Below are 57204 nucleotides of genomic sequence, written 5' to 3' on the forward strand. Positions count from 1 at the left end.
GCCGGGTCCAGCGGCACCCGGGCCACCTCGGGCGGCTTGGGCATCGCGTCCAGCACGGCGACCAGGGCGACCCGCTCACCGGCCGCGCGCAGCCGCACCGCCAGCTCATGGGCGAGCGGCCCGCCGAAGGAGCGGCCGAGCAGCAGATAGGGCCCGTGCGGACGCGCCGATCGGATGAGCGGGACATAGCTCTCCGCCAACTCGCCGAGCGTGTGCGGGAGTTGGCCGCCGCTCAGCACCGGCGTCTGGAGCGCGTACACCGGCCGCCCGGGTGCCAGGTGCGGCAGCAGCGCGGCATATCCCCAGCCGAGGCCCAGCCCCGGGTGCAGACAGAACAGCGGGGGCAGATCGCCCTCGCGGCGCAGGGCGAGCAGCGGGGCGTACGCGTCCTCGGCGTCCTCCGCGTCCCCGTTGGGCTGTCCGACGGCCAGGCGGGCGGCGAGCGCGGCCGGTGTCGGCGCCTCGAACAGCGTGGCGGGTGAGACCCGGGTGCCGAGCTCCGTCCGGATCCGTGCCGTCAGGCGCAGGGCGAGCAGCGAGTGACCGCCGTACGCGAAGAAGTCGGCGTCAGGACCCAGCGCGGACACCCCGAGCACCTGCGCGAACAGTGCGCACAGCCGTTGTTCCCACCCGGGCCGGGCGATCCGCCCCTGTCCGTGGTGCGCGTGGTCCGGCTCGGGGTCGGGCAGCGCCGCCCGGTCCACCTTGCCGTGCGCGGTGAGCGGCACGGCGTCCAGGGCGGCCCAGGCCGTCGGCATCAGATGCGCGGGCAGCGTGCGCGCCGCATGCTGCCGTACGAGGTCCAGGTCGCCGCCCATGACATAGGCGACGAGCCTCCTGCCGCCGTCCGCCCCGGGACGTGCGGCGACCACCGCCCGCTCCACGCCGGGGCAGGCGGCCAGGGCGGCCTCCACCTCGCCGGGCTCGATCCGGAAACCGCGCACCTTGACCTGGTCGTCGGACCGGCCCATGAACTCCAGCTCACCGCCAGGGAGCCGGCGCACCAGATCGCCCGTGCGGTACATCCGCGCGCCGGGCGGCCCGTACGGGTCGGCGACGAAGCGCTCGGCGGTCGCGCCCGGACGGTTCAGATACCCGTGGGCCAGCCCGCTGCCGGACACGTACAACTCGCCCACCGCTCCGACCGGCACCGGGCGCAGGAGGTGGTCGAGGACATGGGCGCGGGTGTTGTCCAGGGGCCGTCCGATGGGCACGGACGCGCCGACGTCCCCCGTCACCGGGTGGGCCGTGGCGAACACGGTCGTCTCGGTGGGCCCGTAGCCGTTGACCACCCGGGTGCCGGGGCAGTGCTCACGCACCCGCCGCACCGCCTCGGGCGCCAGCACGTCCCCGCCCGCCCACACCTCATGCACGGCGCCGAGCACCTCGGGCGCGATCTCCGCGACGGCACGCAGCAGTTCGGCGGTGAGCCACAGCGCGGTGACCCGCGTCTCGGGCAGCAGCCGCTTGAGGAGGTCGGGGGTGACAGGACCGGGCGGGGCGACCACGACCGTGCCGCCGTTCAGCAGGGGCACCCAGGTCTCGTAGGTGGCGGCGTCGAAGGTGTGCGGGCTGTGCAGCAGGACCCGCCGGTGCCCACCGCCCGCGAAACGGCTGTCGGCGGCGAGCTCCACGACGGCCCGGTGCGGGGTGACGATGCCCTTGGGCTCGCCCGTCGAGCCGGAGGTGTACATCACGTAGGCGGCGGACTCGGGGTGTGCGAGCGTAGGCGGGGGAGTGGCGGAGTCCGGACCGGATGGCGTCAACACCCGTACATCAGGCGGCAGTTGTACGTCCGTGACGGCTATCGCCACCTCCACCCGGGCCGCCTGCGTAAGCGCCGCAAGCCGTGCCGCCGGTGCCGCCGGATCCAGCGGCAGACAGCACCCGCCCGCCTTCAGCACCGCCAGCTGGGCGACGACCATGGACACCGACCGCGCCAGCGGCAGCGCGACCGTGTCGCCGGGCCGCACTCCCGCCTCCCGCAGCCGCCCCGCCAGTGCGGCGGACGCCGCGTCGAGGTCGCCGTACGTCAGCACCTCGCCGTCGCAGTCAACGGCCGGCGCGTCCGGCGTACGGGCCACCTGCTCGGCGAAGCGCCCGGGAACGCACCGCGCGCGCGGCGCCGGACGGACCGGTCCCCCGGCCAGGGCGAGCAGTTGCCGCCGCTCCTCCTCGGGGAGGACGTCGAGCCGGTCGGCGGGGACGCCGTTCGCGGAGGTCAGCGACTCGAAGGCCTGCACCAGACGGGCGCCGACCGTGGCCGCCGGGATGCCCCCGCGGCAGCTGACCCGCAGCAGCATCCGTTCCCCGGCGACCACGGCGATCGTCACCGGGTAGTGCGTCGCGTCCCGTGTCTCGACCAGCTCGACGGCTGGAGCGGGGCTTCCTTCGGGGCGCGGGAAGTTCTCGAACGCCAGGACCGTGTCGAAGAGTTCGCCCACCCCGGCCGCGCGCTGCACCTGCGACAGCCGCACATGGTGATACGGCGCCAGCCGCAGCTGCTCCTCCTGCACCCGGGCCAGCAGCTCGTCGACGCCCTCCCCGGGGCGCAGTCCGATCCGCACAGGCAGCGTGTTGATGAAGAGCCCGACCATGCGCTCGACACCGGGCAGATCGTGCGGCCGCCCGGAGACGACCGCGCCGAAGACCAGGTCCGCGGCGCCGGTCAGCCGGGCCAGGACCAGCGCCCAGGCGGTCTGCGCCACGGTGTTGACGGTGACGCCCGCGTCCGCCGCCCGGCGGGAGATCGCCGCCGTCAGCCGGGGGGTCAGTTCGATGTCGAGGGTGTCCTCCGGGCCCTGCTGCACGGACGGCAGCGGCGCCGGTCGGGTGAGCCCGTCCAGCGCGTCCCGCCAGGCGGCCTCCGCACGTTCCTCGTCCTGGCCCTTCAGCCAGACCAGGTACTGCTTGAAGGGCACGGCGGGCGGCAACTCGCCGTCCCCTGCCGTCAGCGCCTCCAGGTCCCGCGCCAGCAGCGGCAGCGACCAGCCGTCCAGCAGGATGTGATGGAAGGTCAGCAGCAGCTCGGCGCCCTCGTCGTGCCGGACCAGCGTGGCCCGCACCAGCGGCGGACGGGCCAGATCGAACCGCCGCCCCCGGTCCTCGGCCATCAGCCGGGCGACCTCCGCCTCCGTCTCGCCCGGCGTCCGCCCGGTGCGGTCGATCTCCGTCCACGGCGTCCGCACCGCGCGCGGGATCACTTGCACCGGCCGGTCGACGTGCTCGTGCCGGAAGCAGGCCCGCAGCTGCGGGTGCCGCTCCAGCAGCGCGGCCACCCCGGCCCGCAGCGCCTCGGACGTGGTGTCCGGGCCGGTGCGGAAGCGGGCCTGCACCAGATAGGGGTCGGGACGCTCAGGATCCCGCAGGGCGTGGAAGAGCAGGCCCTCCTGGGCGGGTGAGAGCGGGAGTACGTCCGCGATACGGCCGCTCATCACAAGCCCCCTTCTTCGTCGAGACCGAGGTCCAAGTCCCCTTCGAGGAGGGCGAGTTGGTCAGAGGACAGGTCGACCAGTGGGAAGTCGGAGCCGGTGTGGCCGCCCGTGCCGTCCCGGCGGGTGTGCTCGACCAGGACCTCTACGGCCTCGCACCACAGCCGGGCCAGCTCCGACGCCTCGTCCTCGTCGAGCACGCCGCGCGCGTACGAGAACCCGGCCTTCAGACACAGCCGCCCGTCGCCGCGCTCCACGACGACCGCGTCCACCTCCACCGCGTGCCCGAGCGGAAGGGCGTCGGCCGCCATGCCGAGCAGCTCACCGTCGGCCGTGTCGCCGCCGGAGAACCGGCCCAGGTAGTTGAAGCGCAGGTCGGGCACGGGCAGTGCGGCCAGCTTGGGGGCCGTGTCCGGGTTGAGGTACCGCAGCAGGCCCCAGCCGAGACCGGCCGAAGGCACCGCCCGCAGCTGCTCCTTGACCTCCTTGAGGGCGTCGCCGGCCGCGTCCCGCGCGGGCGCCCAGAAGTCCGGGCCGAGCGCGTCGCCCGCGTCCAGCCGGACCGGGTGCTGGGTGGTGAACCAGCCGACGGTGCGCGAGACATCTGCGGCCGTGGCCAGCCCCTCCCGGCCGTGCCCCTCCAGATGGACCAGCAGGCCGGTGCCGTGCTCCCGGCGCCGTACCGCCGCAGCGGCCAGCGCGGTCAGCAGAACGGCATCCGGGCCGCAGTGGAAGGCCTCCGACACCTCGGACAGCGCCGCCTCGGTGACCTCGGGCGTCAGCTCGACGGTGACCACGGCACGGGGCGCACCGGCTCCCCGCCCGCCCGCGATCCGAGCCTCGGGACCGCTCAGCATCCCCTCCCACCACACGGCCTCCACATCGGCCAACTCGGCCCGCACCGCCTCCCGGGCCAGCAACCGCGCCCACCGAGCGAAGGACGTCCCCGGGGCCTGCGGCAACGGCTCCCCGGCCAGCCCGGCGGCCAGCTCGGGCCCCAGCAGCCGCCAGGACACCCCGTCCACGGCGAGATGATGCACCGTCAGCACCAGCGAACCCTGCTGCCCGGACCCCGGATCCAGCCAGATGGCCCGCAGCATCTCGCCCCGCTCCGGGTCGAGCCGTACCGAGGCGGCCAGTTCCCCGGGATCGACTCCGGCGGGCACCTGGACCCGCTCGACGGCGACATCCGGCACCGCCTCGGGAATCTCCAGCTCCCCTTCGACCAGCCGTATCCGCAGCACACCGTGCCGCTCCACCAGCCCCCGCACGGCCGCCCCGACCCGCTCCGGGCCCACACCGGACGGCACCGGAAACACCGTCGACTGCGTGAACGCCGTCGCGTCCCCGCCCTGTTCACGCCACCACCGCATGACCGGCGTGAGCGGGAACCGCCCCGTGCCCTCGTCGGGTCCCGCGTCCACCGCCTCCCGCGCGGTGAGCGCGAGCGCGGCGGGCGTACGGGCCGTGAACACCTCACGCGGCGTGATCCCGAGCCCCGCCCCGGAGGCCCGGCCCGCCAACTGGATCGCCATGATGCTGTCGCCGCCCAGCCGGAAGAAGTCGTCATCGGCACCCACCCGCTCGACGCCCAGCACCTCCTCGAACAGGCCGCACAGAACGACTTCACGAGCCCCCTCAGCGACCCGCCCCCGCGCCCTGTCACCCGGCACGGGCAGCGCCGCCCGGTCCACCTTGCCGCTCGGCGCCAGCGGCAGCGCGTCCAGCACCACCACATCGCCCGGCACCATCGCGGCGGGCAACCGCCCGGCGGCGTACGCCAGCAGCACGTCCGGCACGGGCGCGGAGCCGTCGCCGCCCACGACATACGCGACGAGCCGCGGCCTGCCCGGCCGGTCCTCCCGTACGACGACCACGGCCCGCCCGACCGAGGGATGCCCGTCGAGGACGGCCGCGATCTCACCCGGCTCGACTCGATGGCCGCGGATCTTCACCTGCTCGTCGGACCGCCCCAGATACTCCAGCTGCCCGTCGTCCCGACGCAGGGCCAGATCCCCGGTGCGGTACATACGCGTGCCGGGCGCCCCGTACGGATCGGCGACGAACCGCTCAGCGGTCGCCCCCGCCCGCCCCACATAGCCGTACGCCACCCCCGGCCCCGCCAGATACAGCTCCCCGCACACCCCCGGCGGCACCGGCCGCAACCGATCGTCGAGTACGTATGCGTGCGTGCCCGGCAGTGGGGCACCGATGGGCGGCGGCGTACCGTCACCGGTCAGCGGCCCGGAGACGGTGGCCCCGACGGTGTACTCGGTGGGCCCGTACGCATTGTGGAACCGCCGCCCACCGACGGCCCACCGGCCCACGAGCTCCGGCGGACAGGCTTCGGCACCCACGGCCAGCGACCGCAGCTCCGGATACTCCCCGGCGGGGACGGTCGCGAGGACGGACGGCGGCAGCAGCGCGGCACTGATGCGCCGGGTGGTCAGCACATCCGCCAGTTCCTCCCCGACGACCGGCCCCTCCTGCGGCACGACCAGCGTCCCGCCCGACCCGAACGCCATGCACATCTCACCCACGGAGATGTCGAAGGCGGGCGAGCCGAGTTGCAGGACTCTGCTGTCCGGGGTCAGCGCCAGGGCGTCCACGAGGCCTTGGGCGAGGGCGGCGAGACCGGTGTGGGGGACGAGAACGCCTTTGGGACGCCCGGTGGACCCGGAGGTGTAAATGACGTACGCAGGGCTCAACGCCCCCAAGGGGCGCGGGGCTGTATTTGATTTGCGGCTACCGCCGCGTGGGCGCGACCAGCCACGACCGAGCGGCAGATGACCGACAACCTTCCCCGCCGAATCCACCCTCAACGTCGACACATCCGTATCGACCCGAACCCCCCGCTCCCCCACAACCACCAGCACCGGACCCACATCCGCCAGTGCCATAGCAACCCGCTCCGCCGGATACTCAGGATCGACCGGCAGATAAGCCGCCCCCGCCCGCTGCACAGCCAGCAACGCAACCGTCATCGCGGCCGTACGCCCAAGCGCCAGCGCGACAACGCGACCGGGCCCCACCCCGCACTCGGCGAGAACCGCGGCCAACTGCTCCACCCTGCCCACCAGTTCGGCATACGTCAGGGAGACCCCCTCGGCCTCCAACGCCGCCGCCCCCGGCGTCCGCGCAGCCTGCCGGGCAACGAGATCCGGCAAAGCAAGAGGCTCAGGGACAGGCCCACCGCCCTCGCGCCGCAGGCCTGCCGCCGCCCGGGACACCAGCCCCACCTCGACCAACGGCACCTCGGGCTCAGCCGTGAAGCGCCGAAGCAGCTCCAGATACGCATCCGCCCAGTGCCGCACGGCCCCCGCGTCGAACAGCGCCGTACGGATCTCGAAGCTGCCGTCCATCGCACCGGTGCCGTCACCCGCGTCCCGGACGATGCCCACGAGGTCGTGCTCACCACCGGTGTGGATCCGCTCGGGCTCGCTGAACTCCCGGAGCGCGGCCACGCTCCGCTGCTGGGTGAGGTGCATGAACACCCACTGGAACAGCGGCGAGCGCCCGGCGCTGCGGTCGGGCGCCACGGCCGAGACGATCCGCCCCACGGGCACATCCGCGTTGGCCATCAGCTCGGGGAAGTCGGCCGCGAACCTGGCCAGTACATCGGCGAAGGAGTCCTCGGGCCGGATCCGCCAGCGGGTCGGGATGGCGTTCATGACGTACCCGATGACCCGCTCCAGGCCTTTGGCGGCCCGGTTGGCGGTGGGGGTGCCGAGCACCATGTCGTCGGCGCCGGTGAGACGGTGCGCGAGGACGGCGAAGGCCGCCATCAGGACGACGTAGACGGAGGCCCCGCGCTCACGCGCCAACGCCCGTACGGCCCCGGCGGTCGCGGCGTCCACGCGGAACGGGATCTGGGCGATCTCCTCCGAGGTGCCCGCGCGTGCCCCGGGCACGGTCAGCGGCCCCGGCGGCTCGGCGAGATAGCGCCGCCAGAACGCCAGCCGCGCCTCGAAGACCCCGGCCTCCTCCAACTCGCCCTGCCAGGAGGCGAAATCGGCGTACTGGATGGCAGGCCGGGTGAGCGCCGTCCCCGCCGCGGCCGAGCGCAGCGCCCGGTGGGCGTCGGCGAACTCGGCCTGGAGCACGTCGAAGGACCACCAGTCGGCGATGACATGGTGCAGGCTCAGCATCAGCGTGGTCCGCCGGTCGTCGACGGTGACGAACCTCGCCCGCATCAGCGGCTCGCCCGCCAGGTCGAAGGGGCGGCGCCGGAAGGTCTCGAAGGCCTCGGCGATGGTGGTGCCGGTGCCGCGCAGATCCTCCCGCTCCAGCCGGAAGCGCTCCTCGGGCGGGAAGGTGACGCTCAGCGCGCCCGGCTCGCCCTCGATACGGGCCCGCAGGATGTCGTGGTGGGCACGGACCAGGGTCAGCGCCCGCTCCAGCAGCTCCGGTTCGACCGGGTCGTCGAAGTGGTAGGCGCAGCACAGGTTGAGCGCGGGGGTGCCGGGATACAGCGACTCGTACACCCACAGGTCCTCCTGGGCCGGACTGAGCCGCACCGGACCGTCCCCGTCGCGCGGCGGCACGACCGCCGGGACCAGCCCGGCCTGCCCGGACTCCACCAGCCGCCGCATCAGCCGGACGCGCTGCTCACCGCTGAGCGCGCTGAACCGGTCCGCCATGGACGCGCCCGCGCCCGAAGCGCCGCTCACGCCACGTCCTCCCGCAGTTCCGCCAGCCGGTGCAGTCCGGCCAGCACCTCCTCGCGGCCGAGGCCGAAGTCCACGAAGCAGGCGACCTCGTCACAGCCAAGCTCGCGCAGATCGGCCAGCATCTTCCGGCAGGTCCCGGCTGAGCCGAGCAGACTGCCCCAGGTCAGATAGCGGTGGAAGGCGAACTCGGCGAGCAGCGCGGTCTGTTCCTCGGTCAGCTCCGCCGTGGCCGGGTCGGCCGTGCGGTTGGCCGTGGTCTGCCGTACGTACGACTGCAGATAGCGTTTCAGCGGTACGGACGCCAGCCGCCGAGCCTCCTCGTCGTCGGCGCCGACGAAAGTGTGCGCCATCAGCGTCACCCGGCCGTGCGCATCGGTGCCGCCCTGCTCGGGCGCCGCGGCGCAGGCCTCGCGGTACCGGGCGATCTTCTGGGCCAGCTCCTCCCGGCTCTGCCCGACGGTCGCCCCGAGCACCCCGGTGCGCAGACTCCCGGCCGCCTCCCAGGTCGCCGGGTTGCCGGAGCTGGTCAGCCACAGGGGCAGGGTGTCCTGCACGGGGCGGGGCTGCGGCCGGACGGTGACCGGGGTGCCGGTGCCGTCGGTGAACTCGGCCGGCTCGCCCGCCCACAGCCGGCGCAGCAGCGGGATGTCCCGCAGGGTCCGCTCGCGGCGGTCCTCGTAGTTGCCGGGCGCGAGCACGAAGTCGGCGGAGTGCCAGCCCGTGGCCGCCGACAGCCCGATCCGGCCGTGCGAGAGGTTGTCGACGACCGCCCAGTCCTCCGCGATCCGCAGCGGATGGTGCAGCGGCAGGATCACGCTGCCCGCCCGGATGTTGATCCGCTCGGTCGCCACCGCGAGCGCCGCGCTGAGCACCGGCGGACTGGGGAACACCTGCCCCACCTGCTGGAAGTGCCGCTCGGGCGTCCAGATCGCGTGGAAGCCGAGCCGGTCGGCGGTGCGGGCCACGGTGAGGATGTCGTCGTAGGCCTCGCTGTGCCGGGGTCCGTCGTCGGTGGGTGTGTCGGCGCCGAAGAACATCACGCTCAGGTCCATGGCACCTCCTTCTGCGGGGTGTCGGTGCGGTTCTCGCGGCCGGGCTGTCTGGGGACGCGGGGCCGGCGTGGAATGGGTGCCGGTGCGGCGGGGGCCTCGGCCGGTGCCCGCTCCAGTTCGGCGGCGAGGGCGGCCACCGTGGGCGAGGTGAACAGCTGGGCGGCGGTGACGGTGCGCCCGGCACCGGTGAGGCGGGCCGCGACCCGCACCGCGCGCAGGGAGTTGCCGCCCAGCCCGAAGAAGTCGTCGTGCGGACCGATGCCGTCGACGCCGAGGACCTCGGACCAGACGGCGGTGATCTCCCGGTGCAGTGCCGGGTCCGCCGCGCTGCCCTCGGCACGCGCGGGCACGCGCACCGCGTCCCGGGCCGGGTCCGCGCGCCGGGGCGGCTCGGGCAGCGGGAGCCGGGACAGCGGCAGATCCGGCTCGGCCGCCGCCGCGCACAGCGCCTCGACGACCGCGTCCGCCAGCCACCGCACGAACTCCGGCTCCAGACACGACGCCCGGTACTCGAAGACCAGCGTCATACCGTCCGGCGCGCCCGACGGACCGTGGTCGTCCGCCACGTCCACCAGCAGCTCGAACCGCGCCGTGCCGGTGCGCACCGGCTCCACTCCGGCCTCGGCACCGGGCAGCTCCACCTCGGCGCGGGCGTTGTTCTGCAACGCCAGCACCACCTCGGTGAACGGCTGCCGCCCGGGCGGCCGTACGGGACCCAGCGCGTCCACGACCTCCTCGAACGGCACGTCCTGGTGGGCGAAGGCGCTCAGCGCCGTCTCCCGGACACGGGCGAGCAACTGCCGGGCCGTGGGATCGCCGGAGGCGTCGGTGCGCAGCACCAGCATGTTGACGAAGAACCCGACGACGTCCTCCACCGTGCCGTCGTGTCCACGCCCAGCGATCGGCGACCCGACCGCCAGATCCTCACCGGCCCCGGCCCGCACCAGCGCGGCCGCGAGGGCGGCATGCAACGCCATGAACAGCGTCGCCCCCTCCGCCCGCGCCACCTCCACGACCCGTGCGTGCGCCTGCGCGTCCATCCGCCGTACGACGGTGACGGCGTCCCGCCCCGGCACGGCGGGGCGTTCCGCCCGGCGGGGGAGCAGGGGCCCGCCAGGTGCCAGGTCGGCCAACGCCTTGCGCCAGAAGGCGAGTTGCTCCGCCGCGAGCGAGCCCGGATCATCCGCCCGGCCGAGCCGTTCGCGCTGACGGCGCGCGAAGTCGGCGTACGGGACGGGCAGCGGGGCGAGCCGCGGCGCGGCACCGGAGGCGCGGGCGGCGTAGGCCCGCGACAGGTCCCGGAACAGCGGGGGCAGCGACCAGCCGTCGCCCGCGATGTGGTGCAGCACGAGCAGCAGGGCGTGCTCACCCGGCCGGTCCTGCACGCTGAACAGCGCGCCGTGCAGGGGAAGTTCGGCGGCGAGGTCGAAGCGGTGCCGAGCGGCTTCGGCGACGGCCTGCGCCAGCCCGTCCGACCGTACGTCGACCTGCCGCAGCCGGGGCCGGGCCTCATCCAGCACCCGTTGATACGGCTCCCCGTCGCGCTCCTCGAAGACGGTACGCAGCACCGACTGCCGCACGGCCACATCCGCGAGCGCCGCCCGAAGGGCCCCCGGATCGACCTCGCCGCGCAGCCGCACCAGCACGGGCAGGGTGTAGGCGTTGCCCGCGTCGACGCGGTCCAGGAACCACAGACGGCGCTGCGCGTACGAGAGCGGCAGCGCGGACCCGCCCGGCGAGGGCGCGGGTGCCGAAGCCGGGGCGTCCCGCTCCGCCTTCTCCACATATGGCACCAGCGCCGCCGGAGTCCGCGACTCGAACAGCGTCCGTACGCCGACCCGCGCACCCAGCGTCAGCTGGATCCGGCCCAGCAGCCGGGCCACCATCAGCGAGTTGCCGCCGAGCGTGAAGAAGTCGTCCTCGGGACCGACCGACGCCACCCCGAGCACCTCGGAGAACAGCCCGCACAGCGCCTCCTCGACCTCCCCCGAAGGCTGCCGCGCGGTCGCCGACGCGAGTGAGCCGGTGACCGGGCCGGGCTCCGGCAGGGCGGCGCGGTCCAGCTTGCCGTTGGGGGTGAGGGGCAGGGCGTCCAGCAGGACGAAGGCGGCCGGGACCAGATAGTCGGCCAGCACACGGGCGGCGTACTCGCGCAACTCGCCCTTAGAGAGCGGTCGTTGACGAGGTACGACATAGGCGACGAGCCGCTTGTCGCCGGTGGCGTCGGGACGCGCGACCACCGCCGCCCGCACGACCCCCGGATGACCGGCCAGGACCGTCTCCACCTCGCCCGGCTCCACCCGGAACCCGCGGATCTTCACCTGGGAATCGGCCCGCCCCAGATACTCCAGCACCCCGTCGGGCCGCCGCCGCACCAGATCCCCGGTGCGGTACATCCGCTCACCAGGCGGCCCGTACGGGTCGGCGACGAAGCGCTCGGCGGTCAGCCCGGGTCTCCCGCGGTAGCCGAGGGCGACGCCCGCCCCGGCCGTGTACAGCTCACCGGTCTCGCCGTCCGGTACGGGGCGCAGCCGGTCGTCCAGCACCCTCAGCCGCTTCCCGGCCAGCGGACGCCCGATCGGCACCGGGCGGCCGTCGCGCACCTCCTCGGCGGTGACCGGATGGACGGTCAGGAAGACCATGCCCTCGACCGGGCCGTAGCCGTTGCTGAGCCGCAGCCCGGGGTGGCGCTCCAGGGCGCGGGCCGCGTGCGCGGGCGACAACGGCTCGCCGCCGACGATCAGTTCACGTACTCCGGCGAGGGCCCGCGGGTACTCGTCGACGATCACATGGAAGAGGGAGGCGGAGAGATAGAGGGAGGTGACGGCGTGCCGTTCGACCAGGCCGGCCATCACCACCGGGTCGGGGCGCTGCCCCGGATGCAGCACGCACAGGCCGCCGTTCAGCAGCGGACCCCACAGCTCCAGCGCGAACGCGTCCCAGGACACCGGGGAGCACTGCAACCACACCGCGCCGGCCCCGAAGGAGGCGAAGTCCTGCCCGATCAGGGTCCCGGTGATCGCGGCATGGGAGGCGACGATGCCCTTGGGGCGGCCGGTGGAGCCGGAGGTGAACATCACACAGGCGGGGTCGTGCGGCCGTACCTCCACCGTGCCGGGCGCGAGCGACTCGACCGCCTCGGCGTCCTCCACGGCCACCGACCCGACGGCGCCGATGGGCTGGTGGGTGCCGCGTCGGGACACGACCACGGTGACCTGCGCGTCGGCCGCCATGCCCCGCAGGCGTTCCGCCGGGAAGTCCGGGTCCAGCAGCACATGGGCGGCACCGGCCTTGAGCGTGCCGAGCAGCGCCACCACCATGTCGGCCGACCGCTCCAGAAAGACGCCCACCGCGGCGCCGGGCCGCGCGCCGCGCGCCCACAGCCGCGCGGCCAACCGGTCGGCACGCGCGTCGAGTTCGCCGTAGCTCAGCCGTTCGTCGCCGTACACCAGCGCGGTCGCCGCGGGTGTCCGCCGGGCCTGTGCCGTGAAGAGTTCATGTACCCCGTACAACGCCCCCGTTGCCCCCATCTCAGATGTCTGCGCCCGTGCGGACGGGACATATGTCCGTCCAGTGCTCCTCGACATAGGCGAGGCAGTCAGCGCGGCTGCTCCCGCCCAGCGCCACGTCCCAGCCGTCCGGCACGGTGATCGCGGCGGGCCAGAGCGAGTGCCGGCCCTCGGCGTCGGTGAGGACGAGATAGGTCCCGTTGTCGTCCTCGAACGGGTTGGTGGTCATGGTCAGCCCTCCACGAGTTCTTTGTTCCCGGGGTTGTTGTCGGTGGCGACATCCGGCAGCAGCGAGTCGATCTCCCGCACCGTGCGCCGCGACATGCCGACCACCGCGACCGCGATGCCGCACAGCCCGGCGATCAGCAGCATCGCGGCCATACCGCTGCCCGGCCCGTCGCCCACCAGCGGCCCGAGCACGACGAAGATCCCGCTGCCGTCGGCGGCCCGCGGTTCGAAGACATGGTCGGCGAGCGGACCGGAGACCGCGGTGGCCAGCGGCACGGAGATCTGCGACAGGAACATCACCGCGCCGAAGACCCGGCCGTGCCACTCCTGCTCCACCTTGGTCTGCACGATCGCCTGCATCGTGCCGTTGATCATCGGCATCAGCGCGGCGCCGACGAGGATCGCCGCGCACCAGCCGACCACCCCGCCCACCAGCGCCATCGCCACCTGCGCCGACAGACACATGCCGATGATGCCGAGCAGCATGCCCCGGGCCCGGTTCCGCGGCCCGCTCCAGGCCGCCATCAGCACCCCGCCCGCGACCCCGCCCACCCCGATCGCGGTGTTGACGCTCGCCAGCGCCGAGGTCTCGCCCCCCGACCGGGCCAGCACCATGGGCTGTACGGCGGCGAAGCCGAACACCATGACGAGGTTGACGAAGCAGAAGGCCAGCATCAGATCGCGCAGGCTCGGGTACCGGAAGAGGAACCGCATCCCCTCGACGGCCTCGGCGACAAGCCTCTTCCGCGGACCGTCCGCCGCCTTCTTCCCCGGACCGTCGTCACCCCGCATCCGTACGACCCGGATCGCCGCCAGCGCGAGCGCGAAGCTCACCAGGTCGGCGACCAGGATGAAGCCGAGCCCGGAGAACGCCACCAGCAGCCCGCCCAGCGCCGGACCACCGACGTCGGCGGTGCTCTTGGCGCTGGCCAGCAGGCTGTTCGCCCGCTGTAGCTGCCTCTTCTCGACCAGCAGCGGCACGGCGGCGCCCAGCGCCGGGAACTGGAAGGCGGCGGCACAGCCGAGCAGCATCACCGCCCCGTACACCTCCCAGGTGCTCAGCCCACCGGTGAAGTGCAGCACCGCGAGCAGCGCCACGATCAACAGCCCGCCGGTGTCCGCGAGTTGAAGCGCGGTACGCCGCCGGATGCGGTCGACGAAGGCCCCGGCGAGCGGGCTCAGCAGCACCTGGGGGAGCAGCGCGCACAGCGACAGCGTGGTCAGCGCGGTCGCCCGGCCGGTGGCCGACCAGGTCTCGAAGACGAAGGCGAACCGCAGGACGGAATTGCCGACCAGGGAGACCGCCTGCCCGCTCCAGACGAGCATGAAGGGACCCATGCCGGACAACCGGCCGGTCCTGTTCTCCCCGTCGTGCGCGGTGTCGTCCTGCGAGCGCGCCGCATCGGCCACGTGCGTACCCCCGTCGAATGTGGCTTCCGGTCAAGAACCTTAGTTCGAAGTGGCGCGCGGCACAGCCGGACCATGAAAGCCGCACCGCCCGGCGGGACGGCCGATGGACTGGCCCCACCAACTTCCGGATCCCTAGGATGTGTTGTCGGCGAGGTGATCTCCTCGGCCGTCCTGCCCCTGGGGGAAGCCATGGAGCCTGGAAAGCAGCTGTCCACGTCGATCGATGCCACGGTCCCCACGGCCGCGCGCATGTACGACCATTACCTCGGAGGCAAGGACAACTACGCCTCGGACCGAGCCGCCTGCGAAGAGCTGGACAAGGTCGTCCCCAGCACCCGCGCCCTCGCGCTGAACAACCGGCGCTTCCTCCAGCGGGTCGTCGGCACCCTCGCCGGCGAGTACGGCATCCGGCAGTTCCTGGACCACGGCTCCGGCCTGCCCACCCAGAACAACGTCCACCAGGTCGCCCAGGCCATCGACCCGGCCTCCCGCGTGGTGTACGTCGACAACGACCCGATGGTCCTGGTCCACGGCCGCGCCCTGCTCGACCAGAACGACAACACCGCCGTCATCCACGCCGACATGCGCGAGACCGACGCGATCTTCTCCCACGCCGACACCGAGCGCCTCATCGACTTCTCAAAGCCGGTGGCCGTGCTGTTCAACTCGGTCTTCCACTGCATCCCCGACAGCGACACCGACGGCCCGCTCGCCGTCGCCCGCCGGGTACGCGAACGCCTCGCCCCCGGCAGCTACATGGTGATGTGCCAGCTGGTCAGCGAGGACGCCGAGGTCCGCGACTTCGTCACCAACTTCATGGACCAGGCGACCCAGGGCCACTGGGGCCGGGTGCGCGAGCCGAAGGACGTGGATGCGTACTTCGAGGGGCTGGACATCCTCGAACCCGGCCTGGTCGAGGTCTCCACCTGGCGCCCCGACACCGAGGTGGCACCGCGTCAGCTCACCCAGGAGTGGATCGAGTACGGCGGTGTGGGCAGGCTTCCGTAAGAGGTACGAGCCCTAGGAGTACCGCTCCATCGTCTCGCGCAGCCGCACAAGCGACTCGCGCGGGTTGAGCGCCTCGTCGCCCAGCCGGTCCAGGGCGAGGCGGTACTCCTCGGTCTCGTCGCGGTCCTCCAGGAAGGCCGCGCTCTTGATGTGCTCCAGATAGACGATGTCGGGCAGATCGATGCCGCCGAACCGGAGATAGGTGACGGGCATGGCGGGCGCCGAGGCGTTGGTGACGTCCAGCGGCACGATCTGCACGGTCACCTGCGGCCGCTGCGCCATCTCCACCAGGTGCTCCAGCTGCGCCCGCATCACCTCACGGCTGCCGAGGACGCGCAGCAGAACCGACTCGTCCATGATCGCCCACAGCTGGGGCGCGTCCGGCCGGTGCAGCAGCTCCCGCCGCCGTGTCCGCAGCTCCACCCGCCGCAGCACCTCACGGGTCGGCGCGGTCGGCAGCCCGCGCTCCACCACGGCCCGGGTGTAGTCCTCGGTCTGCAACAGGCCCGGCACATGCTGCAATTCATACGTACGGATGGCGGTCGCGGCCTCCTGCAGCCCGACCAGCCGGTCGAACCACTCCGGCATCAGCCGCTTGTCGTAGCGCTGCCACCAGCCCGGCTCACCGGCCCGCCGCAGCAACTGCAACAGCACCGACGCCTCGTACTCCTCGGCGCGGTAGTGCTCCAGCAGCTTGCGGATGTCGGCCTCGGTGGGCGGCCGACGGCTCTTGCCCGCCTCGATGCGCGACAGCTTCGCCGGACTGAACCCCACGGCACGCGCGACCTGCTCCTGGGCCAGACCGAGGTCCTCGCGGATACCCGCCAGCTGCACGCCGACCAGCATCTTCAGCAGCGTCGGCGCGGGCTCGGTCCGGTCCAGATAGGGTTCGAGACGGGAGATGCGAGGGAACTCGGCGGACATCCTGACTCCCCGTAGACCGGCATACGACAGACCGCATTATCGCATCCCGCCGCCTCACGCCGCCGGAACCGCGAGAAGTGAAAGCGTCAACTTCCGCTTACGGGCGGCGTTTCGAGCCCCTTGCCGGTCTTGCGTTCCCGGGCAGGCGGCCGTCTCCGCTCAGACGAGGTGGTCGAACTCTCCCTCCTTCGCGCCTGCCAGGAAGGCCGAGATCTCGGCGGGGGTGTAGACGAGGGCCGGCCCGTCGGGGTGGCGGGAGTTGCGCATCGCGACGCCGCCGTCGCCCAGGGCGGCCACCTCGACGCAGTTGCCCTCGGCATTGCTGTGCCGGCTCTTCATCCAGCGGACGTCCAGCGAGCTTGCCCGCACGCCGTTGTGTGCTGTTGGCACTGCACTCTCCTTGCTCACGATCCGCCACGCGCACGCCCCGGCGCCCCACGGGCCCGGACCGCATCACGTGCTCTGCGTCGACACCACGCGCGCAATTTCCCGTGAAATTGCACGGAGGCGCCTTCGGCGTGGATAATAGCCCTTGGCGTCAAGTGCGGCGCAGACGCCACGTCCTGACCGTGTATCAGGGAGACGTTGTGTCCTTACCTGCGTACGAAGGGCTCCGACTGCCCGCCACGCGTCGGCTGACCAGCCCCGAAGTCCCGCGCACCACACCGCGCTCCGCCGTCCTGCGCCTCGCCGGCGCCGAACAGGGCTGCGGTCAGGCCCGCGAGTTCGTCCGTCGCACCCTGGACGGCTGGGAGCTGGACCACTGCGGCCCCGACGCCGTCACGGTGGTCACCGAACTGCTCGCCAACGCCGTACTGCACGCCGTACCGCACCGCCCGGCCCGTCGCGCCCCGGCCGGCGCCGATGCCGAGATCTGGCTCAAGCTCAGCCTCCGCCGCCCCGGCCACCTCGTCTGCGCGGTCACCGATCCGAGCGACAGCCCTCCGGTGTACCCGCACACCACCGACCCCTTCGACGAACACGGCCGCGGGCTGCGCATCATCGACGCCCTGTCCGAACACTGGGGCTGGACCAGACGGCACCCCCTGGGCAAGACGGTGTGGGCGATGCTCCCCACCGCCGAACAGGCCTGAAGTCCAAGTCCTGAGTTCAACCGATCCCCGATTAGGCCGCCATATTCCGGACGTCCCGGACCGTGGTGTAACACGACAGCCTTTCCCTGGCGCAGAACTAGGCGGAAGTGAGCCCAGTAAACGCGTCAGATCGGATTTCTCGTGAACACCGACCCGGTTTCCGGATACCAGACGTACCACCAGCACACGGACCAGGACCGCACCCGGCGCAACCAGGCCACCGGCCGCAGAGCGGCCCTGACGATCTGCACCATCGCCGATGTCTCCGCTGGTCTGCTCGGCCTGTGGATCGTCCTCTACCTGCTCGACGCGAACCAGGGGAACGCGTTCGTGGGCTTCGTGCACGGGGCGGCGGACCTGCTGTCCGGATGGGCACGGGATATTTTCACCATGGACACAGAGGGGTTGCGAGTCATCCTCAATTACGGCCTTCCCGCCGTCCTCTATTTGCTGCTCGGGCATGGAATTGCCGCCCGGCTGAACAGGGCCTGACGGTAATTTCCAGCAGAAGGACGACACTGTGACACGCACTCCCGCCGAAAACGATCACCTGCCGATTTATGAAGACCTGGTGCGCGAACGCGGAGATGTCGTGGCGGAGGCCCAGCTGGCAGCCGCACACACCCAGCACCGGGCAGCGGAGCTGCTCCCCGACGAGAATGCGGACCACTGGAACCAGCGGCAGGGGCAGCACCACAGCCCCGGATTCGGATAGACACCCGGCCAACAGGTAAGGATCAAGGCGTCCGAGGGCACGGGCACGGGACACGCCCGGCCCTCCCAGCCGCCGAGAGGACGAGGACCACCATGACCTCCCCCTTACCGCACCCCGCCACCGCTCTCTCAAGACGCCGCTTCACCCGCCTCGCCGCCCTGGCCCTCACGGCCGGAGCCACCACCACGGCCACCCCGGCGAACGCCGCCACCCCGGACGCCCAGGCCTACTACGACCGCGCCCGCACCCTGGCCGGAGACGACCAGGTACTCCTCACCCTCGTGAAGGCCCTCACCCCCGGCGCCGTGGTCCCGCGCCCACCCGCGCCGGAACCCCTGATGCTCTTCGACAACGTGGCCATGCTCAGCGTGGGTTGGGTCTCCGCCATGGCCGTACTGACGGACGACGGAATCGTCCTGATCGACGCCCTACCCTCCCCCGAGGAGGCGGAAGACACGGTCGTAGCGGGCCTGCGCACCCTTGGACTGGACCCGAGGACGATCAAATACGTCATCGTCACCCATGGCCACGACGACCACTTCGGCGGCGCCCGACACCTGGCCGACCAGTACGGCGCCCGCGTCCTGATGACAGGGGCAGACTGGGACCTGGCGGCCGACTCCGGCTCACCCCACACCCCCACCCGGGACCTGGACATCACCGACGGCCAGCGCCTCACCCTCGGCGGCACGACCATCCACCTGCACCACACCCCGGGCCACACCGCGGGCACGGTCTCCCCGATCTTCCCCGTCCACACCGCCGGCCGACACCACACAGCCATGCTCTGGGGCGGCACCAACCCGCCCACCACCCCCGCCGCCCTCCGCACCTACCTCTCCTCGATCCGCACCTTCCGCACCCACATGCACAGGGCACACACGGACGTGGAACTCTCCAACCACCCCGTGGACGACGGCCTCCAACGGGCCGAAGAGCTACGCGCCAACCCGGACGGCCCGAACCCATTCCTCCTCGGCACCCGACGCACCCAGCGCTACATGCAGGTGATGACCCTGATGCTCCGAGGCAGACTGGCATCCGCGACCACATGACAAAGGCCCGTGGACAGCTGGTGATCCATACGGTCGGCGGCGAGGCCGCGCTGACGTGCAAATCAGCACTGACGCCGACAGGGCGCCAGGTCACGGAGAGCCAGCCGTTCACGCCCACTGCGGAACGATTGCGACCGGGCAGTGCGCGTGGTGCAGCAGCCTGTGGCCCACGCGGCCGAGTTGCAGGCCGAAGTGGCCGTGCCGGCGACGCGCCCCGATGATCACGAGGTCCGCGGTGGCCGATCGGGTCACGAGGATGCGGCTGGCCGGGCCCTCTACAGTGGTTCGGCGTACTCGGACGCCCGGATGTTCGGCCATGGCCTCGTGCAGCAGTTCGTCGAGCTGAGCTGCCGCCCGCCGTTCGCGCTCGCGTGCGGGATGGTCCGTGCCTTCTTGCGCCGACCAGCGCCAGGCGCGTACAGCGTCGAGGACACATCCGCGTGCCTCGGCTTCGCGGAAGGCGAAGCTCACGGCCCGGCCGCCGGTTGCCGGATCTCCCGCGCCGAACAGGATCCGCTCGTGCATCCCGACCAGGCCTGCCTCGTCGCCCCGGACCACGATCACAGGACAGTGCGCCTGGGCGGCGACGCCCAGGCTGACCGACCCGAGAAGCAGTTCCTTCAGCTCACTGCGGCCCCGGTCTCCCGTCACGAGCGCGCAGGCGTTGTGGCCCTCGCGAAGGAGAGCGTCGACCGGCTCGGCGGGGACGATGTCGGTGGTCACCTTCACGGCCGGGACGCGTCGTGCGGCACGCTCAGCCGCCGAGGCGACGATGTGTTCGGCGAGTACGCGCTCGGAGGGGCGCTCCCGTTCGAGCGACGGTAGGGCGGCCTCGTAGCGCTCCCAGAGGGAGGCGTACACCAGCCGCAGCGGCAGATCGCTGCGGGCGGCCTCGTCCACTGCCCAGTCGACGGCCAGCAGGCTCGCGTCCGATCCGTCGACGCCTACGACCAGGGGGAGTGTCATCGCCCTCACCGCCTTCTGTGAGGCTGCCCTGTTGGACAGCCAGGGCTCTGATCTCAGCGTCGTACTCGCGAGGGACGGTCACGAGAGGCGGATGGGCATGGTGCGGGGACGTTCGGCCCAGGCCTTCGGTCCAAGTGGGACCGGCAGCCAGGCAACCTGGGCGGGCCGTGCCCGGTGGCTCTACTCGGTCGGCACCGGCACCCACCACACCAAGGTGGTGCCGCCCTCGGCCGGACTGGTCAGCTCCAGTTCCCCGCCCAACTGCCGTGCCCGTTCCGCCATGTTGAGCAGTCCGCTGCGGCGGCCGTCCGCCGGGATGCCGACGCCGTTGTCGGCGACCGTGAGGCGGACCTGGTGGGAGTCCGCGGCGAGGGCGATGTCGGCGCGGCCGGCCTTGGCGTGACGGGCGATGTTGGTGAGGGCCTCGGAGAGTACGGCGACCACGTGGTCGGCGATCTCGCGCGGCACCTGCGTGTCGACCAGGCCCTCCATCCGCACGCTGGGCGCGAAGCCGAGCACCGGCGCCGCCTCGCCCGCGATCCGCACCACGCGCGCCCGCAGCCCGGACCCGCCGGTGCCCTCGCGGGAGCGCAGGCCGAAGATCGTCGACCTGATGATCTTGATGGTCTCGTCCAGGTCGTCCACGGCGCGCACCACCCGCTCGGCGGCCTCGGGGTGGTCGATGAAGCGGCCCGCGCTCTGCAGCGTCATGCCGGTCGCGAACAGCCGCTGGATCGCCAGATCGTGCAGGTCCCGGGCGATACGGTCGCGGTCCTTGAGCACGGCGACCTCCTCGGCGTCCTGCCGGCGCTCCGCGAGCTCCATGGCCACGGCGGCCTGGGCCGCGAAGCCCTGCAGCGGTTCGATCTCCTTCCCGGTGAACGCCGTATGCCCTGCCTCGCGGATCAGCAGGACGACGCCGCGTACACCGCCCTCTCCCGTCCCGACCGGAACGGCAATCGCCGGGCCCAGGCCGGTGAAGCGCGGCGGGCCTGCCGAAACCCGTTCGTCGTGGGAGACGTCCGAGGTGGTGACGGGGGCGACCGTCGAGAACGCCTCGCCCATCAGGCTTCCGTCGACGGGCAGCACCAGTCCGCGCAACGCCTCCGCCTCCGGCCCGATGGCCAGCTCCACGCTGAGCGAGTCGGTGTCGTCCATCGGCATCGCGACCACGGCCAGCGCCGCTCCCGTGATCTCCCGGGCGCGGTCCGCGATCAGTCCGAGGACCTCGCCGCGGTCGCTGCCGGACATCAGGCTGTGGGTGATCTCCGCGTTCGCCTGCAGCCAGCGTTCCCGCAGCCGGGACTCCTCGTAGAGGCGGGCGTTGTCGATGGCGACGCCCGCCGCGACCGCCAGGGTCGACAGGACGGACTCGTCCTCCTCGTCGAACTGCGCCCCGCCGCGCTTCTCGGTCAGGTACAGATTGCCGAAGACCTGCTCGCGGACCCGGATGGGGACGCCGAGGAAGGTGTTCATCGGCGGGTGGTTGGGCGGGAAGCCGTACGACGCCGGGTGTTCGGAGATCTTCGCCAGGCGCAGCGGCTCGGGGTGGTGGATCAGCTCGCCGAGGATGCCGTGGCCCTCCGGATAGTGGCCGATCCTGGCGATCTGGTCCTCGCCGACCCCGACGGTGTGGAAGGCGGACAGCCGCTTGCCGTCCGGCCCGATCACCCCCAGGGCGGCGTACTCCGCGTCGACCAGCACCGCGGCGGCCTCGACGATGCTGTGCAGCGCCTGCTCCAGGTCCAGCTCCCGGCCGACGGACAGCACCGCCTCCAGCAGGCTGTGCACCCGGTCGCGCGTGCCGCGGGCCGCGTCCAGCCGGGCCTGGAGCTCCTCCAGCAGCTCGTCCAGCCTCAGCTGCGGCAGCCGTACGCGGGCTTCCCGAGGCTCCTCGGCGCTTCCCACCTGCGTCTCCTCCGGTCCCGTGGACGGTCTCGCACCAGCCGCTCCGGACATGGGTCACGCTACCGGCCTGTGGCGGGGGACGGTACGGAATCGGAAGGGGATCCGGCCCTCCAACGGCGTCCTCCCAGGTTGCCCGCTTGGGCCGTTCGGCCCTGCTGTGGGGACGGCCGGCAGATGCCGACCCGGCCACCGGCGTCCGACGCTGGAAATGACTCGCGGGCCGCCGCGGCATAGCGGACCTGCTGGGCGGCAAGGGCGCCAACCTGGCCGAGATGACCCGGCTGGGCCTGCCGGCCCCACCGGGGTTCACCGTCACCACCGACGCCTGCCGGGCCCACCTCGCAACCGGTACGGAAAGCGGCATTTCGCGGGCTGACGCTCCGCGTGGTCCACCACTCACTGCCCGACAACCTGGACGACGCGAAGATGGTCGTGGCCGGCACGCGAGGGATGGACATCAACTCACTGCCGGCCTGCCCGGTCGTCCTGGTCCCGGAGAACTTGACCGACGCGCACCGCGCACGCCCGTCAGCCGAGATCGCTCTCGGCGTGGACGCCCACGAACCGGCCACGGGGGCCATCGAGTGCGCCTTCGAGACCGCGCGGCTGTGGGGCGTACGACTCCGCGCCGTGCACGCCTGGAGGTTGCCCTCCCACGCGGCGGAGCTGCCTTACGGTGTGCCGGAGGAGGACCGTGGCGCCTGGGAGGACACCAAGGGGTGCAGCTGCTGGCGGACGGGCTGCGTCCGTGGCGGGAGAAGTACCCTCCAGGCAGCCACCGAAGGTGACGTGCTCCCTTGCATCCAGCCGGGCCATTGACGGAGCACAGGCCCGGTCGGCAGCCAGGGCGCCTGAGCGGCGGCTCACCGCGAAGAACCTGAGCCGCAGGTTCTGCGGGCACATCTCCGCGTAGAGCTCCTCCAGCTGATCGTGGTCAGCTGCCTCCACCGGGCGGATGCACACGGTGGTGCCGTCCGCGAGCAGGGCGTGGACCGGCGGTCGACCGAGCCGGCCGGCGTTCGGCGTGGTCATCGTGGGCCCTCCAAGCCTCTCGACACTTCGAGCATCCAGCGGATCGGCGAGGGGCCCCACGGGCTGTCCGGGTTCCGTCGGGGGCCGGTCTGCCCAACGTTCCGCGCTGCTCGTCCCCGCTGCGGTCCGGGCATGCGGAGGGGACCGGTGCTCGGCGGCACCGGTCCCCTCCAGCCGTGTTCATTTGCAGTTGATCGCGACCACCTCGACGTCCTCGCCGAGGCAGGTGCGTCCGATGTGGCCGAAGCCGTTGATGCCGACGCATACGGTCATGGCGGCGGGCTCCTTCTGGAATTCGGTGCTGTTCAGGCGTTCCAGGTCCAGTCGGCGACCTCGGGCAGGTCCGTGCCGTGTTCGCGGATCCAGGCGTGGTGGCGGGTGCGGGCGTCGGCCATCCGCTGGCGTTCGGCCGCGGCGCGCACCGCGAGGCCGGGGACACGGTCGATGACGTCCATGACCAGGCGGTAGCGGTCGAGGTCGTTGCGGACGACCATGTCGAACGGTGTGGTCGTGGTGCCGGACTCCTTGTAGCCGCGTACGTGCAGGTTCGGGTGGCCGGTGCGGCGGTAGGCGAGCCGGTGGATCAGCCAGGGATAGCCGTGGTAGGCGAAGATCACCGGTTTGTCCCGGGTGAACAGGCCATCGTACTCGAAGTCGCTCATGCCGTGGGGGTGTTCCTCCCGGGGCATCAGCCGGGTCATGTCGACGACGTTCACCACGCGCACGGCGAGTCCGGGCAGGTGGCGGCGGAGCAACTGTGCGGCCGCCAGGACCTCCTGGGTGGGCACGTCGCCCGCGCAGGCGAGGACGACGTCCGGTTCCCCGCCGTTCTCGGTACCCGCCCACTCCCAGATGCCGGCTCCGCGTGCGCAGTGGGCGCGGGCGGCGTCCATCGGCAGCCAGTCGAAGCAGGGCTGTTTGCCGGCCACGATCACATTGACGTAGTCGCGGCTGCGCAGCGCGTGGTCCGCGACGGACAGGAGCGTGTTGGCGTCCGGCGGCAGGTATACGCGGACGACTTCAGGGCTCTTGTTGAGGACGTGGTCGACGAAGCCGGGGTCCTGGTGGGAGAAGCCGTTGTGGTCCTGCCGCCAGACGTGAGAGGTGAGGAGGTAGTTGAGGGAGGGGATGGGAGCCCGCCAGGGCAACCGCCGGGACGTCCTCAGCCACTTGATGTGCTGGTTGACCATCGAGTCGACGATGTGCACGAAGGCCTCGTAGCACGAGAAGAGACCGTGCCGGCCGGTGAGGAGATAGCCCTCCAGCCAGCCTTGGCAGAGGTGTTCGGAGAGGATCTCCATCACCCGGCCGTGCCGGTCCAGATGTTCGTCGGTCTGAAGGGTGCCCGCCTGCCATGCCTTGCCGCTGGCGTCGAAGACGGCCTGGAGCCGGTTGGAGGCGGTCTCGTCCGGACCGACCAGCCGGAAGTCGCGGCGGGCAGCGGTGTCCTTCATGACCTGTTGCAGCAAGTCCCCGAGGATCCGAGTCGGTTCGTGCAGGGTCGTGCCCGGCTTCTTGACCGGTACGGCGAAGGAGTCCAGGGACCGGATGGGCAGGTCGTGCGTGAGGAGGCCGCCGTTGGCGTGCGGGGTGGCGCCCAGGCGCCGACCACCTTCAGGAACGCAGGCGAGGACGTCGGCGACGGGCCGGCCGTCCGGATGGAAGAGCTCTTCGGGTCGATACGAGCGCAGCCATGCCTCCAGCTGCCGCAGGTGCTCCGGGTTCTCCCGTACGCCGGCCAGCGGGACCTGGTGGGAGCGCCAGGTCCCCTCCACCGGCAGGCCGTCGACCTCCGCCGGGCCGGTCCAGCCCTTCGGCGTGCGCAGCACGATCATGGGCCAGTGCGCTCGCTCACCGATCCCCTCCTCCCGGGCCGTGCGCTGGAGCAGGGCGATCTGGTCGAGCGCGTCGTCGAGGGCCCGTGCCATGGCCCGATGCACGCCGGCCGGGTCGTCGCCGGTGACATGGAGCGGCTCGTGGCCGTATCCCCGCAGGAGTGCGTCGAGTTCGGCCTCGGGCAGCCGGGACAGCACGGCCGGGTTGGCGATCTTGTAGCCGTTGAGGTGCAGGATCGGCAGGACGGCGCCGTCGTGGACCGGGTCGAGGAACTTGTTGGAGTGCCAGGAGGCGGCCAGCGGACCGGTCTCCGCCTCGCCGTCGCCGATCACACACGCGACAACAAGGTCCGGGTTGTCGAAGGCGGCACCGTAGGCGTGAGCGAGCGAGTAACCGAGCTCGCCGCCCTCATGGATGGACCCGGGGACCTCCGGCGCCACATGGCTCGGTACCCCGCCCGGAAAGGAGAACTGCCGGAACAGTCGCTCCATGCCGGGGGCGTCGCGTGACACGTCGGGGTGGATCTCGCTGTAGCTGCCGTCGAGCCAGGAGCCGGCGAGCACGGACGGCCCGCCGTGCCCTGGTCCCCACACGCACAGTGCGTCGAGCGCGCGCGCCTTGATGACCCGGTTGAGGTGGGTGTACACGAGGTTCAGGCCTGGTGAGGTGCCCCAGTGGCCGAGGAGCCGCGGCTTGATGTGCTCGGGCTCGAGGGGTTCGGTCAGCAGCGGATTCGCCATCAGATAGATCTGTCCCGCGGCGAGGTAGTTCGCGGCCCGCCAATGGGCGTCGAGGGTGCGCAGTTCGTCGTCGGAAAGTGCGGTGGCCTTGCGGTGTTCCACCTTGGGCATGGGGAGACTCCGGTAGTCGTCGATTCAGGTCGCGCGGGCGGTGACGCTGCCGAGCTGGGCGTCTGTCCTCGAATGTCACTCCCGCTCGGGCACGATGGCGACAGGACAGGCCGAGTGGTGCAGCACTCCGTGGGCCACCCGGCCCAACTGGAGTCCGAAGTGCCGGTCGCGGCGCTCAGCGCCGATGACCAGGAGGTCGGCACCGCGCGAGGCGTCCGCGAGGACATTCCGGGCGTGCCCCTCGACCGCACGGCGGCTCGTTTCGACATCTGCGGGGACGTCGTGCAGTGCCTTGTCCAGTACCTCCACCGCGTGCTGTTCATGCATACGGGCGGGCTCCCCGGCGAGCTGGGGGTACCCCCGGACGAAGTCTGGGGGAGGATGGTCCGGGCTCTCGTGCGCGGGGCACCGCCAGGCTCGCACCACGTCCAAGACCGCCTCCCGCCGTCGCGCCTCGTCGGCGGCGAAGCGCACCGCCGCCGGAGTCGTCGGCCTCTCGCCGACGCCGACGACGATGCGGCCGTGCGTCCTCGGCCGGACCTGGTTGTCGTGGTTGCCGCGAACGAGGACCATCGGGCAGTGCGCGTGCCCGGCGACGGTCAGGCTCACCGACCCCAGCAGTGCCTCGGTGACGCTGCTGCGGCCGCGGGTCCCGGTCACCAGCAGCGAGGCGCTGCGGCTCTCACGCACCAGCGCGTACTCGGGCTCCTCGGACAGCGTGCGGGTGGAAACCTTCACATCGGCCTGACGGCGGTGAGCGCGCGCGGCGGCGGTCTCCACGATGTCCTGAGCCCGCACCCGCTCGGACGACCTGCCCAGTTCGTCCGCGAGGGCGGCACCCTCGTAGCGCTCCCACAACCAGGCGTACACCAGCCGCAGCGGCACCCCCCACAGCGCGGCCTCGTCGGCTGCCCAGTCGACGGCTCGCAGGCTGGGCTCGGAGCCGTCGACGCCGACGACGATCGGCAGGTCCATCGCCCTCACCGTCCCGCACCGAGGTCGAAGACGATGCGTGCCTTGACCTGGCCGCGCAGCACGTCGTCGATGGACTCGTTGGCGGAACCGAGCGGGCGGGTCTCGCAGATGACCTGCGTACGGCCGGCCGCGTGCAGGTGGAAGACCTCGGCGAGATCCTGCCGGGTACCGACGATCGAGCCGATCACGCTCGTGCCGTTCAGGACGGTGTCGAAGATCGGGACCTGGATGGTGCCGTGCGCGGGCAGAGCGACCATGACGAGCTTTCCGCCGCGCCGCAGCCCGGAGTTGACGGCCGCGAAGGCGGCTTCGTTCACGGCCAGGGCGATGGCCGCGTGGGCACCGCCGTGCCGCTTCAGTACCTCGCCGACGTCGTGCTTGCGGGCGTCGATGACGAGGTCGGCGCCCAGTTCGGCGGCGAGTTCGAGCTTCTCGTCGGTGACGTCGACGGCCGCGACGGTGGCCCCGGCGATCTTCGCGTACTGCACGGCCAGGTGACCGAGTCCGCCGATCCCGGAGATGGCGACGAGCTGGGTGGGCTTCACGTCGGCGACCTTGAGCGCCTTGTACGTGGTCACGCCGGCGCAGGTCAGCGGGGCGGCGTCGATCGCGGTGACGCCCTTCGGCACCGGCTGCGCGAAGTCCGCCCAGGCGAGCATCTTCTCGGCGTAGCCGCCGTCGCAGCCGTACCCGGTGTTGATCTGCTGCTCGCACAGCGTCTCCCAGCCGGACAGACAGTGCTCGCATCGCCCGCATGCCTTGCCCAGCCACGGCACGGCGACACGTTGTCCGACGGCGAGGTGGGTGACGCCGTCGCCGAGCTTCTCGACGAGGCCGACTCCTTCGTGGCCGGGCACGAAGGGCGGTGTGGGCTTGACCGGCCAGTCGCCGTGCGCGGCGTGGATGTCGGTGTGGCACAGCCCGCAGGCCTCGACCCGGATGCGGACCTGGCCGGGGCCGGGTTCGGGGTCGGGGCGGTCCTCGATGACCAGGGGCTCGCCGAAGGCTCGTACGACCGCTGCCTTCATGGTTTGTGCTCCTCGGGTTCTTCCGTCAGTGGTGCGGAACGACGGCGACGGGGGCGGTGGAGTGGTGGAGGACGGCGTGGGTGACGGGGCCGATGTGCGCGCCGACGGGGTTGCGGCGGATGCGGCGGCCGACGACGACCAGGGAGGCCTCACGGGAGACGTCGACGAGGTGGCTGCCTGGGCTGCCGTAGTGGGACTCCTCGCTGACCTCGATGTCCGGGAACTTCTTGCGCCACCGGCTCAGGACCTCGGTCAGAGCGGCGGTTTCACGCCGCGCCAGTTCTCCGTGGAGTTCGAGGTCCACGGAGAGGCCGTACGCGTAGTACGGCGGCGGGTTCCAGCCGTGAACGACCCGCAGGGACGTGCCACGGCGCGCCGCGGCCGCGAACGCGAACTCGATCAGCTCCTCATCCGGGCTCTCGATGTCGAGCCCGAGGACGACGGGCCGGAAGGCGGTGGCGGCGGACGGAACACCGGCGGGGTCCATCTCGTGCTCGTCGGCTGCCTGCTCACCGGCCCGGACCAGGACGACCGGCCGCTCGGCGTGTGCCACGACGGCCAGTGCGACCGATCCGACGAAGAAGCCGCCGATTCCGCTCAGTCCACGGGAGCCGAGGACCAGTAGTTCGGCGTCCTTCGCCTCGTCGGCCAGCACTTCGGCGGGTCGGCCGGACAACTGCTCGGTGAGCACGCCGAGGCCGGGGTGGCGCAGCCGGATGCCCTCGGCCGCGTCGCGGGGGATCCGCTCGGTCCAGTGCTGCTGGGTCTCGGCGCCGAGGAGCGGTGCCTGCGCCATGGGCTCCGGTACCGGCTCCCAGACGTGGACCAGCTTCAACGGCAGGCCGAGCAAATGCGCCTCGCGGGCCGCCCATTCGGCCGCCGCGCGGCTCTCACGTGAGCCGTCGAGGCCGACGGTGACGCTGTGGGTGATCGTGCGGGTCATGATTCCACCTCCTGAATCGGTGGTCCCGATTCCAGCTTCGTCTTCGGATGTGGGCCCCGGGCAGAGGCCGCAGGTCCCTTCAACGGGCCGACCGGCCCTTGCGGGTGGTATGCGGTGCGGTGGCCCGAGGCCGGCCCCCCCCACCTCCCGCTCTCCCCTCCGGTCAGCGCAGCCAGGGGCTGCGGCGGACGAGCGGGAGCCTGGTCCAGAGCTTGCCGAGGCCGAGGGTGTCGCCGGCGGAGACGACGGCGAGGGCGATCAGGACCACGGCGTAGATGAGGTGGTACTCGGCGAACGGGTTCGTCGACATGCTCGGCGAACCGTCCGAGAGGGTCCGGGCGGGCGGCCACTCGGCGGCCCACATCAGCGCCATCATCACGGTGCCCGCGACGGCGGCCGGCCGCAGCGCCACACCGGCGATGAGCGCCACACCGATCCCGAGCAGACCGAGCATGAACAGCCAGTCCGCCCAGGCGTCCCCGGCCCAGGAGTGGAAGGCGGACTCCATCGGTCCGGCGGCCACGCCGCCGAGAAAGCCCTTGGTCGGCGAGCCTCCGTCGATCCAGCCCTTGCCGGAAGGGGTGGCGTAGCCGAGGCCGAAGGTCTTGTCGAGGAACGCCCACAGGAAGACGAACCCGGTGAGCAGGCGCAGGGACGCGAAGACGTAGGCACGTGCGGTGTGCGTTTCGCTGTGTGCCGACACGGCGGACTCAGGTATGGAGGCAGCGGCGGTCCGGTTCCTGCGGATGGACGGCAGGTGGAGGCCCGAACTCCGGTGAGAGTGCTCGTGCACGGCCATGGTGGTGATCCCTTCGGGGAGATGCGCGACGGTCCCGGTCGGTGTCCGCCGCTGCTCACTCTCGTGGCGGCGAGGCGGTGGCCGCCGGGTGCCGAAGGTCCGTGGCCGTAGGGCTGAACGGCCCTGTCCGCAGGGCCCGTTGGGGTGCGTGCTCGGCCGGACAAGGTTCACGCCGGTGGATAGTGGGGTCGGCGGAGACGGGTGGCCGTCGTCGTGGGTCTTGCGGTAGGTGCCGAAAACCCGCGTCACGAACGGGTCGGGCTCATAGCCGTACGCCTTCAGCCCGTTCTCCACCATGCGCAGGCCGCCGTTCGGCATGATCGCGCGCTTCAGCGGAGCGACGGTCTGGAGGCCGACGATCAGTTCGCGGTCGCGGTCTATGTAACCGGGCGCGTGCGAAGTGATCGTGGACGGGGTGACGGCGTCGACGTCGAGAATCCCCTTGCGCGCTCCTCGGGGAAAAGGGCGCTGACCTTCTCCCAGACTGCACGGGTGCCTCTCGCCCCTTCATCGAACCTCCGTGTCGGGGCTGCGGGAGGGCGCCGGAGGTCTCCTCGTCGGAGCCGGTTGGCCCGTGCCGATGGACCGGGTGGCCCATGGTCCGCCGGCGGCGCCGGGCACACGCTGACTGCATAGGTCCCTGCACCTCGTCGGGAGGCACGCCATGATCACCACGCCCACGCCCAGCATGCTGCGCGCCCTGCCCGCCGATCACCGGCAGCGGCTGATGCGCGTCGCCCGCGAGGTGTCCTTCCCGCAAGAAACGCGCCTGTTCGACGAAGGCGGCAGGGCCGACCGGTTCTGGATCATCCGAACCGGCACCGTCGAGCTCGACATGCGCGTGCCCGGCCGCCGCCCGGCCGTCATCGAGACCCTCCGGCACAACGAACTCGTCGGCTGGTCCTGGCTCTTCACCCCGCATGTCTGGCACCTGGGTGCCGAGGCGACGACCCCGGTGCGGGCCTACGAATTCGACGCCACGGCCGTCCGGTCGATGTGCCGGGACGACCCGGCCCTGGGCCACGCCGTCACCCAATGGGTGGGCGACGTCCTCGCCCACCGCCTCCGCTGCGCCCGGACCCGGCTGCTGGACCTGTACGCCCCCTACGGCTCCGGCAGCTACGTCTGAACGTGCCCGCTAGCCGAAGCGAGGAAGGAGCCACCATGCACGGCACCCCGCACACCATCAGCGACGTAATGACTCACACCGTCGCCGCTGTCGGGCGCAAGGCCACCTTCAAGGAGATCGCGCGGCTGATGCAGGACTGGAAGGTCAGCGCCCTGCCCGTCCTCGAAGGCGAGGGACGCGTCGTCGGAGTCGTCTCCGAAGCCGACCTGCTGCCCAAGGAGGAGTTCCGCGACAGCGACCCCGACCGTTACACCCAGCTGCGCCGCCTGTCCGACCTTGCGAAGGCCGGGGGGCTCACCGCCGAGGATCTGATGACCTCCCCGGCGCTCACCACCAGCCCCGATGCGACGCTCGCCCAGGCCGCCCGCACCATGGCCCACGCCAAGGTCAAGCGACTGCCGGTGGTCAACGAGCTGGGCATGCTGGAGGGCATCGTCAGCAGGGCCGACCTGCTCACAGTCTTCCTGCGCGGCGACGACGACATCGCCGAAGAGGTGCGCCGCGAGCTCGTCGCCCACCTGTTCCCGACGCCCGGCTCGGCGATCCGGGTCGAGGTGCGTGACGGAGTCGTGAGGCTCGCCGGGCACGTCCGGGACACGTCCCTGATCCCTGTGGCCGCCCGTCTCGTGCGCGCGGTCGAGGGCGTGGTGGACGTGGACTTCGAGTTGGAAGGCAACGGCAACGCCATCGGATCCCGTGACTCGTCCGCCCTGCCCTGACCAGATCGCCGAGGCCAGGCCACACCTGATCCTCGACGCTGGGTGCCAACCCAGGCTCGTTGGGCCGGTAGGGGCGCTTCTCTCGGCCGATGGGGCCGGACGGCCCTAGTACAGCCGGCCCCGGCGAGCGATGATCGGCAGCAGGAGCAGTCCATGGTCCGCAGATGTGAGCCGCGGGGAACGAGGGGTCGTCATGACCGAGACAGGCACCTTCACCGAGCAGAACCCGATCCGGGTGTTCCTGCTGGACGATCACGAGGTCGTACGACGCGGCATCACCGACCTGCTCGACGCCGAACCGGACATTTCAGTGGTCGGTGACGCGGACACCGTCGCTCACGCCCTCGCCCGCGGCCCGGCGCTGCGCCCGCATGTCGCCGTACTCGACGTACGCCTCCCCGACGGCGACGGCATCACGGTCTGCCGTGAGCTCCGCAGCCGGATGCCGGAACTGGCGTGTCTGATGCTGACGTCGTTCGACGACGAGGACGCCCTGCTCGACGCGATCATGGCCGGTGCCTCGGGCTATGTCCTCAAGCAGATCAGGGGCTCCGACCTGGTCTCGGCGGTACGCACGGTCGCCTCGGGCCAGTCCATGCTGGACCCCGCGACCACGGCCCGCCTGATGCGCACGCTGCGCGCCGACCCGGCCGAGACCCCGACCATCGCACCCGAGCTGGCCAGCCTGTCGCCCCGCGAGCGCGACATCCTCGCCCTGATCGGCGAGGGCCTGACCAACCGCGAGATCGGCCACAAGCTCTACCTCTCGGAGAAGACCGTCAAGAACCACATCTCCCGCCTGCTGGCCAAACTCGGCGTCCAACGCCGCGTCCAGGCCGCGGTCCTCGCCTCCCACCTGGAACAGCCCGAGACAAGCGAGCGCCCGGGACGGTGAGGGCGGGGAAGCAAGCACCGAGACCAATGGGCTCCGCATGGTTTCCATCACCCGCAGGCACACTGGTGCCCAAGGTGCCTACGGGCCATCAGGAGTCGGCGCTGGTTCCCTCGCCGGAAGCTTCCATGGGCGTTCGTGTGCGCGTTGACCACGTCGGGTCGAAACAGGGCTGCCACATACAGGCCTGTGCCGTCGACTCTCACGAGAGCAGCACGCGCAGGCGGGAAGCCCGCCCGTTCGCGCTCGCCCCGCAGAAGGTGACGTCCCGTTGGCCCGCAAGCCGTACGACCTACGGGCCACCTGCATCACGAACTGGCTCACCCTCAAGGTGTGCAGAGGATGGCGAACGGGGAGTGCGTGCAGTCAGAGCCGGCTGACTCCACCTGGCCGCCATCGCCCACGCACCGGTTCGCCGCGCCGATCGGTCTATCGCAGGTCTATCGTGACCACTGCCGACCAACGACAAAGAGCGGGAGTCAGTGAGACTGACCCCCGCTCTTTCATGTCGGCATCCGCCCAGGTCAGCGTGTGGTTTCTGCTGATCTTCGGCGAGTGCCCCCGGCAGGATTCGAACCTGCGCACACGGCTCCGGAGCACAATCAGAGTTCGGCTTGCGAACGGCCTCTGACCAGGAAGTTCCTTGATCCCGAGAGCAGTGCAGAGCCCGCGTGTATCGCAGATAGTGCGTATTAGGCAGGGTGCAGGTCCCCAGTGGGGCTAGGGCGTGCCGTGTGAGGCAGAGTAAATCGGGAGTCGCCTCCGGCTCCTGCCCATTTTTTTTTGAGGGGTCGGCTTCGCCGACGGGCTGCAACACCTTGGGGTCCCGCGAGGGGCGCCGGAATCCGAGCTGAACCGCCGGCCTCGGTCCGATGCCCGGAGGCGGGGTTCCTAACTGTCAATGGGCATGTCACCTTTAGATCATGATGGCCGACTTACCGGTTCGTATCGTGGATGGACGTGTAGTCACGGAACGGGGGATCGGACCGGTGGCGATGGTCTGGCTCCCAGTGAACGGGCAAGTCATCGCCAAGATCCCGCCTCGGAAGGGCAATCGCCGTTGGCTGCACGAGACGGTGGGCATCCGTTCCCCGGACTTCAACGGCGACCGTTGGCAGCTGCCACGCAGTAGCCTCGTGCGGCTGGTGACGGCGGCGGTCGACCGGTACGGGTTCATCGTGCTCTACCGAGATATGTCGAGGCTGTCGCAATGCACGAGGGCATGTTTGGAAGCAACAGGCGCTGAATGCCAGTGCTCGTGTCTGGGGCAGCACCACGGACAGGATGCCGCGGGCTGGTTCGAGCGTGTCGGCGATGCGGTAGTGGCGGAGCGAGGCGAGTGCACTCGTACTGCGGTCGTCTACGGTGCGAGAGGGAGCGACGTGGACGCGGCGGTGTATCACGGTGAGCTGGCCGGTGAGCACTACCGGGTTGATCCCGCCGGCCGATGGAGCTGGCCGACCGCTGCACGCTTCATGTGCGCGAGCTGCATGACCGTGCGGGCAGCGGTGTGGGACCACTGCCACACGCACGGCTTTGTACGCGCGCCGCTCTGCAATCGCTGCAACACCCGCTATTGGCGCGGATGGCGGCCCCAGCACGGCCGGACAACGCACAGCCGTAACCTCGACGACAGCTACTACAGCTGGTGCCCGAAGAGCACCGAGGAGCGGAGACGGTGCAGCGCATAGCAGAGCTTCGAGGCGCCGGTGACAGGTAAAGGCGTAACCGGACAGCCGGACAGGTGGGACACTAGGTGTCGGTCACTCGGGTGCGTGTGACGCTGGACGGGAAGCCGCCATGAACTCGCAGTTAGCCGGGCTGGGTAGCGTGCCGGCCGATCTGTACATACGGGTGATGGCTGGGCGTCTGTGGACCGGCAACTGCTTCGTCCCGAATCAACCGTGGGTGACGGCTCCACCTTGGGCGGCTCTACCTCTCACCTGTGCTGATGGTTCACTCTTCTACCCGATAGTGTTGGGTTACTTCACAAGTCCTTACCGAGCGTGACTGCTGCCACGACGACGGACAGTACGGCCACGACGAGCGACCCAAGTGCAATCTTGTCGGCGCTTGAAGACCGACTCCACCACGAGCCATGTGGAATTTCTACCGTAGGTTTGAGGACTGCTCGATTGGCTCGATTGAAGAGCTTGAAGCCGATCCAGTACACCACCGCCATGGTCACTGAGTAAGCGAGGATTGCAACAGTCCCCTGCCATGAATCGCCACCACTTGACGATGGGTTGGGCTTGAAACTCTGAGGTTCGACGATCTTGAGGGTTACGAGCATTCCCGCTATGTAGGGAATTGTAATGAGATATAGCAAGAGGGTGGTCTTGAGGCGCTTCGTCCTGTCCTCCCGGTCGCGCCTGGGTCTCCCACCTGCAGCCTTCAGAAAGAGCTCAATCCGGGCGGCCTGCCCGTGGACCCAAGTTGCATCCCGCCCAGAGACCTGCACCTCGACCCGCTCGGCATCGATGGCGATGGCAACCTTTCGATCACCTGCACTGTCGGCAGCTTCCAGTGCAAGATTGTCCCAGTCGTCCAGGTTGCCAGTGGCGTTGGAGTTGCGCACATGGTCGACGAGGCCGGATAGCGTGCCAGCGCTATATCGGGTGCTCGCGCGCTGAGTCGAAATGGACACGGATGCTACGGGGGTTCCTTCTGGGGCGAGATTGAAGAGCCTGTTGAGTTCGCCTTTGCCGAGCCGACAAGTGATGTACACCTTGCGGACTTCATCGTGTTGAGTGGGGCTGGCCATGTCCGGGATGCTGGCACAACTATTTGGGTCGTACGTCTGCTTTCGATGTGTGGTGACCAAGCTGTGGCCTAGTAGAAGTGTGGTCCGCTCCGACCGGCCCCAGCCACAGAGGACTTTCCCGCCTCTGCCCGCATGCACGCAGCGTGCCGCCGGGCGCGGCTAGCGGGGCGAAGACGGGAGGCAGGTCGCGCCGCAGAGGCGGCGTGCGCCGTGCGCGGGCCTTGATCGGGTAGAGAAGATTCAATGCCGCCCTGTTCACTCCTCGTGAAGCAGGGGGGCTGATCGGAAGTCGCCTCCGGCTCCTGCGCCCATTGATAGGTCGGCTTCACCGACGGGCTGTAACACCCCTCGGGTGTTACAGCCGTATGTGACCGGACAGCGCGGACACGTGCACTTTGAGCTGTCCGGGGTGTTTGTGCAGGTGAAAGGCATAGCCGGACAGCCGGACAGGTGGTGTCAGTCGGGCGTCGTACGGTCTAACCAACCGAACTCATGGGGGCTAAATGCCGGAGCAGGTAGGCGAGTTGAGATGGTGGTGGATCAAGCTACGCAACCCGAGGGATGACAGGTTCTTCCTGTACTACCCCAATGGCGGGGGCGCAGACGCCAAGGTTCTGCGGGTATGTGATCGGGGTGGCATCGAACATGCGATCCTGATCTGGAGCGTCTGCCATGAATGCCAGTGTGGCCTGATCGCAAAGATCTCGATGATCCCTGAATGGCAGCGTCAGGGGCTGGGGCGCCGTCTCGTGCGCTGGGCCCTGCGTGAGGGACCGAACTACGCCTGGGTCACGTCGAGCCAGTCACCGGACGGGCAGCAGTTCTTCCCCGCGTTGGCGCGGGAGACTGGCGCAGCGCTCACTAACAAGGGGGAGCCGTGCGTCCACGTTGACGTCGTGAACCGCTCTTTCCCCAGGCCTCGACTCGTCCGCGACATCTGAGTTCGTCTCCGACCCGGACACCCCGGACACCATCTGTTGTGGTTGTCCGGGGTGTTTGTGCAGGTGGGAGCCTTATCCGGACAGCCGGACAGGTGGGACACTGGGTGTTGGTCAACCGGGCGGGATGGGACGCTGGTAGAGGAAGCCGCCACGTAACTGGAAGGGGAGCCACGTGCCGCAGGCCAGTCCGCGAGGTACGTACTTGGAGGTCTCAGATTCTCTGCGCCAGAAGATCAGGGAGGGCAAGATCACGGAGGCTCTACCGTCTCAGGCGAAGCTAATGAGCGCCCATGGCGTCAGCCGCAGCACCATCGAGCGGGCTCTAGCTGTACTCAAGAGTGACGGGCTGATCGAATCGGTACAGGGGGCCGGTTGGTACGTGGTCGGGACTGGGGACCGTCGCCCGTTGGTCGAGAAGGTGACTGATCTCTTGCGGGCTATGGAGGTCAAGGTCGGAGATCCGTTCCCCACCGAGAAGGAGCTGTGCGAGCGGTTCGGCGCGTCGCGGACTGCCGTCCGTTCCGCCATCGCGCAGATGGAGGGACAGGGACTCATCGGCAAGGGTGCTGCACGAGGGCGGGAAGTCCGTGCCCTGCCGGCCGGACGGGGGACTCAGACCGCATGACGACGACCGAGCGCACCGAGTTCGACGCGGATGCGGCAGCGACCATCCTGCGCAAGGCGTGCGAGGTCGCCGAGGTGGACCCGGACGGAATCGAGATGCTGCGATTCGGGGATCACGTGGTGTTTCGCGTGGACGGTGGCCGCATCGTCTCCCGGGTCGGCCGGAGCCCCGATCGGCTTGCCTCCGTGCGGAGGGAAGTGGCCGTGGCGGAATGGCTTGCGGCTGAGGGGTATCCGGCAGCACGACTCGTCACGTCGGCCGAACAACCGGTCGTTGTCGAGGGCCACCCCGTGACGTTCTGGGAAGGGCTCGCCGACGGGGGAAAGTACGCGAGTACGGGCGAGATGGGTTTTCTGTTGCGGGGGCTTCATGAATTGACGCCGCCGCCTTTTCCGCTGCCTCTCCTTCAGCCCTTCGACAAGGTCGCACAGCGTTTGGCGAGCGCTGTGATTCCGGGCGCCACCCGCGCATTTCTCCGGTCCATGGCTGACGATTTGGCGGCTGAGTACGACCGTCTTCAGTTCGTACTCCCTGCCGGTCATCTGCATGGGGACTTCAACGTCGGTAACGTCCTTCACGATGCGGCTGGCAGTCCCAAGGTCATCGACCTGGACGGGTTCGTCACGGGGCCGCGCGAGTGGGACCTCATGCAGACGGCCATGTACTACGAAAGCTTCGGTTGGCACACAGAGGCCGAGTATGCCGATTTCGTCGCCGGATACGGGTTCGACGTCCGGGAATGGCCGGGGTACTCCATTCTTCGGAGCGTCCGCGAACTGTTGATGGTCACATGGCTGTCGCAGAATGCGGGCACCAACCCGCGCGCGTCCGAGGAAGTTGAGAAGCGGGTGGAAAGCCTGCGCTCCGGTGGATCTCGCCGAGACTGGGCGCCCTTCTAGGTTGTCAGGCGGTCTGCTGCCAGAGGCGGAAGCCGCGAGCCTGTTCCTCGAAATCGCGGAACTCCGTTGCCTGCCTCATTCCGTCAGTGACGCGCTCTTGGAACTCGCGCACGTACTGAACGCAGCGTGCCGACTTCAATCCCTCACCGAGTTGCAGCGCGCCTAGGGCGAACTCAAAACCACGACCAATATCGCCGTGGATGATGAATGACTCGGCCTGCACCATCGTGGCAAAGAAGTCACTTCGGTTGTTGAGACCGTCGCCGAAAATTGAGCCTGCGCCACGTTCCGTGGCTTCGATGGAGCGCCCCAGGTCGCGGAAGCAGTGACCTATCTCGGCTGCAAGCTCCACCTCGTCGAAGTAGGCGATGTATGGCGGGTCGCTGTGTGCCGTCCTCTGGCTCAGCTTGCGTTCCGCCTCCGCTAGTGCAAGGTCACAGCCTCGCCCTTCCCCGAGACGGGCGAGGGCACGTGCCTCCATCGCGAGGTGGTGCGCGGTCATCGTCGGTCCCAGGCTGCCGGCGGGGCCGGTGTATGCAGCGCGGGCGAGAGTCGCAGCGTCCTGATACCGCCCAAGGAACGTCGCCTGGTGGCTCATCGCAGAGAGGATGCTGCTGCCGAGAAGCCGGTCACCGGCAGCCTGCGCCATGCGCAGGCCCTGGATGAAGTACCGCTGCGCGATGCCATGCAAGCCGCTGTCGTACGACATGAATCCGGCGAGCAAGAGTGCCTCGGCGACAGCCGAGTGGAGCTGCTTGCCCACGGCATCGGAGTATGTCCCGTCCAGCATCGGCCGGACGTCGGTGTGCAGGTACTGAATCAGCGCCCGCCGGGCGTGGCCGCCGCCGAACTTCCCATCGAGCATGCTGAACGCGTCGGTTGTCGAGCGCACCATGTCCACGTCCACGGTGCCGACCGCCCGGTTGCCCGCCCGCGTCAATTCTCCGTCCGGCGGGGCCACGATCCAGCGCAGGGAGGCGGCGTTCCAAGCCGCAGAATCGGGCAGTGCCCGCACGAGCGTCTCAGCGTCGGCGAGATCGGCGCGCCAAAGGTCGGCCACGGTCTTGGCCGTGCTCTCCGGCTTGTCCGTGAAGTCAAGCCCCAACTCCGGCTGTACGGCGGACACCGCCGCGTCACCCATCCCGATGTCATCGATCGTGAGTTGGCGTCCCAGCTTGCGTCCGATCGCATCCGCGATGAACCGCGGTGCGTCGCCGCGCGGAATGGAGCCCTTGAGCCATCTGGTCACGTACGTGTGGTCACAGGTGATTTCCTCACCTGACCGAGCGGCAGCGGCGACCACCGCGCGAGCAAGCGACTTGTGTGAGAAGTCGGCTTCCTGCATGAGCGCGGCCAGTCTGGCGTTCCGGTCTGCCATCGAACCCCCAGAGAGCGGCCGCAGTACCAGCTTGACTCACCGTCACTCTACGCAGGTCAGCGCCGGAGGGTAGAGGGTTTGCACGTAGGGGTGCACGAGTGCACCCCCAAGTACACGCTCCCGAAGTCCCTTCCTGTTGGCGAAGGTTGAGTCATCGCCGCGAGGCAGACCGGCAACCCAGGTTCAAAGACAGAGCGCTTGACGACCCGGAATCGATCTGCCAACGTGAGTGGTAGGTAATACACACCACGCTTTGCGGGTGTGGCGTTGCCGTGGCTTCGGGACTCCCGCGAGCACGGCCAGCACCCCCCATCCGTCTACTGATCTGAGAGGACTTTCATGTCGGACCGAAAGAAGAACCAGGCCGGGAACGACCGCAAGGTCACGCCGTGGAGTCATTACGAGACCGCAGCGCAGCGCGCCAAGTCCCGTGACGCCGAGCCTGAGCCCGTCAAGGACGTCACCGACAGCGTCAGCCGTCTGATCAGTTGGGGCTTCCGCCGTAGCTGACCCGTCCAGCCCCGGCATTCAGCCGTGAAGGGCGCGGGATCGAATCCTGCCCGGGGCACCACCCGCCGCTCACGCGGTGGGGAGCGGTCGCCGGATGGTCGGTCCGCTGTGGCCGGGCTTCCCAAGTCGGCCCCTGCCCAACACACACATGCCCGTGCGGCGTGACTCCCCAGCAAGGTCGCACCCCGCCGGGCTTCTCCCTGTCCCTTCGACTCAGGAGAGCACCATGCGTACGTACATCGGCCGCCAACAGGCCGTATCTGTTGAGGACTTCGCGGAACTGGCGCTCGGCACTCCACCGGAGCTGTGGCTCGGGGTGGAGGGCGAGACGGACGAAGAGCGCGCGGCCCGCGAGGATGCGGCGCGCGACATCCTCGCCGACAACCCCGAGATGCCCGACGACCTGGTCCGCATGGCCGCGCAGGTCATCGAGGAGAACCCGGACCTGTTCGACGTCGTCCCGCTCACACGCCCCGCCCGGCGCCGCCGCGCGGAGTACAGGGTGGTGGCGGCATGACGACGCCGACCATCGAGCGTCCGGCGGTGCCGCCACTGACCCGTCCGGAGATGGGCCTTGCCGGACTCGGGGCTCTGGCTGCTGCCGGTGTCGGCGCGCTCGGTTTGATCGCATCGTTCGACGCCGTGTCCGAGGCGGCTGCCCGGTGGGGGTTCGGTGAGCCGTGGATGCTGCCGGTCGGTATCGACGTGGCCATTCCGGTGTTCACCGTGGCCAACCTGCTGCTGATCCGGATGGATATGGCGCTTGCGTGGGTGCGGTTCGTGCCCTGGGTGCTCACCCTGGTCACCTGCGGGCTGAACGTCGCCGCCGGACAGGGCATGTGGGCGAAGGTCGCCCACGGCACCATGCCGCTGCTGTGGGTGGTGTTCTCCGAGATCGGCGCGCACATCTACGCCGTGCGGATCGGCGCCGTCACCGGCCGCCGTATGGAGAAGATCCGCTTTTCCCGCTGGGTGCTGGCGCCGCTGTCGACGTTCGCGCTGTGGCGCCGGATGACGCTGTGGGAGGTCACCTCCTACGCCGTGGCGCTGGAACGGGAGAGGGAACGGCAGTTGGCCCGCGCGGACCTGCGTGAGCGCTATGGCCGCAACTGGCGCCGTGAGACCCCGCGGCGCGAGCGCGTGCTGCTGCGCATGGGCGACCTGGCCCCCGCCGCCGAGCAGGAGACGTCCGCTGAGCCTGTGGTGCAGACGCCGCCGGCGCCTCGGGGCGAGCCCAAGCCGCGCTCGCCCCGCCGTACCCCGGCCAAGGGCAAGGCCAAGCCTGCGCCGCGTGCCCTGGCCGACTTGCTCGCTGAGGCGCGCACGGCCACGGCCGACTGGACGGACGCCGCGATCAACGCTGAGGCGCTGCGCAAGGAACTGCACTGCGGATCCGCACCCGCCCGGCAAGTACGTGACGCCCTGCTCGCCGAACGGGCCGACAGCCGCGCCCTGCACCCCGTGGCCGCGCCCGGCGACGACGCTGAGGAGGTGGCGGCGTGAACACACTGGCCACGGTCCTGTTGTCCGCGCTGCCCCTGGCTGCCGGTTGGGCGATGCACGTGTGGTGGCTGCGGGGCTGCCTGAACACGGCCCGGCGTGACCCGCTCACCGGGTTACGCACCCGCGACGGCTTCACCCGCCGCGCCACAGTGCTGCTCAAGGACCCGCGCGCGGTCGTGGTGCTGGCCGACGTCGACAAGTTCAAGCACATCAACGACACCCACGGCCACGCGGCCGGGGATGCGCTGTTGAAGGCGACCGCCGACCGCCTCGCCCACCACGTCGGCCACACCGGGGTCGCCGGGCGGCTCGGGGGCGATGAGTTCGCCGCCGTCCTCATCGACGCTCACGGCACCGCCGCGGACATGCTCGCCCTGCTGCACGGCGTGCTCGCCCGGCCGGTCGACGGCCAGAACCCGGCCGTGCGCACCACGGTCTCGCTGGGCTGGGTGCGCGCCGCCGACTTCCCCGCCGACGACCTGTCCGGCCTTTTACGGCGGGCGGATGAGGCGATGTACGCGGCCAAGCAGGGACGCGCCGGAACCCGCCGCGCTGGACTGGGACGGCTGTTCGCCAACGTCACCGGCCGCCGCGCCGGGCGCGCCGGCGCCCGCGCCGATGCCCCGGTTGTAGGGGTGGCGGCCTGATGTCCGCCTACGGCAAGTGCTTCGACCCCTCCGGTGCCCGGTTCGGCGTGCCCACGTACCCGTGGAAGTTCGCCCCGGACGGCTACGCCACCCGCCGCCAGCTGCGCGAGCGCGGCTTACGCCCTGGTGGCCAGCCGGTCGCCGCACAGGTCATGCGCCAGCACCGGGGCCGCAAGACGGGGGTGCAGGTCGCCTACCTCTACCGCGAGGACCTGGCCAAGCCGGTACGGCCGATGACGTCGCGCAAGTGGGGCGCGCTCGCGCTTGCGATGCTCGCCCGCCGCACCTGCCCCAAGTGCCGTGTCACCTACACCTACTGCCTGCCGACCTCCCTCGGCTGCTGCGTGCTGTGTGCCTACCCCGACAACTCCCAGCCCGCCAACTGCACTGCCCCGAGGAGGGGTTGACCATGGCCAAGCCGAACACGTCCCGTGTGGACCGAGAGATCCGCCGGACGGAACGCAAGCTCGAAGCGGTCCGCAAGGAAGAGATGTGGCCGCTGACCGGGCAGGAGCGGCGGGCGGTGCTGCGGGCGCTCGCCGGAGGCTCGTACAGGGTCGTGCGGGGCAAGAGCCCCGGCCGCGCGGAGCGGAAGCTGGAGACGCTGTGGCAGTCGGTGCTGTCCCGGCTCACCGGGGAACTGACCGCGTTGCAGCGGGAGCGGCAGCGGATCGTCACCGAGCACGCGACCGCCAAGGCGGCGAAGAAGTCCTCGGGGTGGTGGTGACCGCGCCGCCCCGCGCCCGCACCTGTGTCTGACCTCCCCGCAGTGATCCGGCGGGGCCGGTCCGCTCACCTCCTACAGCGACGGACCGGCCCCGCCTTTCCTCCCCTTGGAAGGGACCCTCAGTGAAGCACCCCGACGACGACAACGAATTCTTCAACCGGCTGGAAGCCGAGATGGCCGCCGACTCCCGCCCCGACTCCGGGGGCGAAGTAGTCGACCTCGACAAGGCGCGGTCGGCCCGCGCGGAGTCGGCCGACCCGACCACCCGACCCGATGCCGACCGGTCGCCCGACTCCGGCACCCGCGAGTCGGGTGCCGAGTCGCCCGACCCGACCGCCCGCGTCATGGTCGACCAGTCCACCCCGACCGCGACCGGTCCGGGCTACCTCGGTCGGCTCGCCGCCGCCAAGCGGCGGGAGGTGGTCCCGCTGTGGCTGCGCTCGGTCGCGGAACTCAAGACCGCATCCGCGTGGGTGGCCCGCCACTACACGCACGTGGCCGGGTACCACGCCCTGCGCGCCCCGGTGTACGCCCTGCGCCTGGCCATGCAGGCCCCGGCCGGCCTCGCCCGGTTCATGGGCGGCACGATGCGGTGGATGGCCGACCGCGAGGGCGAACCGGTCCGACTCGCCGCCGTGCGCCGCGAGGATGCTGCCGAGTACCTGAAGCTGTCGCGGCAGCGCGACGGCCGTGTCCGACTGCGCACCCTGGTGGCCGTGCTGGGCATGTTCGTCGGGTTGGGTGCCGCGCTCGCCCTGTACGTGCTCGCCCCCGACTGGCTGCAAGCCGTCTCCGTGAGCGCCCTGGTGCTGGCGTTCGGGGCCGCCGGACGCAAGGCCGATGATCCGGTCATCCACCGCGCGGTGGACGTCCCCCAGGCAACCAAGCTCACCTCGGACATCGTCCTGCGCGCGCTCGGAGCCCTGGGCATTCCCGCGATCAACCAGGCGCAGGCCAAGGGGCGGGACGGGTTCGAGTTCACCGCCCCGATCACCCGCGACGGCCCCGGCTGGCGGGCGGAGGGCAACCTCCCCTACGGCGTGACCGTCACCGACGTGATCGAGAGGCGCGAACGCCTCGCATCGGGTCTGCGCAGGCCGCTCGGGTGCGTGTGGCCGGAGGCCGTCTCCGACGAACACACCGGCCGCCTGGTGCTGTGGGTGGGTGACCAGGACCTGAAGTCCGCACCCAAGCCCGCATGGCCGCTGCTGAAGTCCGGCACGGTCGACCTGTTCAAGGCCATCCCGTACGGCACGGACCAGCGCGGACGCTGGGTCGCGGTCACGCTCATGTTCATCGCCGGAGTGATCGGCGCCATCCCGCGCATGGGCAAGACCTTCCTCCTGCGGCTGCTGCTGCTCATCGCAGCCCTGGATCCGCGTGCTGAGCTGCACACCTACGACATGAAGGGCACCGGCGACCTCGATCCGGTCGGCGAGGCCGTCTCCCACCGGCACGGCGTCGGCGAGGAAGACGAGACGATCCAGTACGCGCTCAACGACTTCCGCGCCCTGCGCGAGGAACTCAGGCGCCGTACGAAGGTGATCCGCTCGCTTCCCCGGGACATCTGCCCCGAGTCCAAGGTGACCAGCGAACTCGCGGACAAGCGCTCGCTGGGTCTGCACCCGATCGTGATCGGGGTGGATGAGTGCCAGGTGCTCTTCGAGCACCCCGAGCACGGCAAGGAGTTCGAGGAGATCGCCACCGACCTGGTCAAGCGCGGTCCCGCCACCGGCATCGTGCTGCTGCTGGCCACCCAGCGCCCGGACGCCAAGTCGCTGCCCACCGGCATCAGCGCGAACGCCGGCGCCCGGTGGTGCCTGAAGGTCATGGGCCAGACCGAGAACGACATGGTGCTCGGCACGTCCGCGTACAAGCGCGGCGTGCGGGCGACCATGTTCGCCTGGGGTGACAAGGGCCTGCACTACTTCGTCGGCGAGGGCTCGGACGCCCGGATCGTCTCCGGGGCGTTCATCGACGCGCCCGGCGCCGTGGCCGTTGCCGCCCGCGCCCGGACCGTGCGTGAGCAGGCAGGACTGCTGTCCGGCTACGCGCTCGGGGAATCTCCCGAGGCCGTGACCGGTCCGTCCTACGACCTGCTCGCCGACGTCGCGGCCGTGGTGCCGGAGAAGGAAGAGCGAGTGTGGAACGAGCGGATCGCCGCCCGCCTTGCCGAACTGAGGCCGGATGTCTACGGCGGATGGAAGGGCGAGAACGTCACGTCTGCGCTCAAGCCGCACGGCATCAAGACGCGGGACGTCGCCGGCACGACGGACGACGGCACCCGCACCACCCGGCGCGGCATCGCCCGCGCCGACCTCCTCAAGGCGATTGCGGAGCGTAACGAAAAGCCGGGCGCGGCATAGGTCCGGCACGGTGCTACCGGTAGCACCCACACCTGCTACCGGTAGCACCCCCGCTAGCACCCCAAACCAGCCCCCACCTGTGATCTAGCGGATAGCACCCCACCTGCGGAAACCCCCGAGAACCTGCCCGGAGGGCACTCGATGACCCCCATTCTCCTCGCTATCGCCTGCCTGACGTTCGTCACTCTTGGTTACGGCGGGCTGTGTGCTGCCTCGCCGTTCGGCAACTGCCGCAAGTGCCACGGCATGGGCCACAAGCTCAAGGCCGACCGCAAGGGACGGCTCAAGCGCGGCAAGGACTGCCGCCGCTGCCACGCGACTGGCAAGCGCATACGCGTCGGCCGCTGGCTCTACAACCGCTTCGCCCGCATCTACCGCGCGGGCACGCCCACCCCGAAGGGATAACCCGTGGTCGTCACCGTCTCCCTGGTCGCCCTGTTCGGCCTGGTCCTGTTCTTCCTGCTGCGCTCCAACACCCTCGGCTACGGCTCCGCGTTCACCGCCGCCGGGTTCGGCTTCTTCCTCGCCTCCACCGGCGCCGCCGAACCCATCAACGAACTCGCCGTCGCCGTCATTGACGCCATCGGCCAACTGTGAGGAGTCCAGCCGTGAACGACCCCACCACCGCCCGGCACTGGCTCGCCGCCGCGATGCCCAAGGCCGCACCCGCCATCGCCACCACCACCGTGCTCGCCCTCGCCCGGATCTGGAACGCCAACGGCGCCGAACACTCAGTCGGCAACGCCGCACTCATGGCCGCGCTCTCCCTCGGGGCCGCCGCCGCTGGCGTGGTCGCGGGCAACGCCACCGGCGACTCCGTCCTTGTCGGGACCGCGTTCGCCGCCTCCGGCGCCCTCGCCTTCGCCGGGGTCGCCGGATACTCAGACGGACTCCCGCTGCCCCTGCTGCTGTGGTCCCTCGCCACCGCCGGCGCCTACGGGCTCGCCGCACGGTACTGGCGCACCGACCGCCGTGAAACCGTGGCGTACGAGCGGCAGACCAGCGAGCGGCGCGAGGAGTACGCCCACATCGAGCGCGTCGAAACCCTCCGCGCCACCACCGAAATCGAGGTGGCCCGAACCGGCGCCGCCTACGCCGAACAACTCGCCCAGGCACTCGTCACCCGCGCCGCGCTCCCCGGCTTCGACCCCACCGCTCTGGAACGCGCAGGACTGCCCGCGCTGCCCGCCGTCGACACCAGCAAGGAGCACTGAGCCATGTTCGAGATCCGTGTCATCTGCGACCCGGCCGACACCGACCGCGTCACCGACGCCCTGTTCCAGGTATTCACCGTCGGCCCCGTACGCCAGCGCCCCACACGCGACGGCAAGCGGCTGCGCCTGTACGCCACGGCCGATCACCACACCAACGCCAACTCATGGCCCACCCCGGGAGACGCCTACGCGCTCGCCCCGAGCATCGTGAGCGAGATCGGATGGACCGCCCGCACGGCGGCCGACAGGCCGTTCGGGGCCCGGCTGCCGCGTGACTTCTGGCTCCGCAAAGCGGCGTTGCTGGACCGCATCGCCCTGGAAGACGTAGGCGACGAGGCAGCCGAGGCGGCGGATCAGGCGGCGCACCGCCTGATGGACCTCGATGACATCCACGGCAGTTGCGAACCGCGCCACTACGTCCGTCAGCAATACGCCCACTGGATCAACAACCGGTAGCAACGCCGCGGCGGCGGGACTCCCCAGCAAGGTCGCCCGCCGCCGCGGTTCTCCCTGCCCATCCGTAGACAGAACAGGAGAACCCCCAGCATGCCGTACCCGGACGGCTCTGCCCAGCTCACCGCCGCGCTTGACGCAGCGTCGCGTGACTGGCGCGTCTTCCCCGTCATCCCCAGCCACAAGCGCCCGGCCGTCTCCGACTGGGAGACCCGCGCCACCACCGACAGGGAGCGCATCACCCGCGCGTGGTCCGTCGCCGCCTTCAACGTCGGCATCGCCACCGGCCCTTCCGGCCTGGTGGTCATCGACCTGGACAAGCCCAAGCACCCCGGGGACACCCCGCCGGCCGCTTGGGCCGAGCACGGCGTGACCAACGGCGCCGACGTGCTCGCAGTGCTCTGCGAGCGCCACGGCCAGCCCTTCCCCGCCGACACCTACACCGTGCGCACATGGAGCGGCGGTACCCACTTGTACTTCGCCGCCCCCGGGGGCGAGCCCTTGCGCAACACCGCGGGGGACAGCGCCCGCGGGCTGGGCTGGAAGGTCGACACCCGCGCGTGGGGCGGACTCGTGGTCGGCGCGGGCAGCACCTTCGCAGGACACCCGTACAAGGTCACCCGCAACGCCCCCGTGGCGCCCCTGCCGGGCTGGCTCGCTGAACTCCTGCGCCCGGCGCCGCTGCCCCCGCAGGCGCCCATCACGGTTGCCCTCACGGGCCAGGGGCGGCGCACAGCCTTCCTCCGCTCCGCCGTCAACGGGGAAGTTGAGCGGGTCACCAACTCCGGCCCGCACGAGCACAACAACACGCTCTACATCGCCGCGGTCGCCCTCGGACAGCTCGTTGCCGGAGGCGAGTTGAGCGAAGCCGATGTCACCGACTGGCTCCTCACGGCCGCGCTCCAAGTCGGCCAGGGCGAGCGCGAGGCAGAGCGCACCATTGCCTCCGGTCTCCGGGCCGGAGCACGGCGCCCCCGGACGGTAGCGGCATGAGCGCCAATCCCATCCCGCCCCTGCACCTGTACTCCGTGCCCAGCGACCCCGAGACGGTCCCCACGGCGCCGCCGAAACGGGAGCGCCCACGGACCGCTTGGACGGCCGATCAGCTCATGGCCGCCCACTTCCCCGAGCCGAAATGGGCCGTGCCCGGCATCCTCGCCGAGGGCGTCAGCGTGCTCGCCGGACCGCCAAAGGTCGGCAAGTCCTGGCTCTCCCTCGGGCTGGGCCTGTCGGTCGCGGCCGGAGCCAAGGCGTTCGACTCCGTGCCCGTTCAGGGGGGACCGGTGCTCTACCTCGCCCTGGAAGACACCCCGCGCCGTCTCCAGACCCGCATGGGCAAGCTCCTCGGAGGTCAGCCAGCCCCCGGCGGGCTGACCCTGGTCACCGAATGCCCGCCCTTCCCCCAGGGCGGGACCGAGGCCATTGCCCAGTGGCTGGAGCGCAACCCCGACGCGCGCATGGTCGTCATCGACGTGTTCGCCAAAATGCGTGGCCAGGCCCCGCAAGGGGTGTCGGCGTACGACGCGGACTATGTCGCCGTCGGCTACGCCAAGCGGCTCGCCGACCACTACAACGTGGCCGTCGTCCTGGTCCACCACGTGCGCAAGGCAGGCTCCGAGGACTTCCTGACCGAGGTCTCCGGCACCAACGGCATCGCCGGAGCCGCTGACGCCACGCTCGTACTGAAACGGGCCCGTGGGCAGGCGGACGGCATCCTGCACGTCACCGGCCGCGACGTGGACGAAGCCGAGTACGCCCTCAGCTTCCAACCCGCCTCCGGTGCCTGGCACCTGTTGGACGGACCGGTCTCCGACCACACCGTCAGCGACACCCGCGCGACGATCCTGCGCTACGTCCGCAACCACCCCGGCGCCAAACCCAAGGACATGGCGGGCGAGCTGCTGCAGGTCGACATCGACACGATCCGCCGCACCTGCAACCGCATGGCCGACGCCGGACAGCTCACCAAGGACCCCGGCGGCCGGTACTACCCGGACACCGAGACCCGGACACAGGGCGACCAAGAGGTGTCCGCACTGTCCGGCTGTCCCGTTACCCCATCTGACCAGCACGAACACCCCGGACAGTCGGAATTGGAGCTGTCCGGCCTGTCCGGTGCGGACGAAGCCGAGGTGGAGGCGGAATGAGCGCCCGTACGCAGGACGAAAAGATGACCGTCAAAGAGGTCATCACCGACCTGAAGGTCGCCCCATCGACCTTCGCCCGGTGGCGCCAACTCGGCAAAGGGCCCCGCGCAATCAAGCTCCCTAACGGCGACGTACGGATCCGGCGGTCGGAGTACGAACGTTGGCTTACAGAGCGGGAGGACGCTGCGTGAGCACGGATGACAACGCTCTCCGGCCGCACGGGGAGGCAAAGCCGGGGTACTCCCTCGATATCAGACTGTGGAAAGTCACGAAGGTCAATCGGAAAGCGCGTCCGTACCAACTGCGATGGGTCGTAGGCGGGAAGGTGAGTAGCGCGACGTTCGCCACCTCAGCACTCGCCGAAAACCGAAGCTCGGAATTGCGGCAGGCAATGCGCCGGGGCGAGGCTTTCGAGATTGCAAGTGGGCAGCCAGAGTCCGAAGTCCGCGCGGCAGCGGAAGCGGCGAAAACCTCAGAAGAAGAACCGCCGTTGCGGTGGTTCGAGTTCTGCCGCAAATACGTCGCCGGGCGGTGGCGTACGAGTGCAGCCAAGACCAGAGAGGGCATGGCGGATGGTCTTGCAGCCGTGACGCTCGCCATGGTCAAGCGCAGGGACGGCGTCCCTTCGGATGAGCAATTGCGGTTGGCCTTCCGGTGGGGGATTGTGCCTTCGAATGCGGGGGAGGATCCGCCGGCCGACCTCAAAGCCGCGTATGACTGGCTCACGACAACGGATCGTCCGGTGGGCGATGTGGCGGACGCTGAGGTGTTCGAGGACGTGCTTTACCGCCTCGGGTACAAGCTTGACGGCACCCCGGCGGCGGGCGACACGTACAGGCGTCGACGCCGGGCCCTGAACACCGCTCTCGAACACGCGGTGGTCGCGGGGGACCTCTCGGGGAACCCGCTTCAGCGGGCCCGCCGGAAGCACGTCGGCTCCAATGACGTGGTCGACCGGCGAGTCCTCGTGAACGCCCTGCAGGCCCGTCAGTTGCTCGCGGCAGTGTCCTACGTCGGATCGTGGGATCGGTGCCGTGGGAGGCGTCTGGTGGCCTTCTATGCGGTCCTGTATTACGCGGGCCTGCGTCCGGCTGAGGCGGTCGGACTGAGGCGGTCTGACTGCCATCTCCCGGACGCAGGATGGGGCACGCTGACGCTGCGGGAGACGCGTCCCGTGTCAGGGAAGCAGTGGACCGATTCCGGGGAACGTCACGACCGGCGCGGGCTCAAGGCGCGGGAGGCCAAGAGCGACCGACCGGTGCCCATCCCGCCCGTCCTGGTGGCCATCCTGCGGGCGCACCTGGACACGTTCGGCACGGCCAAGGAAGGGCGCGTGTTCGGCAACGAGCGCGGGGGAGTGGTCGGCTCCTCTACCTACTGGCGGGTGTGGGAGGAAGCACGGGAATACGCGCTGCCACCCGAGCGGGTCAACTCGCCGCTGGCCGGGCGCCCGTATGACCTGCGGCACGCATGCATCACACGGTGGTTGAACGCCGGGGTTCCGATCGCTGAGGTGGCCCGGCGGGTCGGCAACTCTCCCGAGGTGATCCACCGGCGCTATCACGGCTGCATCGACGGCCACGAGGAAGCCGCCAACGCGAAGATCACGAAGGCGCTGGAAGAGGAAGGCGACACAACCTAAGGATCTGTCCCGCAAGTACGGCTATCCCAAGATCGCTTACCGCCACCTCCTGAAGTACTCGGACGACTTCCCGGATAACTTCCCTGGCCAGTAGGGCCTGGCGAGAGCAGCCCCGTCCGGCTCCGCGTCCCGGCAGGATGATCGCCATGGGATCGGAGATATGGGCGGGGCTGTTCGGTCTCGCGGGAACCTTGATCGGTGCGGCCGTCTCCACGGGGGCAGTCGTGTGGCAGCAGCGCCGGACAGCCCGCGACGCCGAGCGCACATACCTGCTGGGCCTGGCCGAGGCGGCAGCTAACGAGTGCATCAGGCTGAGCTACGCGATCCACGCGCACTACAAGAAGGGCGTCGGAGATGAGCGAAGCCCAGATGGCCGGGAGTGGCACGCTGAGCTTCAGCGGATGAACCAAGCTTTGGAGGAGCAGGCGCTCAGGTTCCACGACAAGCAGATACGTGACCTCCTGGCCCGGATGCACGCTGAGATCCTTATCCGCGCCGAGTGGGTCGGAGACCCAGAGGGCTGGCCGCCGAGGTACATCCAGATCTGTGGAGACATCCGCCTGGTGATGGGGACGGTCCTTCGTCGCCAGCCCTTCCCCACGGGGGTCTGGGAGAACTATCCCGACCCGTCATGGCACCCGTGACATACCTGACCTGACCGAGCCGGCCGAGAGGATACGACGTGCAAGCAGAGGTGTCAGCGGGCCTGATTGGCCTCGCGGGTGCCGTGATCGGTGCTGGTGGCGCCCTGTTGGGCGGATGGCTTCAGCAACGGCACCAGGCGCAGACCGCGAAGGCCGAACGCCGAGAGGAGCGCCGGTACACAGCGGCTCAGGGAGCATTGGATATGCTCATACGTTTCCGCCACGCCACTGCAAGCCGCATCAATGACGAAGAGGGCGTGGACGCCTGGACCGAGGCGTTCGTCGAGTGGAGCGTGACCTTCGATGCTGCCCTCTACGTGGTGCCTGATGGCGATGAGATGCGCAAGCGGGTGTTCGGCATCATGGGCTTCGTCGGATACCACGACGAGCTAGGCCAGAACCACAGTGAGGCGTGCCTGTGGATCGACGCCCTGTGCCGGGAGGCCATCGGGGTGCTCTCCGCGTTCCTGAGGGAGGAACCGCTCCCGGAACCCTCGCAGTTCTTCCTTGATCAACGGGAGATGGTGAGGGCTCACCATCGCTCCCTTCAAGCACCGTCATGACGCCCGTCATCTGTGTCGGAGGTGTGTCGCGTGTATCGCAGATGGTGCGCAGGCGGTGAGAGACAACGAGAGAGAGCGGGAGTCAGTGAGACTGACTCCCGCTCTCTCAAGTCGGCATCCGCACAGGTCAGAGCTTGATTCTTGCTGTCTGACTGGCGAGTGCCCCCGGCAGGATTCGAACCTGCGCACACGGCTCCGGAGGCCGTTGCTCTATCCCCTGAGCTACGGGGGCGTGTCGGGCGCCTTGCTCGGCGGCGACGGGTAGAACCCTACCAGCTTCCCCGGGGTGTTCATGAACGGTTTCCGGGGTGCCGGCACCGGGTGCGACCTGGGGTGGCTCGCTCGCAGAGGGGTGGAAGTGGGGAAAACCCGGACGCGGTGGCCGGTCCGGACCTACTCTCGAGTTGTGCCAGGCGCGTCCGGCCGGGTCCTTGTCGTGGACGACAACAAGGTCATCCGGCAGCTGATCAGGGTCAATCTCGAGCTTGAGGGGCTCGAGGTGGTGACCGCGGCCGATGGTGCCGAGTGTCTGGATGTCGTCCATCAGGTGCGGCCCGATGTGATCACGCTGGATGTGGTCATGCCGAGGCTGGACGGGCTGCGGACCGCCGCGCGGCTGCGTGCGGACCCGCGGACGCGTGATCTTCCGCTCGCCATCATCAGCGCCTGCACCCAGTACGAGGTCGACACCGGCCTCGACGTCGGTGTCGACGCCTTCCTCGCCAAGCCCTTCGAGCCCGCCGAACTCGTCAGCGTCGTACGGCGGTTGATCGAGCGGGAGAGGGAGGGAGGCGTCCTGGGGGCCGGTGAGGCCGCCGGGAGGGCCGGGGGCTGACGTCCGCCCAGGGCCATGGCTCCCCGTCCATATCCCGGGACCCGGCCCAAACCCATTCGCATACCCACCCCCTTCCTCCCATACGCTTGTCCCGTGACCCCCGTCGAGCTCTCCCGTACCGTGCTGTGCGCGGTGCGTCGTGCTGTCGACGAGGGGGAGCTGCGGGTCGCCGTGCCGGAGCGGGCTGTCGTGACCGTGCCGGGGCCCGGTGGCTGTGGTGACTACGCCACCAACATCGCCCTCCAGCTCGCCCGCCCCGCCGGACAGCCCCCGCGGCATGTCGCCGAGATTCTCCAGGCCCGCCTCCGCGGCAGCGACGGCGTCGCCGATGTCGTCATCACCGGGCCCGGCTTCCTCAACATCCGCCTCGGCGGCACCGCCCCCGTCGCCCTCGTCGAGGAGGTCCTGCGGCGCGGCCAGCGGTATGGGTACGCACAAAGCCCGAACGCCGATCACCTCTCCCTGACCTGTCCGCGCGAAGTACGGGCCGTGGTCCTCACCGACGCCCTCGGCCGGATCCTGCGTTCACAGGGCACCGCCGTCCACACCCACTGCGAGGGCGAGATCCCCCCGGAGTGGGTCGACATCCTGGGCGTACAGCCCCCGGAGCGAGGGCAGCCCACCCCGCCCCACCACGCCGTGCGTCCGGTGCCCGCCCCCGCCGACCCCCTCCCCCTCGGCCGCGACGCCGCCCGCTGGGCCCTGCTCCACCCCGCCGGTCACGACCGGCCCCGTATCGGCGACGAGCACCTCGTCCAGCGTGAGAGCAACCCTCTCTTCCGCGTCCGCTACGCCCACGCCCGCACCCGGGCGCTCAGCCGTAACGCCGCCGACCTGGGATTCGACGCCGAGCCCGGAGACGCCGTACGGCACCCCGCGGTCACCCGTGTCCTGGCCGACCACCCCCGCGTCCTCGCCCAAGCGGCAGCGCACCGCGCGCCCGATCGTCTCGCCCGGCACCTCGTCACCGTCGCCGATGCCGTCCTGCCCCTGCTGCCCGCCGTCCTTCCTCGCGGTGCGGAGAAACCCTCGGCCGCCCACCGTGCCCGGCTCGCGCTCGCCGAAGCCGCCGGGACGGTGCTGGCCGGTGGCCTGTCCCTGCTCGGCATCGACGCACCCGATCACCTCTGAGAGAGCCGAAATGAGCCGTTCCGCACACCCCGCCGGGCCCCGTCACGCCGACGTCCTTCCCGAGGGCCACTACTCCGCCCCGCCCGCCGACCTCAACACCCTCGACGCGAAGGTGTGGTCCGAGACGGTCAGCCGTGATGCTGACGGTGTGGTCACCGCCGGGGGCCTCGATGTGAAGACGCTCGCCGAGCGGCACGGCACCCCCGCCTACATCCTCGACGAGGCCGACTTCCGCGCCCGGGCGCGCAGCTGGCGCGGTGCCTTCGGCTCCGACGCCGATGTCTTCTACGCCGGCAAGGCATTCCTCTCGCGGGCCATCGTGCGCTGGTTGCACGAGGAGGGGCTGAATCTGGATGTGTGCTCCGGGGGTGAGCTCGCCACCGCGATCTCCGCCGGGATGCCCGCCGACCGCATCGCCTTCCACGGCAACAACAAGTCGACGGAGGAGATCCGCAGGGCTGTCGAGGCCGGCGTCGGGCGTATCGTCCTCGACTCCTTCCAGGAGATCGTGCGGGTCGCGCACATCGCCCAGGAACTCGGCACTCGGCAGCGCGTCCAGATCCGTATCACCGTGGGCGTGGAAGCTCATACGCATGAGTTCATCGCCACCGCCCACGAGGATCAGAAGTTCGGGATTCCGCTTGCCGGTGGGCAGGCCGCCGAGGCCGTGCGGAGGGCGCTGCGGCTCGACGGGCTTGAGGTCATCGGGATCCACTCCCACATCGGGTCGCAGATCTTCGACATGTCCGGCTTCGAGGTCGCCGCGCATCGGGTCGTCGGGCTGCTGAAGGACATCCGTGACGAGCACGGGGTCGAGCTCCCCGAGATCGATCTGGGGGGTGGCCTCGGTATCGCTTACACCAGCGACGACGATCCCCGTGAGCCGCACGAGATCGCCAAGGCGCTCACCGAGATCGTCACCCGGGAGTGTGAGGCCGCCAAGCTGCGGACGCCTCGTATCTCCGTCGAGCCGGGGCGGGCCATCGTCGGGCCCACCGCCTTCACGCTCTACGAGGTCGGCACCATCAAGCCGCTCGATAACCTCCGCACCTATGTCTCCGTCGACGGCGGCATGTCGGACAACATCCGTACCGCGCTGTACGACGCCGAGTACAGCGTCGCCCTGGTGTCCCGGACCAGCGATGCCGCGCCCATGCTCGCGCGCGTCGTCGGCAAGCACTGCGAGAGCGGGGACATCGTCGTCAAGGACGCGTTCCTGCCGGCCGACCTGGCACCCGGTGACCTCATCGCCGTACCGGCCACCGGTGCCTACTGCCGGTCCATGGCCAGCAACTACAACCACGTGCTGCGGCCGCCCGTCGTCGCCGTGCACGACGGTGAGTCCCGGGTGATCGTCCGGCGGGAGACCGAAGAGGATCTGCTTCGGCTCGACGTCGGGTAACCCCAGCAGACCCCGGGGTGGAAGATCTCCTGTCTGCCACCCCGGTACAAATGAAATAGGTGTCTCACGATCCGGACCAGGGGCAGAAAGTCCCGTCCGGTGAGTGAGACTGGTGCAACCGTAGACGGTATGAGGAAACGAGGTCGGATGATGCGTACGCGTCCGCTGAAGGTGGCGCTGCTGGGCTGTGGGGTTGTCGGCTCAGAGGTGGCGCGCATCATGACGACGCACGCCGACGACCTCGCCGCCCGGATCGGCGCCCCCGTCGAGCTCGCGGGTGTGGCCGTACGGCGGCCCTCCAAGGTCCGTGAGGGCATCGACCCCGCGCTCATCACCACCGACGCGACCGCCCTCGTCAAACGCGGCGACATTGATGTCGTGGTCGAGGTCATCGGCGGCATCGAGCCCGCCCGCGGCCTCATCACCACCGCCTTCGAGCACGGCGCCTCCGTCGTCTCCGCCAACAAGGCGCTCCTCGCCCAGGACGGCGCCGCGCTCCACGCCGCGGCCGAGGCGAACGACAAGGACCTCTACTACGAGGCCGCCGTCGCCGGTGCCATCCCGCTGATCCGGCCGCTGCGCGAGTCCCTCGCCGGCGACAAGGTCAACCGGGTGCTCGGCATCGTCAATGGGACCACCAACTTCATCCTCGACAAGATGGACTCGACCGGCGCCGGCTACCAGGAGGCCCTCGACGAGGCCACCGCCCTCGGGTACGCCGAAGCCGACCCCACCGCCGATGTCGAAGGCTTCGACGCCGCCGCCAAGGCCGCCATCCTCGCCGGTATCGCCTTCCACACGCGCGTGCGTCTCGACGACGTCTACCGCGAGGGCATGACCGAGGTGACCGCGGCCGACTTCGCTTCCGCGAAGGAGATGGGCTGCACCATCAAACTGCTCGCCATCTGCGAGCGGGCCGAGGACGGCCAGTCGGTCACCGCGCGGGTGCATCCCGCCATGATTCCGCTGACCCACCCGCTCGCCTCCGTGCGCGGCGCCTACAACGCCGTCTTCGTGGAGTCGGACGCCTCCGGGCAGCTCATGTTCTACGGCCCCGGCGCGGGCGGTGCCCCGACCGCCTCGGCCGTGCTCGGCGACCTCGTCGCCGTCTGCCGCAACCGGCTCAGCGGGGCAACGGGGCCCGGCGAGTCGGCGTATGCCGCCCTGCCCGTCTCGCCGATGGGTGACGTCGTCACGCGCTATCACATCAGCCTCGACGTGGCGGACAAACCGGGTGTTCTCGCCCAGGTGGCGACCGTGTTCGCGGAGCACGGTGTGTCCATCGATACGGTTCGCCAGCAGGGCAAGGACGGCGAGGCCTCCCTCGTCGTCGTCACCCACCGTGCGTCGGACGCGGCCCTCGTCGGGACCGTCGAGGCGCTGCGCAAGCTCGACACCGTGCGGGGTGTCGCCAGCATCATGCGGGTTGAAGGAGAGTAACCAGCAATGACCCACCAGTGGCGCGGAATCATCGAGGAGTACCGGGACCGGCTGCCCGTCTCCGACACCACGCCGGTCGTGACGCTCCGCGAGGGCGGCACGCCCCTCGTGCCCGCGCAGGTGCTCTCCGAGCGCACGGGCTGCGAGGTCCACCTCAAGGTGGAGGGTGCGAACCCGACCGGGTCCTTCAAGGACCGCGGTATGACCATGGCCATCAGCAAGGCCAAGGAGGAGGGGGCGAAGGCTGTTATCTGCGCCTCCACGGGCAACACCTCCGCCTCTGCCGCCGCCTATGGCGTGCGCGCGGGCATGGTTTCGGCCGTTCTCGTCCCGCAGGGCAAGATCGCCCTCGGCAAGATGGGCCAGGCCCTCGTGCACGGCGCGAAGATCCTCCAGGTCGACGGCAACTTCGACGACTGCCTCACGCTCGCCCGCGACCTCAGCGACAACTACCCTGTGGCGCTGGTCAATTCGGTCAACCCGGTGCGTATCGAGGGGCAGAAGACGGCCGCCTTCGAGATCGTGGACATGCTCGGCGACGCCCCCGACATCCACGTCCTTCCGGTGGGCAACGCGGGCAACATCACCGCGTACTGGAAGGGGTACAAGGAGTACGCCGCCGACGGTGTCTCGACGCGGACCCCGCGCATGTGGGGCTTCCAGGCCTCCGGCTCCGCGCCCATCGTGCGCGGCGAGATCGTCAAGGACCCCTCGACCATCGCCACCGCCATCCGCATCGGCAACCCGGCGTCCTGGCAGTACGCGCTCGCCGCGCGCGACGAGTCGGGCGGGTTCATCGACGAGGTGACGGACCGTGAAATCCTGCGCGCCTACCGGCTGTTGGCCGCGCAGGAGGGTGTCTTCGTGGAGCCCGCGTCCGCCGCGTCGGTCGCCGGTCTGCTGAAGGCCGCCGAGCAGGGCAAGGTCGACCCGGGGCAGCGCATCGTGTGCACCGTCACCGGCAATGGCCTCAAGGACCCGGACTGGGCCGTCGCCGGCGCCCCGCAGCCGGTCACCGTGCCGGTGGACGCGGCGACCGCCGCCGAGCGCCTCGGACTGGCCTGACGACCGCTTGACCCCGGGAAATCCCTGGACGGGGTGCACAGAGGGCATACGACACGCATCGTGCGCCTCCTGTGCGCCCTATGTCGCCACAGAACCTACCTTCGATAGGCTGTAGGTAACCCGCCCGCCGCATA

General features: G+C 70.3%; 52 protein-coding genes, 1 tRNA gene and 3 pseudogenes (1 of these 56 running past the window's edge). 36 read left to right on the top strand and 20 right to left on the bottom strand.

What is annotated here, in order from left to right:
* The 6 genes in view from IE325_RS11075 to IE325_RS11100 are tightly spaced (at most 2 nt apart) and all read right to left on the bottom strand, a layout consistent with a single transcriptional unit that may run on beyond the window.
* On the bottom strand, positions 1-3434 hold the 5' portion of the coding sequence (locus IE325_RS11075) for a non-ribosomal peptide synthetase (protein WP_190069613.1). Its footprint begins 439 nt before the window's first position; 3434 of the gene's 3873 nt are visible here — the first part of the coding sequence; its start codon is at positions 3432-3434; the stop codon falls past the left edge of the window.
* Complete coding sequence (locus tag IE325_RS11080) at positions 3434-8101, bottom strand: non-ribosomal peptide synthetase (RefSeq protein ID WP_190069614.1); 4668 nt, start codon at positions 8099-8101, stop codon at positions 3434-3436. Before IE325_RS11080 ends, IE325_RS11075 begins: the two co-directional genes overlap by 1 nt.
* Positions 8098-9153 (bottom strand): MupA/Atu3671 family FMN-dependent luciferase-like monooxygenase, encoded by a 1056-nt coding sequence (locus IE325_RS11085; RefSeq protein ID WP_190069615.1) that lies wholly within the window; start codon positions 9151-9153, stop codon positions 8098-8100. The genes IE325_RS11080 and IE325_RS11085 overlap by 4 nt, the downstream gene beginning before the upstream one ends.
* Positions 9144-12683, bottom strand: coding sequence for a non-ribosomal peptide synthetase (locus IE325_RS11090; protein ID WP_190069616.1), 3540 nt, complete (start codon positions 12681-12683; stop codon positions 9144-9146). Before IE325_RS11090 ends, IE325_RS11085 begins: the two co-directional genes overlap by 10 nt.
* Before the next feature lies 1 nt (position 12684).
* A complete protein-coding gene (locus tag IE325_RS11095) occupies positions 12685-12891 on the bottom strand; it encodes an MbtH family protein (protein WP_190069617.1) in 207 nt (68 codons plus the stop codon).
* Positions 12892-12893: 2 nt separating this feature from the next.
* Positions 12894-14300, bottom strand: a complete 1407-nt coding sequence (locus IE325_RS11100; RefSeq protein WP_190069618.1) for an MFS transporter — start codon at positions 14298-14300, stop codon at positions 12894-12896.
* A gap of 189 nt (positions 14301-14489) precedes the next feature.
* On the opposite strand from IE325_RS11100, the gene IE325_RS11105 reads away from it, so the two are divergent.
* Positions 14490-15308: an SAM-dependent methyltransferase gene (locus IE325_RS11105; protein ID WP_190069619.1), complete on the top strand. Its 819-nt coding sequence runs from the start codon at positions 14490-14492 to the stop codon at positions 15306-15308.
* Positions 15309-15320: 12 nt separating this feature from the next.
* Here the strand turns inward: IE325_RS11105 and IE325_RS11110 are convergent, their stop codons facing one another.
* Entirely contained in the window at positions 15321-16232 is a 912-nt protein-coding gene (locus IE325_RS11110) for a helix-turn-helix domain-containing protein (RefSeq protein ID WP_190069620.1), read from the bottom strand.
* 159 nt (positions 16233-16391) lie between these two features.
* The gene (locus IE325_RS11115) at positions 16392-16622 is read right to left on the bottom strand and encodes a DUF397 domain-containing protein (protein ID WP_190069621.1); all 231 of its coding nucleotides are present in this window, start codon (positions 16620-16622) and stop codon (positions 16392-16394) included.
* Between the two features lie 197 nt (positions 16623-16819).
* Here IE325_RS11115 and IE325_RS11120 point away from each other — a divergent pair, with 197 nt between their 5' ends.
* From IE325_RS11120 to IE325_RS11135, 4 genes are all read left to right on the top strand, one after another.
* Positions 16820-17326, top strand: a complete 507-nt coding sequence (locus IE325_RS11120) for an ATP-binding protein (protein ID WP_229911748.1) — start codon at positions 16820-16822, stop codon at positions 17324-17326.
* A gap of 141 nt (positions 17327-17467) precedes the next feature.
* Positions 17468-17818, top strand: coding sequence for a hypothetical protein (locus tag IE325_RS11125; RefSeq protein WP_229911749.1), 351 nt, complete (start codon positions 17468-17470; stop codon positions 17816-17818).
* Positions 17819-17897: 79 nt separating this feature from the next.
* The gene (locus IE325_RS11130) at positions 17898-18041 is read left to right on the top strand and encodes a hypothetical protein (protein WP_190069622.1); all 144 of its coding nucleotides are present in this window, start codon (positions 17898-17900) and stop codon (positions 18039-18041) included.
* Positions 18042-18133: 92 nt separating this feature from the next.
* Positions 18134-19096 carry an MBL fold metallo-hydrolase gene (locus IE325_RS11135; RefSeq protein ID WP_190069623.1) on the top strand — a complete coding sequence of 321 codons (963 nt, stop codon included), beginning with the start codon at positions 18134-18136 and terminating at the stop codon, positions 19094-19096.
* Between the two features lie 108 nt (positions 19097-19204).
* Here IE325_RS11135 and IE325_RS11140 read toward each other — a convergent pair whose 3' ends face one another.
* Positions 19205-20062 (bottom strand): universal stress protein, encoded by an 858-nt coding sequence (locus tag IE325_RS11140; protein WP_190069624.1) that lies wholly within the window; start codon positions 20060-20062, stop codon positions 19205-19207.
* A 180-nt stretch (positions 20063-20242) separates the two neighbouring features.
* On the bottom strand, positions 20243-21970 hold the full coding sequence (locus tag IE325_RS11145) for a sensor histidine kinase (RefSeq protein ID WP_190069625.1): 1728 nt from the start codon (positions 21968-21970) through the stop codon (positions 20243-20245).
* A 230-nt stretch (positions 21971-22200) separates the two neighbouring features.
* On the opposite strand from IE325_RS11145, the pseudogene IE325_RS11150 reads away from it, so the two are divergent.
* Positions 22201-22327 (top strand): annotated as a pseudogene (locus tag IE325_RS11150) (PEP/pyruvate-binding domain-containing protein); the annotation flags it as partial.
* A gap of 27 nt (positions 22328-22354) precedes the next feature.
* Positions 22355-22789, top strand: coding sequence for an adenine nucleotide alpha hydrolase family protein (locus IE325_RS11155; RefSeq protein WP_190069626.1), 435 nt, complete (start codon positions 22355-22357; stop codon positions 22787-22789).
* Here IE325_RS11155 and IE325_RS46035 read toward each other — a convergent pair.
* The 7 genes and pseudogenes from IE325_RS46035 to IE325_RS11185 all read right to left on the bottom strand — a co-directional run.
* Positions 22790-23002, bottom strand: a pseudogene (locus tag IE325_RS46035) (hypothetical protein); the annotation flags it as partial. It abuts the gene before it with no gap.
* Between the two features lie 305 nt (positions 23003-23307).
* A complete protein-coding gene (locus IE325_RS11160; RefSeq protein WP_190069627.1) occupies positions 23308-25689 on the bottom strand; it encodes a phosphoketolase family protein in 2382 nt (793 codons plus the stop codon).
* 75 nt (positions 25690-25764) lie between these two features.
* The gene (locus tag IE325_RS11165; RefSeq protein ID WP_190069628.1) at positions 25765-26664 is read right to left on the bottom strand and encodes a universal stress protein; all 900 of its coding nucleotides are present in this window, start codon (positions 26662-26664) and stop codon (positions 25765-25767) included.
* 5 nt (positions 26665-26669) lie between these two features.
* Positions 26670-27692, bottom strand: coding sequence for a zinc-dependent alcohol dehydrogenase (locus IE325_RS11170; RefSeq protein WP_190069629.1), 1023 nt, complete (start codon positions 27690-27692; stop codon positions 26670-26672).
* A 25-nt stretch (positions 27693-27717) separates the two neighbouring features.
* Positions 27718-28635: a universal stress protein gene (locus IE325_RS11175; RefSeq protein ID WP_190069630.1), complete on the bottom strand. Its 918-nt coding sequence runs from the start codon at positions 28633-28635 to the stop codon at positions 27718-27720.
* Positions 28636-28798: 163 nt separating this feature from the next.
* Complete coding sequence (locus IE325_RS11180; protein ID WP_190069816.1) at positions 28799-29434, bottom strand: DoxX family protein; 636 nt, start codon at positions 29432-29434, stop codon at positions 28799-28801.
* Positions 29435-29637: 203 nt separating this feature from the next.
* Positions 29638-29928 (bottom strand): annotated as a pseudogene (locus IE325_RS11185) (pyruvate formate lyase family protein); the annotation flags it as partial.
* Positions 29929-30098: 170 nt separating this feature from the next.
* On the opposite strand from IE325_RS11185, the gene IE325_RS11190 reads away from it, so the two are divergent.
* From IE325_RS11190 to IE325_RS11205, 4 genes are all read left to right on the top strand, one after another.
* Positions 30099-30563, top strand: a complete 465-nt coding sequence (locus IE325_RS11190) for a cyclic nucleotide-binding domain-containing protein (protein ID WP_190069631.1) — start codon at positions 30099-30101, stop codon at positions 30561-30563.
* Between the two features lie 35 nt (positions 30564-30598).
* Positions 30599-31282 carry a CBS domain-containing protein gene (locus IE325_RS11195; protein ID WP_190069632.1) on the top strand — a complete coding sequence of 228 codons (684 nt, stop codon included), beginning with the start codon at positions 30599-30601 and terminating at the stop codon, positions 31280-31282.
* Between the two features lie 193 nt (positions 31283-31475).
* Positions 31476-32177 (top strand): response regulator, encoded by a 702-nt coding sequence (locus IE325_RS11200; RefSeq protein WP_190069633.1) that lies wholly within the window; start codon positions 31476-31478, stop codon positions 32175-32177.
* 920 nt (positions 32178-33097) lie between these two features.
* A complete protein-coding gene (locus IE325_RS11205; RefSeq protein ID WP_229911750.1) occupies positions 33098-33865 on the top strand; it encodes an endonuclease domain-containing protein in 768 nt (255 codons plus the stop codon).
* A gap of 296 nt (positions 33866-34161) precedes the next feature.
* Here IE325_RS11205 and IE325_RS11210 read toward each other — a convergent pair whose 3' ends face one another.
* Positions 34162-34938, bottom strand: a complete 777-nt coding sequence (locus tag IE325_RS11210) for a hypothetical protein (RefSeq protein ID WP_190069634.1) — start codon at positions 34936-34938, stop codon at positions 34162-34164.
* A gap of 503 nt (positions 34939-35441) precedes the next feature.
* Here IE325_RS11210 and IE325_RS11215 point away from each other — a divergent pair.
* The 3 genes from IE325_RS11215 to IE325_RS11225 all read left to right on the top strand — a co-directional run bounded on the left by IE325_RS11215 (position 35442) and on the right by IE325_RS11225 (position 37403).
* Positions 35442-35879 (top strand): GNAT family N-acetyltransferase, encoded by a 438-nt coding sequence (locus IE325_RS11215; protein ID WP_190069635.1) that lies wholly within the window; start codon positions 35442-35444, stop codon positions 35877-35879.
* 172 nt (positions 35880-36051) lie between these two features.
* On the top strand, positions 36052-36504 hold the full coding sequence (locus IE325_RS11220) for a GntR family transcriptional regulator (RefSeq protein WP_190069636.1): 453 nt from the start codon (positions 36052-36054) through the stop codon (positions 36502-36504).
* A complete protein-coding gene (locus IE325_RS11225) occupies positions 36501-37403 on the top strand; it encodes a phosphotransferase enzyme family protein (RefSeq protein WP_190069637.1) in 903 nt (300 codons plus the stop codon). Before IE325_RS11220 ends, IE325_RS11225 begins: the two co-directional genes overlap by 4 nt.
* Before the next feature lie 4 nt (positions 37404-37407).
* Here the strand turns inward: IE325_RS11225 and IE325_RS11230 are convergent, their stop codons facing one another.
* Positions 37408-38748: an NsdA family TPR-like regulatory protein gene (locus IE325_RS11230; RefSeq protein WP_229911751.1), complete on the bottom strand. Its 1341-nt coding sequence runs from the start codon at positions 38746-38748 to the stop codon at positions 37408-37410.
* 372 nt (positions 38749-39120) lie between these two features.
* On the opposite strand from IE325_RS11230, the gene IE325_RS11235 reads away from it, so the two are divergent.
* The 17 genes from IE325_RS11235 to IE325_RS11310 all read left to right on the top strand — a co-directional run bounded on the left by IE325_RS11235 (position 39121) and on the right by IE325_RS11310 (position 51197).
* A complete protein-coding gene (locus tag IE325_RS11235; RefSeq protein ID WP_190069639.1) occupies positions 39121-39291 on the top strand; it encodes a hypothetical protein in 171 nt (56 codons plus the stop codon).
* Positions 39292-39517: 226 nt separating this feature from the next.
* Complete coding sequence (locus IE325_RS11240; protein WP_190069640.1) at positions 39518-39808, top strand: hypothetical protein; 291 nt, start codon at positions 39518-39520, stop codon at positions 39806-39808.
* Positions 39805-40794 (top strand): DUF2637 domain-containing protein, encoded by a 990-nt coding sequence (locus tag IE325_RS11245; RefSeq protein ID WP_190069641.1) that lies wholly within the window; start codon positions 39805-39807, stop codon positions 40792-40794. The genes IE325_RS11240 and IE325_RS11245 overlap by 4 nt, the downstream gene beginning before the upstream one ends.
* On the top strand, positions 40791-41441 hold the full coding sequence (locus IE325_RS11250) for a GGDEF domain-containing protein (RefSeq protein WP_190069642.1): 651 nt from the start codon (positions 40791-40793) through the stop codon (positions 41439-41441). Before IE325_RS11245 ends, IE325_RS11250 begins: the two co-directional genes overlap by 4 nt.
* Positions 41441-41848 (top strand): RRQRL motif-containing zinc-binding protein, encoded by a 408-nt coding sequence (locus tag IE325_RS11255; RefSeq protein WP_190069643.1) that lies wholly within the window; start codon positions 41441-41443, stop codon positions 41846-41848. The genes IE325_RS11250 and IE325_RS11255 overlap by 1 nt, the downstream gene beginning before the upstream one ends.
* A 2-nt stretch (positions 41849-41850) precedes the next feature.
* Entirely contained in the window at positions 41851-42168 is a 318-nt protein-coding gene (locus tag IE325_RS11260; protein WP_190069644.1) for a hypothetical protein, read from the top strand.
* 122 nt (positions 42169-42290) lie between these two features.
* Positions 42291-44534, top strand: a complete 2244-nt coding sequence (locus IE325_RS11265) for a cell division protein FtsK (RefSeq protein ID WP_190069645.1) — start codon at positions 42291-42293, stop codon at positions 44532-44534.
* Positions 44535-44675: 141 nt separating this feature from the next.
* Entirely contained in the window at positions 44676-44939 is a 264-nt protein-coding gene (locus IE325_RS11270) for a hypothetical protein (protein WP_190069646.1), read from the top strand.
* Positions 44940-44942: 3 nt separating this feature from the next.
* On the top strand, positions 44943-45131 hold the full coding sequence (locus IE325_RS11275) for a hypothetical protein (RefSeq protein WP_190069647.1): 189 nt from the start codon (positions 44943-44945) through the stop codon (positions 45129-45131).
* A gap of 11 nt (positions 45132-45142) precedes the next feature.
* Positions 45143-45748 (top strand): hypothetical protein, encoded by a 606-nt coding sequence (locus IE325_RS11280; protein WP_190069648.1) that lies wholly within the window; start codon positions 45143-45145, stop codon positions 45746-45748.
* A 3-nt stretch (positions 45749-45751) separates the two neighbouring features.
* Positions 45752-46204, top strand: coding sequence for a hypothetical protein (locus tag IE325_RS11285; RefSeq protein WP_190069649.1), 453 nt, complete (start codon positions 45752-45754; stop codon positions 46202-46204).
* 90 nt (positions 46205-46294) lie between these two features.
* A complete protein-coding gene (locus IE325_RS11290) occupies positions 46295-47194 on the top strand; it encodes a bifunctional DNA primase/polymerase (protein ID WP_190069650.1) in 900 nt (299 codons plus the stop codon).
* Positions 47191-48348, top strand: a complete 1158-nt coding sequence (locus IE325_RS11295) for an AAA family ATPase (protein WP_190069651.1) — start codon at positions 47191-47193, stop codon at positions 48346-48348. The genes IE325_RS11290 and IE325_RS11295 overlap by 4 nt, the downstream gene beginning before the upstream one ends.
* A complete protein-coding gene (locus IE325_RS46040) occupies positions 48345-48539 on the top strand; it encodes a helix-turn-helix transcriptional regulator (RefSeq protein WP_229911752.1) in 195 nt (64 codons plus the stop codon). The genes IE325_RS11295 and IE325_RS46040 overlap by 4 nt, the downstream gene beginning before the upstream one ends.
* A complete protein-coding gene (locus IE325_RS11300) occupies positions 48536-49990 on the top strand; it encodes a tyrosine-type recombinase/integrase (protein WP_190069652.1) in 1455 nt (484 codons plus the stop codon). Before IE325_RS46040 ends, IE325_RS11300 begins: the two co-directional genes overlap by 4 nt.
* Positions 49991-50136: 146 nt before the next feature.
* On the top strand, positions 50137-50634 hold the full coding sequence (locus IE325_RS11305; protein WP_190069653.1) for a hypothetical protein: 498 nt from the start codon (positions 50137-50139) through the stop codon (positions 50632-50634).
* A gap of 38 nt (positions 50635-50672) precedes the next feature.
* On the top strand, positions 50673-51197 hold the full coding sequence (locus IE325_RS11310) for a hypothetical protein (protein ID WP_190069654.1): 525 nt from the start codon (positions 50673-50675) through the stop codon (positions 51195-51197).
* 160 nt (positions 51198-51357) lie between these two features.
* On the opposite strand, the gene IE325_RS11315 is transcribed toward IE325_RS11310, so the two are convergent.
* Positions 51358-51429: transfer RNA gene (locus tag IE325_RS11315), tRNA-Arg, on the bottom strand.
* 60 nt (positions 51430-51489) lie between these two features.
* Between IE325_RS11315 and IE325_RS11320 the strand changes: the two genes are divergently transcribed.
* The 5 genes from IE325_RS11320 to thrC all read left to right on the top strand — a co-directional run bounded on the left by IE325_RS11320 (position 51490) and on the right by thrC (position 57070).
* On the top strand, positions 51490-52032 hold the full coding sequence (locus IE325_RS11320; protein WP_190069655.1) for a response regulator: 543 nt from the start codon (positions 51490-51492) through the stop codon (positions 52030-52032).
* A 93-nt stretch (positions 52033-52125) separates the two neighbouring features.
* Positions 52126-53163, top strand: a complete 1038-nt coding sequence (nrtL, locus tag IE325_RS11325; protein WP_190069656.1) for an ArgS-related anticodon-binding protein NrtL — start codon at positions 52126-52128, stop codon at positions 53161-53163.
* A 10-nt stretch (positions 53164-53173) separates the two neighbouring features.
* On the top strand, positions 53174-54565 hold the full coding sequence (lysA, locus tag IE325_RS11330; RefSeq protein ID WP_190069657.1) for a diaminopimelate decarboxylase: 1392 nt from the start codon (positions 53174-53176) through the stop codon (positions 54563-54565).
* A gap of 147 nt (positions 54566-54712) precedes the next feature.
* Positions 54713-56005 carry a homoserine dehydrogenase gene (locus IE325_RS11335; RefSeq protein WP_190069658.1) on the top strand — a complete coding sequence of 431 codons (1293 nt, stop codon included), beginning with the start codon at positions 54713-54715 and terminating at the stop codon, positions 56003-56005.
* 6 nt (positions 56006-56011) lie between these two features.
* On the top strand, positions 56012-57070 hold the full coding sequence (gene thrC / locus IE325_RS11340) for a threonine synthase (RefSeq protein ID WP_190069659.1): 1059 nt from the start codon (positions 56012-56014) through the stop codon (positions 57068-57070).
* Positions 57071-57204 lie beyond the last annotated feature (134 nt).

Origin of the sequence: Streptomyces lanatus (genome assembly GCF_014655715.1) — a bacterium.
GTDB lineage: Bacteria > Actinomycetota > Actinomycetes > Streptomycetales > Streptomycetaceae > Streptomyces > Streptomyces lanatus.

Coding starts and splice junctions, on each gene's coding strand:
- IE325_RS11180 (WP_190069816.1), bottom strand. CDS start 29,434: ATGGCCGTGCACGAGCACTCTCACCGGAGTTCGGGCCTCCACCTGCCG.
- IE325_RS11205 (WP_229911750.1), top strand. CDS start 33,098: ATGATGGCCGACTTACCGGTTCGTATCGTGGATGGACGTGTAGTCACG.
- IE325_RS11175 (WP_190069630.1), bottom strand. CDS start 28,635: ATGACCCGCACGATCACCCACAGCGTCACCGTCGGCCTCGACGGCTCA.
- IE325_RS11170 (WP_190069629.1), bottom strand. CDS start 27,692: ATGAAGGCAGCGGTCGTACGAGCCTTCGGCGAGCCCCTGGTCATCGAG.
- IE325_RS11260 (WP_190069644.1), top strand. CDS start 41,851: ATGGCCAAGCCGAACACGTCCCGTGTGGACCGAGAGATCCGCCGGACG.
- IE325_RS11235 (WP_190069639.1), top strand. CDS start 39,121: ATGTCGGACCGAAAGAAGAACCAGGCCGGGAACGACCGCAAGGTCACG.
- IE325_RS11285 (WP_190069649.1), top strand. CDS start 45,752: ATGTTCGAGATCCGTGTCATCTGCGACCCGGCCGACACCGACCGCGTC.
- thrC (WP_190069659.1), top strand. CDS start 56,012: ATGACCCACCAGTGGCGCGGAATCATCGAGGAGTACCGGGACCGGCTG.
- IE325_RS11195 (WP_190069632.1), top strand. CDS start 30,599: ATGCACGGCACCCCGCACACCATCAGCGACGTAATGACTCACACCGTC.
- IE325_RS46040 (WP_229911752.1), top strand. CDS start 48,345: ATGAGCGCCCGTACGCAGGACGAAAAGATGACCGTCAAAGAGGTCATC.
- IE325_RS11165 (WP_190069628.1), bottom strand. CDS start 26,664: ATGGACCTGCCGATCGTCGTCGGCGTCGACGGCTCCGAGCCCAGCCTG.
- IE325_RS11105 (WP_190069619.1), top strand. CDS start 14,490: ATGGAGCCTGGAAAGCAGCTGTCCACGTCGATCGATGCCACGGTCCCC.
- IE325_RS11290 (WP_190069650.1), top strand. CDS start 46,295: ATGCCGTACCCGGACGGCTCTGCCCAGCTCACCGCCGCGCTTGACGCA.
- lysA (WP_190069657.1), top strand. CDS start 53,174: ATGAGCCGTTCCGCACACCCCGCCGGGCCCCGTCACGCCGACGTCCTT.
- IE325_RS11255 (WP_190069643.1), top strand. CDS start 41,441: ATGTCCGCCTACGGCAAGTGCTTCGACCCCTCCGGTGCCCGGTTCGGC.
- IE325_RS11335 (WP_190069658.1), top strand. CDS start 54,713: ATGATGCGTACGCGTCCGCTGAAGGTGGCGCTGCTGGGCTGTGGGGTT.
- IE325_RS11095 (WP_190069617.1), bottom strand. CDS start 12,891: ATGACCACCAACCCGTTCGAGGACGACAACGGGACCTATCTCGTCCTC.
- IE325_RS11295 (WP_190069651.1), top strand. CDS start 47,191: ATGAGCGCCAATCCCATCCCGCCCCTGCACCTGTACTCCGTGCCCAGC.
- IE325_RS11225 (WP_190069637.1), top strand. CDS start 36,501: ATGACGACGACCGAGCGCACCGAGTTCGACGCGGATGCGGCAGCGACC.
- IE325_RS11245 (WP_190069641.1), top strand. CDS start 39,805: ATGACGACGCCGACCATCGAGCGTCCGGCGGTGCCGCCACTGACCCGT.
- IE325_RS11160 (WP_190069627.1), bottom strand. CDS start 25,689: ATGCCCAAGGTGGAACACCGCAAGGCCACCGCACTTTCCGACGACGAA.
- IE325_RS11270 (WP_190069646.1), top strand. CDS start 44,676: ATGACCCCCATTCTCCTCGCTATCGCCTGCCTGACGTTCGTCACTCTT.
- IE325_RS11090 (WP_190069616.1), bottom strand. CDS start 12,683: ATGGGGGCAACGGGGGCGTTGTACGGGGTACATGAACTCTTCACGGCA.
- IE325_RS11240 (WP_190069640.1), top strand. CDS start 39,518: ATGCGTACGTACATCGGCCGCCAACAGGCCGTATCTGTTGAGGACTTC.
- IE325_RS11305 (WP_190069653.1), top strand. CDS start 50,137: ATGGGATCGGAGATATGGGCGGGGCTGTTCGGTCTCGCGGGAACCTTG.
- IE325_RS11135 (WP_190069623.1), top strand. CDS start 18,134: ATGACCTCCCCCTTACCGCACCCCGCCACCGCTCTCTCAAGACGCCGC.
- IE325_RS11110 (WP_190069620.1), bottom strand. CDS start 16,232: ATGTCCGCCGAGTTCCCTCGCATCTCCCGTCTCGAACCCTATCTGGAC.
- IE325_RS11190 (WP_190069631.1), top strand. CDS start 30,099: ATGATCACCACGCCCACGCCCAGCATGCTGCGCGCCCTGCCCGCCGAT.
- IE325_RS11215 (WP_190069635.1), top strand. CDS start 35,442: ATGCCGGAGCAGGTAGGCGAGTTGAGATGGTGGTGGATCAAGCTACGC.
- IE325_RS11210 (WP_190069634.1), bottom strand. CDS start 34,938: ATGGCCAGCCCCACTCAACACGATGAAGTCCGCAAGGTGTACATCACT.
- IE325_RS11085 (WP_190069615.1), bottom strand. CDS start 9,153: ATGGACCTGAGCGTGATGTTCTTCGGCGCCGACACACCCACCGACGAC.
- IE325_RS11230 (WP_229911751.1), bottom strand. CDS start 38,748: ATGCAGGAAGCCGACTTCTCACACAAGTCGCTTGCTCGCGCGGTGGTC.
- IE325_RS11140 (WP_190069624.1), bottom strand. CDS start 20,062: ATGACACTCCCCCTGGTCGTAGGCGTCGACGGATCGGACGCGAGCCTG.
- IE325_RS11200 (WP_190069633.1), top strand. CDS start 31,476: ATGACCGAGACAGGCACCTTCACCGAGCAGAACCCGATCCGGGTGTTC.
- IE325_RS11320 (WP_190069655.1), top strand. CDS start 51,490: ATGAACGGTTTCCGGGGTGCCGGCACCGGGTGCGACCTGGGGTGGCTC.